This window comes from Sulfurimonas sp. HSL-1656, from assembly GCF_039645585.1.
In the GTDB taxonomy this organism is placed as follows: domain Bacteria; phylum Campylobacterota; class Campylobacteria; order Campylobacterales; family Sulfurimonadaceae; genus Thiomicrolovo; species Thiomicrolovo subterrani.
This window is the reverse complement of the sequence record NZ_CP147915.1, coordinates 113029-167711: the sequence shown is the minus strand read 5'-3', so window position 1 is coordinate 167711 and position 54683 is coordinate 113029. Positions and strand designations below refer to the sequence as shown.

Here is a 54683-nt window from a genome sequence, read left to right as displayed (position 1 = left end):
TCGTTTTCCCCGAGCTCTCCGGTCCGTAGATCTCGACGACCCGCCCCTCCGGCACCCCGTTGATGCCCAGGGCCAGGTCGAGGCCGATGGAGCCGGTACTGATCGCATTGATCGGCTCGATCTCCTTGTCCCCCAGACGCATCAGCGTCCCCTTCCCGAATGCCTTGTCAATCTGTTTCAGCGCCAGTTCGAGTGATTTTTGCTTGTTTGCGTCCATGTGCGTACAACCCTTTAGTCGTTTTGGATCATTTTATGACAATATGAAATTTGTTAGAAATATTATTTCAAACTGTCATATTTTCAGGTCTGATTCGTTCCGGCATTTTAGCGCGCATTGGCTAAAATGGGCGTAATAATATGCGAGGTTCTTTTATGAAAAAAATGCTGATTGCCCATTCCCCGGATGCCGACGACATCTTCATGTACTATGCCGTCAAATTCGGATGGGTAACGCAGCCCGACGTTGCCTTCGACAACATCCCCCTCGATATCGAAACCCTCAACGTCGAGGCCCTGGCGGGCACCTACGACATCACCGCCATCAGCTTCGCCCTTTACCCGCATATCCGAGACGAATATGCCCTGCTGCGGACCGCCGTCAGCTTCGGCGAGGGGTACGGCCCCAAACTGATCAAGCGCAAGGGCGAAAAACTGAAGCGCCGCTTCAAAGTTGCCCTCAGCGGCCGCTATACGACCAATGCGATGCTCTTCCGCATCGCCTACCCCGACGCGCGCATTGTCTACATGAATTTCCTCGAAATCGAGGATGCCGTCAAGAACGGCACCGTCGACGCCGGCGTGCTCATCCATGAAAGCATCCTCACCTTCGACGACACCCTCGAGGTCGAACGCGAACTGTGGGACGTCTGGCAGGCACTGGCCGGACCCGACCTGCCGCTGCCGCTGGGAGGCATGGCGATCAGGCGCTCCCTGCCGCTGACGTCGGCCATCGCATATGAACAGACGCTCACCGACGCCGTCCGCGTCGCCCGCGAACGCAAATCGGAGCTCTGCGAACTGCTGCTGGAGAACAACCTCGTGCGCATCGACGCCCCGACGCTGGACCGCTACCTGGAGCTCTATGCCAACGACGACTCCGTCGAGCTGAGCCCCCTGCAGTACCAGGCGATCGACAAACTTTACGAACTCGGTTTCAAACACGGCTTTTACGACGCGCCCATCCGGGCCGAAGAGTATACGATCCCCCGCGAGTACCTGGACTTCCGCCACAGCTGATATGCCCTACAAATCGATTGATCTCTCAAAACTGAGTTCCATCCGTATCGGGCCCGTCGCCGACGTCTACATGATCGAGGGCGACGACTACCCCGACGGTGCCTACCTGATCGGGGGCGCCAACAACGTGCTCTTCGGCACCGACCTCCCCCCGCTGATGAAGCTCTCCAAGACCTACGACTTCATCCGCATCGTAGACGGTGTTCTGCATATCGGGGCCGCAACCCCCGGCGGCAAGATCGTCTCTTTTTGCAAGAAACATGACATCGCCCATTTTGAATTCCTCTCCCACCTTCCGGGCACCCTCGGCGGCATGCTGAAGATGAACGCCGGGCTGAAGGAGTATGAGATCTTCAACCGCCTCATCGCCCTGCGTACAAAGAGCGGCTGGCACGCCAAGGCGAAAGTTCCCCACGGCTACCGCACCACGGGGATCGACGAGGTCGTTTTCGAAGCGACTTTCGAGATCGAACCGGGGTTCGACCCCTCAAAGATCGAACTGTTCAAACAGATGCGGGCCAATCAGCCCACCGACCCCAGCGCCGGCAGCGCTTTCAAAAACCCGCCGGGGGATTATGCCGGGAGGCTGATCGAATCCGTCGGTCTCAAGGGGTACCGCATCGGCGATATGGCCTTCAGCACCATGCATGCTAATTTTCTGGTCAATCTGGGGAGGGGGACGTTTGAGGAAGCCGTGGCGCTGCTGGAACTGGCGCAGCAGCGCGTGCAGGAGGCCACCGGCATCCTGCTGGAGCGGGAAGTGATTGTTATCGACCGGCGCTGGCTTTAGAAGCGCAGCATCAGGCCGCCGTAGACGCCGGTATATTCACCCTTGTTGATGAAATCACCGATCGCGTACTGCACCTTGTGGATGCGGTAACCGATCTCCAGACCCGGCTGGATAACGGGGAGGGACGTCATCGTATAGTCCGCCTTGATACGGAAATCGTACCCTTTGTTGTCCTGGTAGTTCGTCACCTTGACCAGGGTCTCCAGGCCAAGTGAATCGAGCGGCTCCACCCGTGCGCGGGCATAGGCAAGCGCCAGGGTCTCGGAATCATCGAAGCCTTTGCTGTCTGAAGTCACGTATTTGATGTCGAGCCCGATGTCGACGGTGACGAAGAAGGTATCGTCCAGAATGTTGTAGTAGAGGATCCCGTCAAGTTCACTGACGTTGAACGCGCTGCTCCCGTCCGGGTTGTGGGTCAGGTTCAGGTACTCCAGGCGGACATTCGGGATGACCGGTACCGGGTGCTTGACGTAGGCCCAGACGTAGAGGTCGTTCTCCGTATCGATACCAAGGTCATCTTTCAGATCAAAGCTGGGAGAACCGCTTTTGTCTTCAAAGGACCCGCCCGGGGCAGCATTGAAAGCACCGATACCGGCTTCGGCACGCACAAAATCCGCCGACGCGTTCAGAGAGAAAAGTGCCGCGACCAGTGCCGCCGCCGTTTTCAGTTTCATAGACATCATTGACTCCATTATTACAAAGTTATCAAAAACAGAGTATATCAGAAACGCAGGAATGCGCCAACGTAGAGGCCGCTGAAGTCGATATCGCCGTCGATCGCTTTGTCGTCAACGTTGATCGTGATCTTCTGGATCCGGTAACCCGCCTCGACACCCGGCTGGATGCCCGGCACGAACGTCATCGTCCAGTCGGCCTTGACGCGGGCGTCATACACGTGCGACTTCTGATAGGAGACGTAGCTGCCGAGCCCTTCGATGCCAAGCCCCGTCCCGGGGATTTCAAACCGAGCCCTCGCATAGAGAAGCGGCAGGACCAGGGTACCGCTTTTGCTGTAACCGCCGTACGCGATCAGGTCGTTCGTCGGGGCGACGTCAAACCGGTAATCGAGCGCTTTGATGTCCACGCCGAGATCCAGGGTCGTCCAGAACGTGTTGTCCAGAAGATTATAGTAGAGGACGGCGTCGTATTCGTTTGTATCGAAGCTGCTGGTGCTTGATGTCGTCACAGGGATCAGCGAGCCCAGTGTAACCGTTACATCACCGTCCGTACTGATGTTACAGTACTCCAGCCGCAGGTTCGGCAGTACCGGTACGGGGTGTTTGACATAGAGCCAGGCATACCCGCGCTGGGTCTGATCCTCGCGGTTCGTACTGCTGCCCGAATCCGTCGATGTCTCATAGGCGATGGTACCCTTCGGCGTCTGCATCCACGCGCCGCCGCCCGCTTCCACTCTTAAAATATCGGACAGGACCGGCACGGCGGAGAGTGCCGTCAAGGCAACGATTTTAAACCATAATTTCATATTTTTTAACCTCCAGTATTATGAAGGCGGACTATATCACAGATTGGGGTAACAAGAAAAAAGATTGGAGAAAAAAAGGGGAAGGGTTGCCCCCGAGGGGGCGGGGAGAGCGATTATTTAACGGCTGCGAGTGCAGAGTCGTAGTTCGGCTCTTCAGTGATTTCCGGTACGATCTCTTTGTAAGTAACGATACCGTCAGCGTCAACTGCAAAGATAGCACGGCAAGTAACGCCTGCCAGCGGGCCGTCAGCGATCAGAACACCGTAAGCGTTCGCGAAATCTTTGTTACGGAAGTCGGAAGCGACTGTCAGGTTTTCGATACCTTCTGTAGAACAGAAGCGTCCGCCTGCGAACGGAAGGTCCATGGAAACGATAGTCAGATCGATATCGCCGAGCTCAGCAGCCTGCTTGTTGAAGTTACGAGTTTCTGTAGCACAAACCGGTGTGTCGAGGGACGGGACAACAACGATCAGCTGTTTTTTGCCAGACGCGCCGCCGACAACTTTGTCTGCCAGACCGTTAGAGTTTACGACTGTAACTTCCGGTGCTTTATCACCAACGTTTACTTCGTTACCTGCGAGGTTAACTGTGTTACCTTTGAGCATTGTAGTTGCCATAATTAGGGCTCCTGTTTTTTTTGAGATGCAGGAGTTTTACATAATTCGGATAACTTTTGTCTTAATAGACCCCAACCTGGGAACTCTTAAGTTGAGTTTAAAAATCAGATTTGGGTGCGCTATGGAGCTCGGCGATAGAGGTGAATGCCCCTGCTTCGTAAAGGTCGACGGCGATCCGCCCGATCATCGCCGCATTATCCGAGCAGTACTGCAGTTCCGCCAACAGCAGTTCGGCGCCGTAAGGTGACAACAGCTCCTCGATGCGCCCGCGCAGGTAGCGGTTGGCGCTGGCGCCCCCGACGATCGCAAAGCGTTTGGGCGGCCGGGTTTTGAAATATTTTCGTAACTTTCGAAAGAGGTGCTCGGTCGCGATGTGCTCGAACGAGGCCGCGATGTCGGGGTAATCCGCTTCGCTGCCCTCCTCGACGGCCAGACGGACGGCGTTTTTGAGCCCCGAGTAGCTGAACGCCATCTCCCCCCGCTTCTGCAGCGGGATGGGGAAGGGGTAGCGCTCCCGGTCACCCCCCAGGGCCAGCTTCTCGATGACCGGCCCGCCGGGGTAGCCCAGCCCCATCATCTTCGCGACCTTGTCGAAGCTCTCCCCGAAGCTGTCGTCCATGGTCCGCATCACCGTTTCCATCCGCTCCAGGCTCCCCACCTCGATCACCTGGGTATGCCCACCGGAGACGAGCAGCACCGTCAGCGGGAACCGTGTCTCTTTCCCGATAAAGAGCGAATAGATATGCCCCTTGAGGTGGTTGACGCCGATAAGCGGAATGTCCAGCGTCAGGCTGAGTGCCTTGGCCATCGTGACCCCCTCGACCAGGGTGACGGAGAGCCCCGGTGCGTTCGTGACGGCAACGGCCTTGAGCTGCCCGAACCACCCCTTGCACTCCTCCAGGATCTTCGGCAGCGCCTCGGCGTGCAGCCTTGACGCCAGCTCCGGCACGACCCCGCCGTAGACGGCATGCTCCAGCTCCTGGGAGATCTTCTTATGGTAGACGAGTTTCTTTGTCGCTATCTCGGTGATCGCGATAGAACTGTCGTCGCAGCTGCTTTCTATTGATAAAATCAAAAAGAGGCCTTTTCCATTTTATTTTTGATACGCCACCGGAGCAAAGCCCCGGCGGCTGCGTTAACACTGGGTTTGCTTCAGCAGCAAGCTCACAGCGCCTTGCGCTTCTTACAAATCGACACTATATACACTCCCTGACTCGTTCCAGGATCCATGGCCATTCGCCGTAAGCGCTGTCGGCGTTGATATGGCCGGCGTCTTGCAGTACCGTCATGGGGACATTCAGTGCGCGCTGCAGGGCCTGCGCCTCCTCCGGCGTCATATAGGGGTCCGTCGTCGACGTCACCAGCTGCACGTTTTCGGCAAAGAGGTTTGCAGGCGGCGTGACCGGGAAGAAGCTCTTGATCGTCTCGATCTCGCAGTCAAGCCGCGGCGGGGCGATGAGAAAGAGGTTTTCTACCGGTGCGATCTCCCCCTCATGGCAGAGATGAAACCAGAGGGTGTTCGCCAGGGAGTGACAGATGACGACGTCGGGTTTGAACGCCTCCAGCAACGCTTTCACCTGACGCATCCAGCGGTTCTTGGAGGGGAAGTGGGGATGGTCGAGCAGCGGGAAGCTCACGGTGCCGTAATTTTTGGCCAGCTCTCCCGCCAGCCAGCTCTGCCAGTGCGGGTAGTCGCTGCCGCCCCAGCCGTGCAGCAGAAGGACCTTTTTGCTCATGACATTGCCCCCACGTAGGCGCGTACCTCTTCGTCGATGGCAAAGACCTCCTCGACGCTCCCCGGAACCCGGTCAAAATGCTCAAAGGCATCGACGACCCGGCGGGAGATGTCAAGAAAACCGATCTTCCCGGCAATGAACTGCGCGATGGCCGCCTCGTTGGCGGCATTGACGACAGCCCCGCGCTGCGGTTCGCGCAGCAGCGCCTCCTTGATCTGCCAGACCGGGTAGCGCTCCTGCGTGATCTCGCGGAACTCCAGGCCGCCGACTTTCAGCAGGTCCACGGGCTCAAGGATCTGCTCCTCGACCTTGCCCATCAGGGCGTAGGCGATCGGCAGCTGCATGTTCGCCCCGGCAATGTGCGCCGTCGTCGAACCGTCGGCGAAGTCGACAAAGGCGTGGATGAGCGAACGGGTCTCTATGATGGCGTCGTAATCGAGCTCCCCGAAGAGCCAGCGCGCTTCGAGCAGTTCGAAGAGCTTGTTCATCATTGAGGCGCTGTCGATGGTGATCTTCTGCCCCATGGACCAGTTGGGGTGCTTGAGGGCGTCTTCCAGCGTCGCCGTTGAGAGCTTCTCAAGCGGCCAGTCCCGGAACGCCCCGCCGCTGGCGGTAATGGTCATCTTTTTCACCGGGCGGCTGTCATTGAGAAGGTACCAGAGCCCGAAATGCTCGCTGTCGATGGGATGGATGCGGGAGGTATCAATAAAGGCCCCCGCCGCTACCAGGGACTCTTTGTTCGCCAGGGCGACCTTTTTGCCGCGCTCGAGCGCCTTGAGGGTCGGGCGAAGCCCCAGGAAGCCCACCAGGGCATTGACGACGAACTCGGAATCCGCCTCCTCGATCACCCGCAGGATCGCCTCCTCGCCGCTCAGGACGTTGGGGTGGTTGACCCTGGGGATATCCGCTTCGTTCGCGATGACGACCCAATTGGGGCGGTGCTTCTCGATCTGCCGGTTGAGCCGGTCGATACTGTTGCCGGCAACGAGGGCCTCGACGTTGAGCGAAAAGCGCTCGGCAATCGCCAGGGCGTTGACACCGATGGAGCCGGTCGAACCGAGAATAATCACGCTAGACGAGGCCCCGCAGCAAAATCACCATCACGACGGCCCCGAAGAGGTAGCCGTCGATACGGTCGAGTACCCCGCCGTGGCCCGGCAGGACGTTGCCGCTGTCTTTGACGCCGGCCTTGCGCTTGAGGTAGCTCTCGTAGAGGTCGCCGAACACGGCACTGACCGCCGTCGCCAGCGACACGGCAATAGCGACCTCAAGATTCACGACGCGCAGCCCCACGAAAACCCCGGCAACGGTAGCGATGACGACCCCGCCGATGACGCCTTCGAGCGTCTTGTTCGGACTCGTTTCGGAGAACTTCGTCTTGCCGATGCTTTTGCCGACCACGTAGGCCCCGATGTCGGCCGCGGCGACGACGACGATCAGCCATGCCATTGCCACCAGGCCGTAGTCTTTATAGAGGGTCAGGAAGAAGAGCATCCCCGCCGTCGGGTACGCAAAGGGGAGGAAGAGACGCCAGTCGGTACGGGGTTTGTAGGCGGCATAGGCGGCGAAGGCAACGCCCATCAACACGAAGAGGTCGTCCGCGTAAGGGTAGACGGCGGCCAGGAGCCAGAGCATCGCCGCAAAGGCGAAAGAGGCGTTATGGTGCAGGCCGTAGAGGTTGGCCGCCTCGTAGAAGGCGAGCAGGTAGACGCCGCCGAGGACCGCCCACATCAGGATGAAGTTGTCAATCCAGCCCAGCAGGACAACCGCCCCGATCAGTGCGGCTCCCGTTACTACCCTTTTTGTCGTCTCCGTTGCTGCCATTTTCATCCCGTTTTTAAAGGGATTATACAACAAGTAGGCTGTACCCCCTATGGCCCGGGGACAGCGGCCTGTTTGGAGACAGCGATCGTTTCGTACTTGTTGTAAAGCACATTCGCCCCCTCCTGGATCTTCACCTCGCGCCGCGGGGTGTAGTCGACCTCGAAGACCCCGGGGCTCATCACCGAGAAGTCGACGCAGAGCTTTGCCGCCGCCTCGAGGACGCTGCCCGGCACCTTCTGCTTGTCGGTTGTGATAATGACGTGGGTCGAGGGCCGGCCCTTCAGGTGCAGCCAGATGTCCCGGGCACGGGCGCGCTGCAGCAGCAAAATGTTGCCCCGTTCGTTCTTGCCCAGCTGCACCTTGTACCCCTCGATCCAGAAGGTCTCGACGGCATCGTCACTCTTCTCCTTGGTGCGCCCCGTCTGTTTGGGCGGGAAGAGGCGGGCAATCTCTTCGACCGTCGCCGCCCCTTCGACCGTCGCGATAAAGTGCTCGAAATGGCTTGCTTTCCCCTCCAGCCCCTCGCGCTCGATATGCATATGCGCCGCCCTCTGCTTCGTCTTCTTCGCCAGCTTGAAGAAGTGGTCGCTCACCTGGTGGGCCGAGGCGAAGGCCTTGGGCAGCTCCACTTCGACACTGCTGCCGTCGTAATCGTCCAGCATCAGTTTCGTCTGGTAGGGCTTGATCTTGTAGAGGTTGGCCAGGGTGAGGTTGCCCAGGTGCTGCAACCGCGCCGCCTCCGCCTCGAGTGCCGCTTCATCTTCCAGGGCGTCCAGGTGTTTTTCGAGCCGCCGGAGCTTTTTGTGCAGCAGGCCGACCTTCTGTTTCTTCAGCGCCGCCAGCCGCTCTGCCTGCTCCCGGTCGCACACCTCGTAGAGATAGGCTTCCACGTTATCGAGCGGGTACTCTTTCGGCGTAAATGCCGGAGGCGGCGGCGGCAGCAGGGGCTGGCCGACGCGCACGACCCGGTAGGAGGTGGAGGCATCGATATGGCGCAGCGCCTCGAGGACGACCTCATCCTCGTCGAGGATGATCGCGTTGGTCGTTTTGCCGGTAAATTCAAGCTGCAGAATCGTTTTGGAGTGCTTGTATGCCCCACTGACCGCCGCTTCGATACGGAGGATCTTGTCGTCGTTATAAAGCGAAATGTCCGTAATAACGGCGCGGTTGAACCGCTTGGCCAGCATGACGTCAAAGGGGGCCTGGTAGACCTTGCTGCGCCGGATGTCGTGGCGGCACATCGCCAGGTAGCTATGCCCCTTCTGCATGTTCGCATAGAGGCTCGTCTCCCCCAGGACGAGCTTGATCGTCGTGTCATTCACGCGGTGGATGGCATTGATATGTTTGAAGTCCCGAAGGTACTCGGCGATCTGGCGCAGGTGGGAGAGTTTCATAGGGCGCATTATAGCGCAGGGGGCGTTAGAAGAAGAGGCGGCGCCACCACGGCTTTTTCCGCGTCGGCGTGAGGATTTTGCGTGCGCGTTCGCGGCGTTCGGCCTGCAACGTCAGCTCTTTGCGCAGGGCCTCGAGCTTTTCGGGCCGGACCAGAAGCTCCTCGTTACGCACCGCCGTCCCCCTGTGCGTTGAGGTAGTTCATCAGCTCCCGCACCGCCTCCTCGTTCTTGATCCGGAAATTGATCTCGATACGGCGCGACGCCTGCTTGTCCTCTTTGCCGTCCGCGCCCAGCACCGGCTCGGTGAAGCTGCGGCCGCTGGCACTGAGGTACTGCCTGAAGAGCTGCCGGTTCTTCGGGTACTGAGTGTAAAGGAAGGTCATCACCGCCAAGGCCCGCTGCTGGGAGAGCTCCAGGTTGAAAAGGTAGCTGCCGTCGGAGTTCGTATGCCCCTCGATAATGATCCGGTCGATATAGCGGCGCATCTGCTTGTCGCTGAGCAGGGCATCGATGTAGTGCCCCAGCACCCGGCTCAACTCCTGCTTCGCTTCGGGTTTGAGCGTCGCCTCCCCCTGGTTGAAAAGCACGTTCGACGCAAAACGCAGCGAACCGCTCTTGGGATCGATGCTGATGGAGTCGCCCAGCTCCTCTTTGAGATGCTGTACAACCTTGACCTTGATCCCCGTAAGGTTCTTGATCTTGATGCGGGTGAGGTTCAGATCCTCCACCACCTTCTGGTAGGCACGGCTTTTGAGCAGCAGCGCCTTCTCCAGCTGCGCCATCTCGTCATCGCGCAGCTTGATCAGGTTCGTATCTTCGGTGTGCTGTTTCTCGGCCGTCTCCAGCTCCGACGTGAGCCGCTCCGCCTCGCTTTGCAGGGTAGCGCGCTGCGTCTCCGTCTCCAGCAGCAGGGCTTTGAGCTGCTCCATCTCCTCCCGGGTCAGCGCCAGGGCGGTTGTCCGCTCATGCAGGGTCGCGTTCATATCGTCCACGGAGATGCGCAGCCCCTCCGCTTCGCTCTGCAGCAAAGCCAGCTCCATGCTCAGGTGGGCGTTCGCCTCCCGGGAGGCTGCCAGCAGCGCCTGGATCTCCCGCAGCCGTTTCTTCTTCTCGGAAAGCGCCTTCTCGCTCAGCCCGAGCGCCGTTTTCTGCGCCTGCAGGTCCGCGCGGATCGCAAAAAGATCCGAGCGCATCAATACCGTCTTGACGACAATCGCCCCCACCAGCAGGATAAAGACGAAGAGCAGCCCCGCCATCAGGTCGGCATAGGAGATCCAGAAATTCTGCTCCTGTCCCCCGTTGTCCCGCCGCCGCATATTTAACGCGTCTCCCCGTCGCTTTTGTTCAGCCGGGCGATCTGCTCGACGATCTGGGCCGTCTCCGAATCGATCAGCTTCAGGGTGCGCTGCAGTTTTTCGAGAAACTGCGCGTCAAAGCCCCGGATATGCTCGTCGAACTGCACGCCGACCCGGTCGATCTCCTGTTTCATCGATTCGATGTTGGCAAGCACCCCGCTGTAAAGCTCTTTGACATTGCCGGCGTTGAGGTTGGCCAGCGCCTCGCTGAGCCGCGCGATCTCCCCACCCAGGGTCTCCGCGACGGTGACGCCGTGCTGGTACTCCCTTGAGAGGCTCTGCCGGCGCTGCTCCATCCGTTCATCTTCTTCGCGCATCTGCGCCGCGAAACGCTCCACGCCCAGGCCGACGCGCTGCAGCGCCTCCGCCGAGGCGGTCTGCTCCTGCATCGTGCGTTCGAACAGCGAACCGCTCTGCGCCATCAGCTTCCCGAGCGCTTCCGCCGCCTGCTGCTCCCGCTCGATGATCTGGCCGAAAATATGCAGGCGCTGCTCCAGGGTACGGTTCACCTCCGCCACAAAATCGCGCGAAGCCATCGTGTCATAGAGGGTATCAAGCTTCTCGAAATGGGCCAGGCTCTTGCGGTAATAGGTCTGCTCGATCTCCTTTTTCTCCCAGAAGAAGGGGCGTGTTACTTCGCGGAGTTCCGCCACGTCCCGTTCGAAACGGCTGATGCCGCTCTTTTCGAAAAAGATCCACCAGATGGAGAGGAAGATACCGTAGATGGAGACGTAGAAGGCCGTCCCCACCCCGCCGAGCAGCCGCGAGATCTCCTGCTCGAGCACTTCGGAGGTCTGGGCCGAGAAGTCCGGCATGGAAATAGCGATACTGATAAAGGTCCCCAGGATCCCCAGCGTCGGGAAGATCCCGGCGGCCACGGAGGAGAAGTTCTCGTTGCGCATCGTCCCCGCCGACTCGGCCAGGAAGTCGTCCAGGGTCGCGTCCGCCTTCTCAACCCCGGCGACGGCGAGGAGGTTCTTGTTGATGAAGGCGGCCAATGCCCGCTGGATGCTGCCGAAACCGCGGCGGAGTTTGCACGCGGCGTAGTAGGCGTTGTGCGGGGCGAAAAAGAGCCAGATCAGGAAAATGGCGCCCATCATAATGACGCTGTGCAATTCAACCTTGAAGTTGACAAGCCCCGTAAACCCCGCCATGGCGAAGAGCCAGAGCAGCAGCGGCAGCGACATCAGCCAAAGCAGCCGCATGCCGCAGAGCGTGTGACGATGAAAGCGCTGGGACAGCGCCGCGAGATCCTCTTCGATGACCATTTCCTACTCCCGATGCTTTTCGGTCATACTATCCTAAATCATCTAAGAAACCTGTACACCGGGCCCTTCCGGGCGCCCTCTGTGCTATACTTCCGCTATTCATTCAAGGAGGCCGGATGCGCGCACCAAGAGGGTTCGGAAAACGCTACTTTACGCTCAGCGCCATCCAGGCCTACAGTGCCGTCACCACCCTGGAGCACCGTGAGAACCGCACCCTTGCGCACCACGGCATGGTCAGTGACGAAAGCGACGACGAGGCGTGTCTCGAAGAGGACGAGGCGGCACTGGAACCCGCCACGACGGAGCTTCCCGGCGGCCGGCACCGCCCCTGCCATTGCAACCTCCATTTTCACCGCCTTGCCTGCAGACACCTGCGCAGCCATAACCGCCCACGTCGTGCCCGAAACCCCTTCCGCTATACCCGTTCGACCCTGTCGCCGCCCGCAGTGCCCTACCCCCTGACCCCCTTATCCATTTCCAAAGGAACCCTATGAAAAAAATTGCACTCTCCCTCGCCGCGGCAGCCCTCGCAGGCTCTGCCCTCAACGCCCAAGGCATCACCCTCGAAGCGCTGACCGTCACTTCCAGCCCCCTGCACAGCACCGAGCTCAACGCCGCCGACAGTGTCGAGGTCTATACGGCCGAGGAGATCGAAAAGAGCCATGCCCGGTCACTCTACGAGTTCATCACCCTGCAGACCTCCCTCTTTGCACTGCCCTCCTACGGCAACCCGATGGCCCAGCGCCTCGACCTGCACGGCTACGGCATCGAGAACGGCTACCAGAACATCGTCGTCACCCTTAACGGCCGCCGGCTCAACAACGTCGACATGGTCCCGCAGCTGCTCAGCTCCATCGCCCCCGCCGACATCGAACGCCTCGAGATCGTCAAGGGCGGAGGGATCGTCCTCGGCGGCGACGGTGCCAGTGCCGGGGCGATCCATATCGTCACCAGAAACGACAATACGAAGGAAGTCAGTTTCTACGGCGGTCTCTACGGCACCTACGACGCAGCATTCCGGGTCGGCCACAGCGACGACCTTCTGACGGTTTCCGCCTCCGGTGAAGCCTACCACACCGCCGGCACACGCCACATCGATACGGCGCAGAACCGTGACGAGCAGCAGCTGGCCAACGGCACCTTCGATCTGGCCTTGACGCCGGGTGACCTTTTCGAGTTCCGCCTCGGCGCGCAGGCAAGCCGTATCGACGCCGCCTACGGCAGCACCCTGACGCAAAGCGAGTTCAACGACGATCCCGCCCAGCCGGGCGCCTTTCCCAACCCGGCCTACCAGCAGTACGACACCGACGCTTTCAGCACCGGGCTGACCCTCTTCCCGACAGCAGACCTCTCCGTCTCGTTCGACACCTCCGTGGAGAAGAAGAAGTCCGTGTACGACCTTCCCGCCTGGTTCTACCGAAGCGTCGCCAACTACGACTACCGGACTGCGACGTTAGCCCTCGATTATACATATGGCGGGCTGCAGCTCTCCCTCGGCGGCACACTCTTCGACGGCAACCGCAACAGCGGTGCGACGGCCTATGCGATCGCCAGCGAAACGACCAAAAAGAATGCGGCGGCCTACGCGCTGGCACAGTACCGCACAGGGGCCCATACCCTCAAAGCGGGCTACCGCTATGAAACCGTCCACTACGACTACAGCGACGCGAACAACTCCCTGTCGCGCTCCGAAACCCTTCACGGTATCGAAGCGGGCTACAACTTCCGCCTCAGCCCGGAGCGCTCCCTCTTTGTCAGCTACGCCCACGCCTACCAGGCGCCCGACGTCGACCGTTTCTTCAACCGCGACTACAGCGGGATCGTCACCTTCAACGGCTTTATCGACCCGATGACCTCCGACACCGTTACGGTAGGCTATACGGCGGTGACGGCGGCGAACAAGTTCAAGCTCTCCGCCTATTACGCCGCGCTTGAAAACGAGATCTACTACTACAGCGACCCCGCTTACATCGCCTCGGTCAACACGAATATCGACCGTTCCCACAAGGTCGGCATTGACCTCTTCGAACAGTGGAAGGTGACCGAACGCTTCGCCCTCTCCCTCAACTACAACTACGTGCAGGCGGTCATCGACAAAGAGGTCCAGAACGGCGAGGATTTCGGCGGCAACGACCTCCCGGGCGTCAGCCCCCACACCCTCAAAGCGGCCCTCACGATCCTGCCGACGGACGCGCTCAGCTTTACCCTCTCGCACACCTACCGTTCGCAGGCCTACGCGATGAACGACTTCGGCAACAGCTTCGCGCAGAAGCAGCGCGCCTTCAACAGCACGGACGTCGTCCTCAACTTTGAGACGGCCTCTTATGCGCTTTTTGCTAAAATCAACAACATGTTCAACAATCCCAACGGCCTCTGGGTCGCAGACGACGCCATCTACCCCGTCAATTTCACCACCACCGCCCTCGTCGGCGCCACCTTGAAGTTCTAGGCATGATCCGTACCCTGCAGGACCGCGAAAAGAGTGCGCTGCCTGCGGGGCGTGCCGACCTCCTGCTGGCCGCGGCGGGCCCGGACACCCCAACGCCCGGTCCGCTAACCCTGTCAGTCGAGGCCCTCACCCCCTTTGCCGCCCTCAAGATCCTCGACCTGGGCCTTGTGTCCGCACCGGAAAGGTACGAAACCGTAACCTTCGGCATCGACCCGGAGAACGCCTTCGATGCGAAGGCGGTTTTTGAAAAGGGGCGCGCGTTCGGGCGCTACTACAAACCGGCGGGCGACTACGTCATCCTCGGCGAAAACGTCTCCCCGGATGCGGCGGACGCCGCGGCCCTTCTCAAACCGCTTCCCGGGGTGGGGCTCTTCGAACAGCTCGGCCGCACGGCGGACGGTTTCCTGATGTTCGCCGCGGGCTTCATGCTCGAGGCGTGCCGCCGCTTCCCCGTCGTCCTCGGCGGCGGAAGCAGGATGGCGGCGGCGCTGCTGATCGCCAACCGGGTCGTGCGCCGCGACGGCCTGCCGATGGACCCGCGCAAGCTCACCCTCTGCACAACAGGCGGGATCGCGGAAACGGAGCGGGCGGAAACGCTGTCGCTGCTGGGTCAGCTCGACTTCCGCCCGCGGGCCCTCTACGCAGACCTCCCTTCTCACGAAGGAGAACCCTATGCCGGGGCGACCGTCGCCTACGGCACCATGCAGGGGCTGGGCGTGGCGCAGATTACGTCACGGGCCGGGAGCGGAGCGTAACCGATGCAGGCCAGAAATCTCGCCCTGAGGCCCTTCATCTGGTACAAGTTTTATAACGCCCTCTTCACCGGCATCTCGGTGGGAAGCATCTTTATCATCTATGCACCCCTGCAGCCCTACGTCTACTCCCTGGGCGGTATCCTGCTCGCCCTGGCCATGCTCATCATCGCCCGCTTCTACACCCGCATTCTCAACCGGACCTGGTTCTGGCGCATCTCCCTCGCCGTCGAAATCGTCATGCTTCTTCTCGTGATTTACTTCCTGCTCTTTTCGTACAGCTATGCGAGCGCACTCTTCGTCTATGCCGGCTACCAGCTTACCTTCGCCTTCGGTTCCTACCTGGTGCGTGCGGAGACGATCCTGATCGAAAAAGCCAAAGCCCTGACCTATCTCGATGTCTACAAGCAGGCAGGCTATCTCGCCGGGATGCTTGTTTCGTTTCTCTTTTACAAGACGGTGGAGTACGCCGCAGGCATCGATGAAAGCCAGGCACAGGTCTACCTCGTACACTACGTGCTGCTGGTCGCGGAAATCATGGTCATCTACTATCTCTACCGGGCCTTCCATCCCGCGAAAAGGAGAGGGGCATGACCTATATGGAGTGGTTCGATGCCCATGCCGAGAAACACAGGGCGATCATGGAGAAACTGCTGGCCCGCGGCTTCGGCAAAGCGGAGATCATCGACTATTTCGATTTTGAGAATATGGTGGCGGCCGAGCCGGACTTCTGCCCGCTCTACGCGGAAAAGAAAAAGTGTCACGATATGGAGGGGCTCAACTGCTATCTCTGCGCCTGCCCCAATTTCCGTTTCAGCGATGCGGGGATGGAATGGCGTGAAGGCAAAACGGTCTACAGCAGCTGCGCGATCGCCTCAAAGGATGGGAAGGAAGGTGTCTACGGCGACGCCGTCCACCAGGACTGCTCCGGCTGTACGGTGCCCCACCACCGCGCCTATATCGACAAGATGTTCGATACGGAGTGGGAGCGGATCATGGCGGCGTGCCGCCGCGATCAGTAGGGGTAGTTGGGCAGGCGGTCGACCCGTTCGACCATGTTGCCCTGCTTGATGATCTTGACGCGGTCGCCGGGGAGGAAGCGGAGCTCGCCCTTGGCGACGATGACGATATGTTCCCCGCTGTCGAGCCGCACGGTCAGCTCCTGGGCATTGGACTGCCCCGCCGCGCCGCCGACGTAGGCACCGGCCAGTCCGCCGCCCAGCGTCGCAATCCCGCGACCGTGCCCGCGGCCGATCGCCGAGCCGAAAATGGCCCCGATCAGTGCGCCGACAAAGGCCCCCGAACCGTCATCGGAGATCCGAACCGGCCGCTCCTCTACCACCACGCCCACAAGGTAATGCTTCACCTGCCGGTAGGTCCGGCCGTCGTAATCGGCCCCCTGGCGTCCGGCACAACCGCCGAGCACGAGCATCAGTGCCGTCGCTACGATGAGAAAACTTCGCATGGGATCTCCTTTCTCTGTAGAAGATAGTATAGTGTAAAAACGTGAGCATAACGTGAACGGCAGCGACCCTTTACGAAACGCCCTTCGGTTAAAAACAATTGTAGTCTTTTCGTTTTTGGCGAATCTAAGCCTCCGCCTTTTAAAATAATAATTATGAGCAAGGAAAATAAAACACCCCAAAACGATCCCTACAAAGATTACGAGCCCGAAGTGATGGAGTATGACCCGGAAGTGGACGGCGGTGAGGAGCACCTGGTCCGCGACGAACTGCTCGCGGAAAAAGAGCGTCTCAAGGATGTTATTACCCGACTCAAGGAGAAAAACCGCGGTAACCGTAAAGTCCGGCGTTAACGCCCCGGACTAACCCCTCCTTAAACCGCCTTAATCTACAATCGCGGAAAAATTCCCGGGATTTGTTCATGATTCAAGAAGCCCACAACGCCTACAACGAGCAGGATTTTGCCACCGCCTTCACACTCTACAGCGACCTCGCCGAGGCCGGGAACGCGGATGCGCAGGCCTCTTTAGGCTACATGTACCAGCAGGGACAGGGCACGGCGGTCGATGATGCCGCGGCGCTGAAATGGTACGGAAAAGCCGCCGAACAGAAACAGCCCTACGCGCTCTTCAACCTCGCCATCCTCTATGCAAACGGCCTCGGCGGCGTTGCCCACGACCAGTTCAAAGCCCACGAATACTACCTTGAAGCCGCCATTCACGAAGTCCCGCAGGCGATGTACGAAACGGCAATGATGCTCGAACGGGGACTGGGCTGCATCCAGAACTACTCGGAAGCCGCCTTCTGGTACGAAGAAGCCGCCAAGCGCGGCCACCGCGAAGCCTTCAACAACCTCGGCGTCTTCTACAAGGAGGGCCACGGCGTCCGCCAGGACTTCGGGCGTGCCTACGTCTGCTTCTCCCGCGCCGCAGAGGCGGGACTCGCGCAGGCGCAGTTCAACCTCGGCCTCCTCTACGACCAGGGGCTCGGCGTCGAAGAGGACCACGACAAGGCGCTCGAGTGGTGCCGCAAAGCCGCCTATAACGGGCACGAGAAAGCCAAAGAGATCATCAAGGGGCTTCAGGACGAAGGGAAAATCGTTTTTTAACGATTCTTTTCTTCAGCTCTCAATTCACTTCCCGCCTCTTACACACCTAGTATAGCCGTAGTGACTCAAAACATCCCCACTAACCTTATCAACACTCCACATGGCGCCATCATCAAAATAAATGCTCAAAGCACTACTAGGGAGAACAGCGCTGGACGTGGAAGACCAGTAATATCCCCCCGTTAACATTTCAAAAACAGGGTCCATGGCTGGATTGTGGTGTGTATTTTCAACAATTGAAAACAGTTCATTAATATTTGGCAGCCTCCAATCGCTGAAACTGCCGAGGACAAGTGACTCACAGTAATCGATGGCACCACGCCAATTTCGCGTACCGCCACTGCCGTTATCCTGCCATTGCAAACCTGTAATATTGTCGGTGACTATACCGTCTGCATCGCGGCTGAAATCAGCTTGCGACACTGTTATGAAAACACTCAAAATCAAAAGAATTCGTTTCATTTTTCCTACCTTATTGATCGGGATTTATAACTTCGCATAAACCCATAACACTATTCAACAAATGTAATTGCCGGGATATGGAGAGAAAATTACTGCTTGACTCTTACACACCGGATGAATCCGTCGGCATCTTTGTAATTATTTGTCGAACCCCCATGATAGAAATTTATCCCCAATGCAAAATTTGGAAAATACACATACGATGTAGAAGACCAATAAATGGAAAAACTTTCTGTGCTCACAACATGTTGAAACACCGGGCCCAAAGCTGGATTATAAATGCCAAAATCACTCAAGCCTTCCAATTCCTTGAGTGTCGGCAGCCGCCAATCAGTAAACCCACCTAGGGTAAGATTTTCGCAATAAGTTGCAGCCGTATCCCCGGAGGTATCAAGACAAGATGACGATGTTGCGTCACCGGAATCCGAGCATAAAAGAGCATTTGAACTGGTCAACCAGGGTTTCGAAACACTGGTAACATTGGCGTCATCCTGCCACATCAGCCCGCTGCTATGGTCAGTGACGATCTCGTTGGCGTTGTCTCGGGAATAATTATGATCATCTCCTTTTTGGTAGTAACCATCATCTTTGAGAGAGCTATCAATCACTTCGATACCGTTTTCATCATAGCTTTTCGTCTGACCTGTTTTGAAAAGAACCGGTGCAATTATCGTTGTGAAACTCCACCTGAATGTGTGTGCAAGCGGATTGCCCTGTACATCGGTAACTTGTGTTGTAAGTATCCCCGTATATTTTGTTCCAAATGACAAGTCCCCGACCGGATCAAATATCGCTTTAGCTCCATTAACGACAATGTTCCCCACAACACTGCTATTACTCTCGTCTTGAATTTCAAAGCTTGTTGCATTGATGGTTGCTGCACTGATTAGAGCACTGAAGGTTACAGAAATATTCGTATCAGGCACGATACCCGTTGCATTGCCGTCAGGCGACATTGACAATACATTCAATGGAGCACCGTCTGGACTTGTCGATTCAGTAGAATCCCCACTACCACAACCTGCAAACCATATTGTCATAGTAGCGGCCAACAATGGCAATATCAATAAACGCATGACAGTCCTTTTGAACATATATTAACTTTAATGCTATTCCCCAAACATTAAAAAGGCACTTAGGCTGGCCTGAAATTAAAATCAATCATGGACTAGGTACAATATGGAATTATAAATTTGGAGGCAACGCATAATGTTCACAGGGTTGATCCGGGAGATGGCGACGGTAAAGAGGTATGGCGGAGAGCGCCTGAGCCTCAAGGCCGCCTACCGTCCGAAACTCGGCGACTCCGTTGCCATCAACGGCGCCTGCCTCAGCGTCGTCTCCCTGGAAAGCGACGGTTTCACCGTCGAGCTCTCCCCCGAAACGCAGGGGATCATCGCCACCGAAAACCTCAAAGGGCGCGTGCATATCGAACCGGCCATGCAGTTCGGCGACCGGCTGGAGGGGCATATCGTCCAGGGGCACGTGGACACCGTCGGCACCGTCAAAAGCATCACCGATAACGGCAACAGCTACGACGTCGTCATCGATGTCGACAAGAAGTTCATCCCCTACATCGTCCCCAAGGGCTCCATTGCCATTGACGGCGTCAGCCTCACCGTCAATGACGTTTACGAAAGCAGTTTCCGCCTCACGATCATTCCCATTACAATGCGCGAGACCCTCTTCGGCAGTTACATCGGCGGTACGAAAGTGAATATCGAAACGGATATGTTCGCCCGCTACATCGCCCACTTTCTTGCGCACAAGGATGCGAAACTCGACTGGGAAACCGCCGAACGCTTCACGGCGCTTTACTAAGCCCCTTCTATAACTTCAAAATACCCATCATGTTCAGCATGACGACGACAAGCGCCACCGGGGCGATGTAGCGCAGGCTGAAATGCCAGATGCCGTAGGCAAAGCCCATCTGCCGCTTCACCGCCGCTTCGACGCGGCCGGGTTCGATGACGTAGCCGATAAAAATCGCCATGATCAGTCCGCCGGTCGGAAGCAGGATCGAGGCGGTGATATAGTCGACCCAGTCGAAGAGATTCTTGCCGCCCCAGGTAAGCATCGCACCGTAGTCGCTGCTGTTCGAGTAGATGACGACGATGCCGACAAGGTAGAAGAACAGCCCCATTGTCGCCGAGGCCTTGAAACGGCTCCAGCCGAAACGGTCTATGGCCAGCTGCACCATCGGTTCGACGAGGGAGACGGCGGAGGTGAGCCCGGCGAAGGCAAGGGAGATAAAAAAGAGCACCGCGAAGACGTTGCCCAGCGTCCCCATCTCGTAAAAGACCGCCGGCAGCGAAATAAAGACGAGGCCCGGACCGGCGGAAGGTTCCGCACCGTACTGGTAGAGGAAGGTGAAGAGCATCAGCCCTGCCAGCAGAGCGATGCCCGTATCGAGGGCCACGACGACAAGGGCACTTTTGACAAGGCTGCTCTCCTTGGGGAGGGAGGCGGAGTAGGTCAGCAGCGCGCCCATTCCGAGCGAGAGGGTGAAGAAGGCGTGTCCGACGGCAGTCACAAAGGCTTCGGAATTAAGTTTGCTCCAGTCGACACTGAACATAAAGTCCCACGCCTGCGAAAAACCCGCCTGGGTCGTCGCGTAGAGGAACATCCCGCCGACAATGAGAAAGAGCATCGGCATCAGGACCAGATTCAGCCGCTCGATACCCCCCTTGATCCCGCGGATGATAATGGCAGTGATGATGGCGAAGGCAAGCGTATGGTAGAAGATCTGGGTTTTGATGTCCGAGCCCACCATCGTCTTAAAAAGCCCCGCCGCTTCCTCCGGCGAAGAGGGCAGATTGCCGAGCGAGACGAAGATGTAGTTGAAGATCCAGCCGATTACCACGGAGTAGAAGGTCATGATGAGCAGCCCGGAAAAGGCCATCAACCCGCCCCATTTCCACGCCTCCTTATGGCGCGGTGCCAGCTCTTCAAACGCCGTCAAAGCATCCCGGCGGCTGAGAAACCCTATGAGCAGCTCGGCAATCATGATGGAGAAGCCGATGAGCATGACCGTAAAAAGGTAAACCATGACGAAGGCGCCGCCGCCGTATTCCCCCGTAATGTAGGGAAATTTCCAGATATTCCCAAGCCCGACCGCACTTCCGGCGGCGGCGAGAATGAATCCTATACGGCTAAAGCGTGCTATCTTCATCAGGGTGTCCTGTCTTCTTTGTTTACCGATCTATTTAAGCAAAAAAGTATTGACAACAGGCTTAACATCGGTTATAATTTCGCCTCACTTATCCGGATTATCCGTGTGAGGTGACAAGGTCGGGGTGTAGCTCAGTATGGTTAGAGTACTTGGTTTGGGACCAAGGGGCCGAAGGTTCGAGTCCTTTCACCCCGACCACCTCTACAACATTCTTCATGGTGGGTATAGCTCAGTCGGTTAGAGCACCAGTTTGTGGCACTGGGGGTCGTGGGTTCGAACCCCATTACCCACCCCATGTTTTGACAACATTCCCGATAGATTTTTTTTGATACACCATACGTTTTTTCACTATGGAAGCGCCCGTGGCTCAACTGGATAGAGTATCGGACTTCGGATCCGACGGTTAAAGGTTCGAATCCTTTCGGGCGCACCACCGGGGTTTCCCATCATAGATGCGCTCTTAGCTCAGCTGGATAGAGCAATGCCCTTCTAAGGCATCGGTCGCAGGTTCGAATCCTGCAGGGCGTACCACTTATTGAAAACGAAAACCGTGCAAAGCCCGATTTTCTACGCTTGCCGCTATGGCATTAAAGCTTTTGTTTTCTTCCGAAAACAAGAGATACATTTAACATTCCCACGCGGACGTGGTGGAATTGGTAGACACGCCAGACTTAGGATCTGGTGCCCAAAAGGTGTGGAGGTTCAAGTCCTCTCGTCCGCACCACTCCCCCAACATCTATACAGCTTTACTCTTTATCTTCTTTATATAAAAAATAAAACTACATTCTGTCTGCACTCATCCTCCAAATTCCCATTTCACCGAACATCTGCCATACGATCCCAATCCAAATAAAAACTTTAAGATAGTTAATAATATGATAATGTGTTATACAAAATGTATTTTGCCGACAAAAAGAGGCATATACTGTTAATACCACATAGACTGAAAGGTGAAACGATGCCCAACAAAAACTTATTCATAAGGCTCTTTAGATGAAATACACTCATTTATTTTTTTCATTGTCCGTCCTATTGTTTTTCAGTGGCTGTGCGCACAAAATCACCGTTACCCCTGAACTTGAAAAAATCAGGAGTGCCGAAGTCAGCAAACAGTTTGACATCAACGTGGGCTATTACATCTCTCCTGCAGATCGCGCATTCGAGATCACTACCCCCGGGGGCGGGGGAGATGACGTCAAGTACACGCCATACAAAGATACGGAAGGTGCATTCAATACCGTCTTGTCAAAAGTCTTTACCAGAGTCTACTCGCTTCCGGCACTGGATGATCAAGAGTTCATCGCAGCCAAGAACATCAAATATGTTTTTACACAAAGCATAAAGACGACATCCTCTTCGGACAGTCTGTTGACCTGGCCGCCGACACAATTCACCATGGCCATCACCTGTCAAGCCATAGATACCAACGGGAAAAAAATTTGGGAAGAAACCGTATCTTCGGAGGGGAATGCAGAATTTGAAGAGTTCAGAGATGACTTTTCACTCGCCGGAAAAAGGGCTTCCGAAGATGCATACCTGAAGTTGATGTACAAATTAATGCGATCCGACAAATTTCAATAAGGTAATCCGATGTTTTTTTTCAAAAGTATAGCCGCTGTTCTATTCTCGGTCCTTCTGTTTTCCGGCTGTTCAATCAAGGGGCACCCGTACCAGCCTGACTTCAACTCTATCAACTATTTGAAAGATCAAAATCTGCAGAAAATGTCTGTCAACGGCAGTGAAAGCAGTGACGAATCTGACGAAGAGGTGTCATTACGAGCCGCTAATATGGTTTCCCCGTACGGGGGTTCTTTCACAACATACCTGCAAAAATCACTGCAAGAACATTTGCAGCAGGCTGCACTGTATGACAAACACTCCAAGATCAAGATCACCGCTACATTGATTCGTAACGATGTTGACATCTCCGGTTTCAGTATCGGTACGGCTGATTTGAGTGCAAAGTTCCAGGTTGAGAATGATGGGACAAACGTTTACAACAAAGAACTCTCCATCCACCATGAATGGGACTCCTCGTTTATTGGTCAGATCGCCATCGAAAATGCCTTGGACAACTACCCTGTCGCCATGCAAAAGCTGATTGACGCCTTTTTATCTGACAAAACATTTTTGGAGAGCGTCAAATAATGCCGCACTCCCGGCACGCACAGCCGGACACTTGCATCAAACGTCCATAGTGCGTCAGTCGCGATGCGCGACTATGCAGAATCATTACACCCATATGAACCCGTACCGAAGTGGTACATCATCTAAACATCAGGAGTATTCGTGTTAAAAATGTTATTAGGGTTGTTGGCAGTATTGCTGCTGACAACAGGATGTTCGCACAAATTGGAAGTAATCAATATAGGTGACTACAAGCATACGGATCATGATATGCTGCATGCAAAGTCGAAGGTTGGAATCGTTACGTCCTCAAACGATAAGGAAGGGGAACAGATTATCCGCGGCATCGTATCCTCTCTCTCCAATTACTCTGCCGAAGTGTTTTACCCTTATAATTTTAACGGCACTGTGACGGCAGATGTCATCGCCAAAATCGAGGTAACACACCAATACGATGGTTCCGGATGGAACTTTCTGATTAACTGGCCCGGTTTCTTGATCTGGACCCCTGCATGGAACGGTTACATCTACAAAGCAAAATTCGATATCGACATTCTCTTAACCGACGCAAACAATACAAAAATCGACGCCTATCAAACACCGATCGATCTTGATATCAGACATGCGGAGATGGACAGAACATGGACCGAGATAGGATGGTTGGAAGTGGGGATCATCCCATTCATCGGCGGGATCGTCTTTATTAATTACGACGACGATGTCACGCCGATATTGCTTGATGCCATTGAAGCACCGATCGGCGACTATATTGCACAGGATATCGTCCATCATATCAATAGATACTACCTGCAACAAGAAGCCCCTTCCGAGTAAGGGCTTCTTTCGGGCACACAGCCAACTTGTGAGCCTCCATACGAAACTATTGCATCTACACCGCTGACCGAAAAAGGCAGTGGCTGCGCCCATCTTTGATCTTCGCTGTTTTCTGCACCGCCCGATCCTTAATCAATCCAAACCCGTACCCAAACCACAAACAGGAAAAGTAGCCTGCAATACTGCATCAAAATGCCCCGAAGAGCGCGACCTCCCTTATATGCCCCGATCGAACCGGTCGATATAGAGCAGCATCACCGGCAACACGAACAGGTCCGTCAGCAGCGAGATAAAAACGAGCACGGCACTGTAGAGGCCGATGAGCTGCAGCGACTCCACGGTTGAGAGATAGAGTGCCGCAAAAACGGCAATCAGCACCACAGAGCCGATAATCACCGGGATGCCCGAATAGAAATACATCTTCTCCAGCGCATGCTTCTGGCTCCGGCCGAAATAGCGTGCCCGGAAATACTTGTACGCGAAGTGGATCGTCGCGTCCGACGCAAGCCCGACGGCAATCGTCATGGCAATCAGCATCTCCAGGCTCAGTGGCACGTCGAGCAGCCGCACCAGCAGCCCGAACCAGGCAATGGGCACCGCGTTGACGACGAATCCGACAAAAACCATCGGCACGGAGCGGAAAATCCACCCTGTGATGAACCCGATAACGAGCAGGGCCGAAAACAGCGATGTTGACAGCAGCAGCGTCTTGTTGAATTTCGCGCTGTCGAGCAGCGTCTCCTTGTCCACGAAGAAGATCTCCAGGGCGCTGTAATGCGACAGCCAGTCGATGAGTTCCAGTTTGTCGACATCAAAGAGGTTGATGCGGATGTTAACCGCGTCCTCATCGTAGTAACGCTCCCGCATCCCGTAAAGATCGAGGTAGAAAAGCGCCTGCATCAGTGCCTCGTCATCGAGCGTGTCCGTCTGGGAGTTGGCGTCATTGAGGTTCTCGACGATCGACGCGAGGGAGACGACCTCGCCCAGGCTGTCTTCGAATTTCTCTTCCAACGCCTCCGTAAAACGGTCGATGGAGCCGATAAGTTCGAGATCGATCCGCGCATAGGGGATCTTGAGCTGGATCTGGTCATTGACGACGTTGAGGTTGAAAAAGCGGCTGCTTTCGCCGTAGATCATCGAACCGCCCAGCACCATGAGCCCGAAGGTCGCCCCCAAAAAAAGGTGGAGAAACTTCCGGTTGTAGTGCAGCTCGCTCGACGCGAAAAAATAGCCCATCTTCGCGTAGGGGATATGGGCGTGTTCCAGCTCGAAATAGCTCAGCAGCGCCGGCAGGAAGGTCAGGTTGATGACGTAGCCGACGATGGAGGAGAAAATCACCCCCAGACAGAGCAGCCGGATAATATCCGAATCGATAAAGAGCAGGCTCCCCAGCCCGAGGGTCGTAATGACGGAAGTCCAGAGCGCCGGCGCGGAGCTGCGGTTGAGCATCTTGATCAGCGCGTTGCGTTTGTCGATCTTGTACTGGGAAACATGCCAGCGGTAATAGAAAAAGAGAAAGTCCACGAGCACGATACTGATCGTGATGAAAGGCATCGTCATATGAACGGCGTCTATTCCCGTCAGCACATAGATCAGCGCGAAGGTAAAAAGGGTACTGAGGGTGATCACGACCGTTGCGCTGGCCGCGGCGATATAGTTCTTGAAGAGTCCTCTGAAGACGAGGAAGATGGTCAGCAGCAGTATCCCGCCGTAGCGCAGCAGTTCCGCCCAGTCGACACGCTCGGGCGTCGCCGAATAACTGTAGGTCCCCGGGATCGCCAGGCCGTCGATCGCAACGGGGGCCTGCGCGCTGATAAAGAAACGGAACGTCCTGAAATCGGGATCGACGACGTTCCCGTAGGCGTTGAACGCCTCCTTGACCAGCCGCGTCAGACGGTAGGTATCCAGCTCTCCGGTACTGACGACGCCCACCATCTCGGATGCACCGCCGATCGCACTCTGCTCCTTGCTGAAGAGCGAGTAGACCTCATCCACCCCCTTCAGCCCTTCCAGGCTTTCATTGAGCCTGTGGAGCGCCTCCCGGGTCTTTTCATCGAAGGCATCGACATGGACCGTCAGCTTGGAGAGGAGATGGGGGGTATAACGGTTCGCTTCGCTCCGGTGCAGTTCGGCCGAATCCTTCAGCCAGAACATCGCGTCCGAGGAGAGGACTTTGGGGTGATAGAGCGACAGCACCGCGAAAAAAAGCAGGAGGTAGGCGGCAATAATGTAGCCCCTGTAGCGGGTTACTACATCGACATACCTGGTAACATCCGGGGTTTGATAATACATATTGCCTCGCTAGGGGCGCAGTGCCACTATAAGATACGGACGCTTGTAGACATCCATTTCACGGGCGACGGCCGCGATCTCGTCGACCCGTTTCTGCGTCGGACCGGTCACATCCGCCTCGTGCGGTTCCTGCCCGACCATGACTTTCAAGAGGGTTTCCGCCGGCCGTTCAGAGCTAAAAATGGCCGAGACCGTCCGCTCGGAGTTCAGGCGCGGGATGCTGTAGAGGTAGATGTAATACCTGTATTTCGAAAGCATCTGCGCATTTTGCGAGACCATCCTGATAAATTTGCGCGAATGGGGGCAAAGCGGATCGACGAAGACATACACATCCGTACTCCCCTCTCCCAGTACGATGGCATCCTGCCGGATCCCCTCAAGCAGGGCCATCGCTTTCGTGTAAGGGAGCTGCAGATGCGTCTTCTTCTGCTCGGCGTGCACAATAGAGACGATCAGCAATAACGCAAAAACTAAAATTTTCATAGTCAGATTGTAAACCATATGCCCTATATAACCAAAACGGTTCTGAATATTTTTTACGCAGATGATTTATGTATACGGGTCCAAAGAGAAAACTGCCGCAAAAAGGGTGTTTTGATTTTTGTTTATTTTAAGGAATATAGCGTATAATTACGCTCTCTTTTAAATACCAATGTGCGTTCGTGGTGGAATTGGTAGACACGCTAGATTCAGGTTCTAGTGGCTTAACGGCCGTGGAGGTTCAAGTCCTCTCGAGCGCACCATCATCAAACTTTTCCCAAACAAAAAATCTTTCTAAACACAAACCATTCAAACCAGATCGGCATCCCGCAGGCTTTTGACATCCGGATTGCAGGCGATCTTATGCGCCATATCGACCTTCTCGAAACGCGGCTGTCCACTTTTACATGCCACCGTTGCGTCGCGGAACCCCTCACCCTTGTTCAGGTAGACGTTGAAACCGTTCTCATAGAGGGCCAGTCGGGTCCGAAGGGCCGTCGAATAGGTCGTAATGACGCTTGTATCATGGGTCAGGCGCGCCAGCTCGGCAAAATATTCGGAAGTCCAGAGGATCGGGTTGTGCTCCGGGCTGAACGCATCCTGGTAGACGATGTCGAAGGGCTCCGTCAGGGTCGGCAGCGTTTCGCGCGCGTCGCCGAAAAGCACCGTGATCTTTACCCGTTCATCTTCATAGCTTCCCGTCTGGCTGATGGATGCGATGATCGGCAGAAAGGGACGGAAGATCTCCGGGTATTCAAAGGTGTCCAGTGAACGCACGAGTGTCTCGTCCAGCTCGGGGGAGACGATCTCGATCTTTTTGCCGATCCCCTGCTCCCGCATATAGTAAAGCGTTGCGAGCGTATTGAACCCCAGCCCGAAACAGATGTCGAGGATGCGCAGCGACGGTGCCGTCTCAAAACAGGAAAAGGCGGGGATGACATGCTTTTGCAGCGACTCTGTCAGCGCGCCGTCCTTCGTGGAGTGGTAGTGCTCGCCGTACTCGACCGAATAGGCGGTATTCGAACCGTCTTCGCTGCGCACGCTTTGGTGCAGCGCATCGTCAAAACGCGGCATCAGAGCCCGTTCCCCCACATGTGCATCTTTTTCCCCATGACGACCGTCACCCCTTCGGCGACATCATCGATGACGTTGCCGGCACGGAAATCGGCCTTTTCCAGGAGTGCAAGCTGTGCCTCGGTATCGGCTGCTCCGGCCTCCGTGACGATAATCACCTCCGCGGCGTTGGCCAGGGTCGTGTAGATGGCGCGCAGGATGCGTTCGGGCTGGCTGTGGCGGTGCAGGACGTCGCGGATAAAGACGATGTCGTTATCCCGCGGCAGGGCGCGGAAGGGTTTGGCAAAATCGGGGACGCTTTGGCGCTGAAGCGTCGCCCCCGTCCCCTCCGGCAGCGGCAGATGCTCCCCCGGGTACTCGGCCAGCGCCAGACGCCCGTGCACCGGGCCCAGCCGCTGCAGCAGTGCCTCCGTGAGGGCATCCGTATGGGCGGTGATGTCGAGGATTTTGTAGCCGGGCTGCGGCGTAAAAAGTGCTAGGAACTGTTCCAAGCCTACTCCGGTTCCACGAGCGGCGGCGGCTGCTTCAGACCCACTTCATCCTTGATGTTCTCGAGCGTATTCCCGATCTTTTTCTGGTACTCGCTGCTCTGGGCGAACATCAGCTGCAGGTCGGTCGGGCTGCCGCTCTGGCTGTAAGCCACCTCCTCGGAGATGACGTCGTTCAGACAGAGTTCGAAAAGGGCCTGGTTGAACGTCGTCGAACCAAAGTGCGAATGCTCGTTTTCCATCACATCGTTGAGTTCGAAATCCCGCTTGGTACGGATCAGATGCGATGCCATCGGCGATCGGAACAGCATCTCGCAGGCCGGGACGAGCCCGCCGTTCTTGTCGTGGATCAGGCGCTGGGAGACCACCGCTTCGAGGTTGCTCGCAAGGTTCAGGCGGACCCGTTCCTGTTCAAACGGCGGGAAGATCGCGATGAGGCGGTCGATCGTCTCCTTGGCATCGAGGGTATGCAGGGTCGAAAAGACGAGGTGGCCGGTATTGACCGCCTGCAGGACGTTTTCCGCCGTTTCGATGTCACGCATCTCCCCGACCATAATGATATCGGGGTTCTCCCGCATCGCCGCCCGCAGCGCCTGGTTGAAGCCCTTGGTATGCAGCCCGACGTTGCGCTGCTCGATCACGCTTCTCTTGTCGATATGGACGAATTCGACCGGGTCCTCGATCGTGATGATGTGCTTGCGTCGCTCCCGGTTGATCTCTTCGATGAGCGACGCCAGCGTCGTCGATTTGCCGCTGCCGGTCGTTCCGGTGACAAGCACCAGGCCCCGCTCCAGTTTTGTCAGCCGGTGAAGCTGCTCGGGGAGGTTGAGCGCCTCGAGCGTCTTGATCTCCAGCGGCACAAGGCGGAACACCATCGCGATCCCGTCCAGGTGCCAGAAGAGGTTCACCCGGAAGCGGCTTTCGGCGTTGAGCACGTACATCGTGTCGTACTCGAACTGCTGTTCGAAGGTCTCGTACTGCGCCCCGAGGATGTGGCGGGCGATCGCCTCGACTTTCGAGTCGCTGAGCGTCTCGGCCGTCAGCGGGGTGAGGTCCCCCTCGATCCGTGCCGTCACGACGGCGCCGCTTTTGACAAAGAGGTCACTTCCCTCTTTCTCGACGAGTTTGTCCAAAAAATGTTCCAGGATCAGAACCGGGTCACTGCTTCCGTTTATCATGTTTCGACTCTACCATAATCTATTTTGCCGCGTCAAGGCCGATGTGCGACGGCACCTCGCCCTTCTCGCCGCTGAGGCTTTCCGGATCACGCTCCGTGATCCGGCCCGTTTCCATGCCGTGTGTGGTGATCATATAGCTGCGTATCGCTTCCGCACGGGCACGTGCTAATGCCTCCAGTGCCCCGTCGGGCAGCGGCTGGCTCTCGATCAGCGCAGCGATCATCCGCTGACGGTAGAGGCGTTTTCGCGTCGCACGATCGAGGTCCATCTCATCAATCGTCTCTTCAAGGGCTTCGAGTGCCTCTTTGCCAAACCGCGCCTCATAGATTGGCTCAAGCAGGCCGGGCACGAGGGCATCCTCCGTCGACGCGGCATCCTCGCCGCTGTGCACCAGCACCTCGCGGGTCAGCGCCTGTTTCTTCAGTTCATAGTCATCCGTTTTCGGGTCGTACGTCCCCTGTACCGTCATGGCGAGTTTCGGACGTTTGATCAACACCTTGGCCAGCATATCGAGCCGTTCCCGTGCCACGGCGTCGACCGCCGGCGATCCTGCTGCGAAAACGATCTCTTTAAGGTCGTCGCCTTTGATACCCAGCATGGAACCGATCAGGTCAAAAGGTGCCGTGACCGCCTTGGTCAGCAGGTTGACAAAGGCCTTCCAGACCACCTTGCCCCATTTGAATTCCGGGTTGTTCACATCCCCCTCGACCGGCATGTCGATATCGATGACGCCGTCGCGGTCCTCGAGCAGGGCGATGGCAAAATCAAGCGGCAGGCTCACCGAATCGTTGCTTTCGATGGTATCGCCAAGCATGATCTTGTTGATGACCATCCCGTTGTCCCCCTGCATCGCACCCCTGACGATCCGGTAGCGCAGCGTCACCGAAAGCTTTCCGCTGTCGATCGCCCGGCCGACGAACTTGCCCGAATAGGGGGTGTAGGATTTCAGCTCGATGTTGCGGAAGTTGACCCCGATGTCCGTGAAAGCCTTCGGATCGCCCGTATTGAGGCTCCCTTCGGCCTTGGCGGCACCGTACTCGTCGATCTCCCCCGCCAGCTGCAGGTAGGTCGTGTCTTCGGGCAGCGTCGAGATCCCCAGCACCTCGCCGTTAACATCATGGATCTGCGTGTCGAACGGGAGTGGAAGCGACTCATCGGCAAAGTGCACGGCCCCGTTATAGAGCGTAAACTTCATGATACGGACGGGGAAAGGCTGCTTGGCCGCTTCGGCCGGTTTGCCGGCCTGTTTCGGCGTCGCAGCTTTTTCCGAAGGGCGAACGAGCGTCGCAAGATTCAGTGTTTTGTTCGCATCGATCAGGATCGAGCTGAAGAAGCCGCCCATCGTCACGTTATCGACATAGAACTGGTCGGGAGAGAGTTCAAAAAGCAGCTTCTTCGCCTCCAGCGTCTTCATCGAAACGAGCGGCGTCCCGTCGCGGGTATCGTTGACCAGAAGGTCGTTCAGGGTAAAGTCGCCGCGCAGCCGCAGGTCCGCCGCCCGCTTCGACGGGCGGTAGCGGGTCTGCCCCTTCAGGCCGACACGCCCGTCGGCGAGCCGGATGAACATCCCCTCTTCCACGTAGGGGCTGAAGGGTTTCAGGCGCAGCCCCGACACGCTGAAATCGGTCGTCGCCTTCAGCGGTTCCGGCACAAGCGACCCTTTCGCACGTACCCGCCCGTCACCGTTGATGCGGAAGCTGCCCTGCAGGCCGATGGCGCGGGAGGGGTCCGTGGTCACGCCGTTCACGTCCAGGTCAAAACGCTGTAAGCGCGTCGTGGTCGTGCGAGCGATGGCGGCATCGCGGAAGGAAGCGCCACCGCTGCGGACCTGGATCTTATCGATGGCGGCACTCCAGGGCGTCTCCGCCTGCTGCGCCTTTTGGGCGGTACCGCGTTTGGCCGGTGCAGCCGGTTTCGCTTTGACCAGCCGCGCCACGTCGATACTGCCGTCGCGCTCCCGCCGCAGATTCACCTGCGGCTTCTCAAGTACGATCCGCCCGACCCCGGCCTGCTTCGCCGCCGTCGACGCGGTCACCCCCGTGACGGCAAGTGCATCGAAGGCGACAAGCTGCCGTTTCGAACCTTTGGGCGTCAGCAGCAGCGACTGCAGCGTTGCATTGGCGTCGTTGACGGTGACGGCGACCGACGCGTTCGTTTCCCGGGCAGCGACATCCGCGGCCACGCCCAGTACGGCGCTGCGCAGCACCACGTCATGCCGTGCCAGCGCGGCATCGGCGGCGGCATCGATGTAAGGGTTGAACCAGGTCACATCCAGTCCGCCGCACGATGCCAGGGCGGTTGCGTCCAGCGGCGTATGCGAAAGCCTCCCCTCCGCCCGGCAGCGCATCGTTTTGTTGAGCTGCAGTGCCGCGTCGTAGGCAAGCGGCGTGGCCGGGAGCGCGCTGACGCGGCGCGCCGTCAGGTTGAAATCGTCCAGCGCAAGGTGCACGGCCGGGCGGACGCTGCTGTCGTCGAAACGTCCCCTGATCTGCCGCAGCGTCACGCGGTTGATGAGCAGATCCCACGGGGTGGAAGCTGTCGCCGTTGTGTCCGCGGCCGGTGCGGCGGAAACGTTTGATTCATCCGACTTGGGGAAATAGTGCGCCCAGTTGAGGCTGCCGTCTTTGTGGCGCTTCAGATCGACATAAAGGCCGTCGATCTCCGCCGTGTCGATGCGGCCGAACTGCGCGAACGGCCGGATCGGTCCCCCTTCGACCGTCAGCGATGCCACCCGCAGCACATCCGCGTTTTCCGCCTTGGGTTTGACGCGAAGGCGGTTGAGGGCAAAGCGCAGGTCGTCGACGGTAGTCGCATTCAGCTCCGCCAGGTTGACGTCATAGGTAAAGTGCAGCTCCATCCGGCCGTCCGCCACCTCCAGGGCGCTGATCTCGCGCAGGAAGTGCCAGGCGTCATAGAGCCGTCCGGCATCGTAATCGACCGTTCCCGAGATGGCAAAGGGTTCAAAGGTGTGCACGCGGCTCTTGACGTCGAGCAGACCGCCTCCCTCCGTATGGGCGAAGAGGTGCAGCTCGTTATCGCCGCCGCCCCCCGTATCGATATCGTGCAGATCAAGGCCGATGGGTGAGAAATCCAGCTGCAGCGGCACGGGGCGGGAGAGGTCGGTAAAAGTGATCCCGCCGTCTTCCAGCTCGAACGTCTCCAGGCGCAAGGAGGGCATAGCCGTGCCGTTCGCCTCCGCCGGGGGCGTCTGTGCCGTGTCGGCGCTGCCCAGGTGCGTCAGCCAGTCGAAATTGAACCCGCCGCCCTGCTCCTGCACAATGGAGAGCCGCAATCCCCGCAGCCCGAAATATTCGACGGAGATCTCTCCCCACAACAGGTGAAGTACATCGACATTGACGTCCAGGCGCCGCAGGCTCGCCAGCGGTGCCCCCTCGGGGTCGGCAAAACGAATGCCCTCCACCGTCAGGTCGAGGATGAAAGGGTTGAACTGGGCCCCGTCGATCTCCAGCGTCCCCCCGGTCATTTCCCCTACCAGTTCCGGCACTTTCGTGCGTATCACGTAAGGGACGGCGAAAAGCGCCGCCAGCAGATAAACCGAGACTACGCCGACCAGAATGCGCCGGATCCACCGTTTCATAACTGTCTCCTTGTCGTTTCTGCTCACATTATACCCCAGCTGGTAATGAAGGACTAACAGTTTTATGGTAAATTACCGCTATGAATGCCGAAACCGCACGCTCGCTCTACATTGTCTCCAAAACCCGAAATGCCGGCAGCATCCTAGTGGCGCTCGGCATGACGGAACTGCTGTTGCGCCTGCACGGCCGGGTCGCCTTTTTCCGCCCGCTGATTCCCGATGCCGCCGGCGAAGACCCCGATACCCGGACCATCCTCAGCCATTTTGCCCTGGAACAGCCCTACGAGAGTGCCGTCGGCCTGACCGTCTCCGAGGCGGAGACCCTGCTCTCCGAAGGGAAGACCGACCGGTTGATGGAGACAATCATCGAACGGCATGACGCCCTCCTGGAAGCGTACGACTTCGTCCTCTGCCAGGGCGTGGTGAACGAATCGCTCGCTCAGCTGATCGACTTCGACCTCAACGTCGAGATCGCCAAAAACCTTTCGGCGCCCGTCGTGGGCGTCGTCCCGGCCCGCGGGATGGACGAAACGGGGCTGAAAGAAGCACTGCGGCTCTGGAGCTACGCCATCAAAAAACAGGGCATCTCGCTCATGATGCTCTTTGCAAACCGCTGCGACGCCGCGCTCTACGAAAACCACCGCCGGGACCAGAACATCTGCCCGGAGATCCCCGAACCGGTTGTACTGCTGCCTGAAGTGACGACCCTTGACCGTCCCAATGTCCTCCAGCTCGCCGAAGGTATCGGCGCGGAGGTGCTGATCGGTACCGACGAACAGCTGCACCGCCTTATCGACCAGCCGCGCGTCGCCGCCATGCATCTGGAGCACTTCCTGACACATATCCGCCCCAATGACCTCATCATCACCCCTTCGGACCGTGCCGACATCATCCTCGGGGCCACGGCGGCCAACTACGCCGGAAACTACCCTGCCGTCAGTGCCGTCCTCCTGACGGGTGAAACGCCTCCCGCGGAAAGCATCATTGAACTGCTCAGAGGGCTTGACGCCATGCAGATCCCGCTGCTGTATCTCCCCAAGGAGACGATCGAAGCCGTCCAGATGGTCCGCGCCTTCCCCGCCCGCATCGATGCCGCAGCCCCCAAGAAGATCGCCACTGCATTGGGGGTCTTCAACCAGAATGTCGACGCGGGCCTGATCGAAGCCAAGCTGGCCGCGGCCTCAGCCGGGATCGTCACCCCGGCCATGTTCGAGCACCGTCTCTTTGCCCGGGCCGCGGCCGACCGCAAGACGATCATCCTGCCCGAAACCTCCGACGACCGTATCCTCCGGGCCGCCGACATCCTGCTGCGGCGGCGGGCCGTCGGCATCGTACTGCTGGGGAAAGCCGAGACGATCGCGGCCCGCGCGGCTGCCCTGGGGCTCGACCTGCGCGGAGCCACCATTGTCGACCCGGACGATGAACAGCAGAAGCGGCACCTCGCCAAAGCCTACGCCAGACTCCGCGCGCACAAAGGGGTCAGCCTCGAAGCGGCCTATGACGCCCTGGGCAACGCCACCCTCTTTGCCACGATGATGGTGGCGGAGGGAGCCTGCGACGGGATGGTCAGCGGGGCGACGCATACGACCCGTGAGACCATCCTTCCGGCCCTGCAGACGATCAAAACGGCCCCGGGGCAGAGCCTGGTGTCGAGCTGCTTTTTCATGTGCTTCGACACCCGGGTCCTCGTCTATGCCGACTGCGCCGTCAACCCGGACCCCGATGCGGCGCAGCTGGCCGAGATCGCGATCGCGTCGGCGGAAACGGCCCTGCGTTTCGGCATCGAAGCGCGCGTGGCGATGCTCTCCTACTCCACCGGGAACTCCGGGGTGGGCAGCGACGTCGAGAAAGTGCGCGAAGCGACAAAACTCGTCCGTGAAAAACGTCCCGACCTCGCGGTGGACGGGCCCATCCAGTACGACGCGGCCATCGACCCGGAGGTCGGGGCGCAGAAGATGCCCGGCAGTGCGGTGGCGGGGCAGGCGACCGTCTTCATCTTCCCCGACCTGAACACCGGCAACAACACCTACAAGGCGGTCCAGCGCTCCGCGGGCGCCGTCGCCGTCGGCCCCGTGCTGCAGGGGCTGAACCGTCCCGTCAACGATCTCAGCCGCGGCTGCAGCGTCGCCGACATCGTCAACACCGTCGCCATTACCGCCATCCAGGCGCAGGAGAGCCTCTCGTGAAGATCCTCGTCATCAACGCCGGCAGTTCGTCGGTGAAGTTCAAACTGTTTGAGATGCGCTCGGAACAGGTGATCGTCTCGGGCCTCGTGGAAAATATCGGCCGGGAGGATGCCCATGCCATCCTGCACGGATGCCAGGAGCACGTCCGCCTCGACCTCCCCGTCGCGGACCACGACGCCGCACTTGCCGCGGTCCGCGACCTGCTGATCGATAACGGGTTCATCGACAGTTTCGACGCCCTTGAGGGTATAGGCCACCGGGTCGTGCACGGCGGCGAACGGTTCAGCGGTCCCGTGCGCATCGACGACAAGGTCCTGGAAGCCATCGAAGCCCTCAGCCCGCTGGCCCCCCTGCACAACCCGGCCAACGCGAAGGGGATAAGGGCCATGCGCGCCCTTGCCCCCCATGTCCCGCAGATCGCGGTCTTCGACACGGCATTTCACCATACCATGCCCCCCGCCGCCTTCCGCTACGCCCTGCCGGCGCGTTTCTACAGGGAGCTCTCCGTCCGGCGCTACGGCTTTCACGGTACCTCCCACGCTTACGTCGCCGCCGAATGCGCGGCGCGGATGGGCAAATCCCTCGACGCCGTCAACCTTATCACCCTGCACCTGGGCAACGGGGCCAGCGCCTGCGCCATCCGCAACGGCCGCAGCATCGATACCTCGATGGGATTCACCCCGCTTGAAGGGCTCGTCATGGGAACGCGCAGCGGCGATATCGACCCCGGCCTGCTCGCCTACCTGTCGCGCGAAACGGGGATGGGTGCGGAAGCGCTCGACACCCTCCTCAACCGTGAATGCGGGCTCAAAGGCATTGCCGGCACCAACGACATGCGCGATATCGAAAACCGGATGCGCGAGGAAGATCCCGAGGCCCTGCTTGCCTTCGAACTCTTCGTCCGCCGCATCCGTAAATATATCGGATCCTACGCCGTACTGCTCGACCGCGTGGACGCCGTCGTCTTTACCGGCGGCATCGGCGAACACAGTGCCGCCGTGCGCCATGCCGTCTGCAAAGGGCTGCATATCCTGGGCATCGAGACCGATAAGATGAAAAATGAGAATCTGACGGAGGAGGGAGGCGCATTCCACGCCGAAGGCAGCCAAAGCCAACTGCACGTTATCCCCACGGACGAGGAGCACTCCATCGCACGGCAGTGCCTGCCCTACCTCACACAGGGAAGATAGTGACAGACAGAATGCATTACGGCTGACTGGCCCCCATGGAACACCCAACACAGCTGTGATATTTAAAAGGCATTTAGGAAGTTATACGGCGCGGCAGCCTCTTCATACTTTTTTCTTCCCGGTTCGGCTTCTTTTTTGTATGCGCAAAAAAGAAGGGGAACAGAGATGTAGAAAGATATACTGACGCGTGGAGGAGGACTGTAGTTCCCTTAGAACTGGATCATCCCGTCGATCGGGGATGACGCCGTCGCGTAAGGACGTTTCGGGATACGCCCGGCGAGGTAGCTCATGCGGCCCGCCATGACGGCATGCTTCATCGCCACCGCCATCGTCATCGGGTCATTCGCCTGGGCGATCGCCGTGTTGGTAAGGACCCCTTCCGCCCCCAGTTCCATCGCCGCCGCCGCATCGGACGCGCAGCCGATCCCGGCATCGACGATGACCGGAACGCTGACCGCTTCGCGGACGAATACGACGTTGTAGCGGTTCTGGATCCCCAGGCCTGAACCGATGGGCGCCGCCAGCGGCATGACGGCATGCGCACCCGCATCTTCGAGGCGCTTGGCCATGATCGGGTCATCGGAGGTGTAGGCCATGATCGTAAAGCCGTCCTTGGCCAGGACTTCGCACGCCTTGATCGTCTCGAGGACGTCGGGGTAGAGGGTCTTTTGCGTATCGCCGATGACCTCGAGCTTGATCAAGTCGATGCCCGTCGCTTCGCGGGTCAGGCGGAAGGTCGTGATCGCCTCCTCGGCCGTCGTACACCCCGCGGAGTTGGGCAGGAACTGTACGCCTGTCCCTTTGAAGGTATCGCGCAGGTTCTCCTTGTTCGGGTCTGTAATGTTCAGACGGCGCACGGCAACAGTGATCAGCTCCGACCCCGACGCCAGTGTCGCTTCCTTCGTCGTTTCGAAATCTTTGTACTTCCCGCTGCCCACGATCAGGCGGCTGTTGAACTCATATTTTCCGATTTTCAGTGTATCGCTCATATTCTCTCTCCATAATGATGCCGGGTTATAACACAGCTAATCTATGACGTATCTTACGCTAAAGCCCTAACAGAAGCCTCTAATCCATCCCCGCCGCCCAGCAGTTCCGCAATGGTCCGGGGAAGCAGTTCGTACTCAAGGGCGTGAATGGCTGCTTCGAAAGCATCTGCATCCATCTCTTCCGTCCGTTCAAACGAGGCCTGCGCAATGACGGTACCCCCGTCGAGCTCCCCCGTCACCCAGTGCACACTGACGCCGCAGACGGTGTCACCGCTCTCGTAAGCCTGTTCGATCGCCCGTGCCCCCTTGTATTTCGGCAGCAGCGAGGGGTGGATGTTGACGGCATGGACGCGGTCGGTGAATACGGGGGTCAGAATGCGCATAAAGCCCGCCGTCACCGTCAGGTGGGGAGTGTATTGTTCTATCCGCTCGACCAGCACGGCATCGAACGCTTCGCGGCTCTCATAAAGCGTATGGTCGATCACCTCCACCGGAACCCCGAACGCTTCCGCCCGCTTTATGCCGGGGGCCTGCGGCCGGTTCGTAATCGCAGCAGCGATCTCAATGCCGTGAGAGGGGAGAGTTTCCAGCAGTTTCTGGAGGTTAGTCCCCTCCCCGCTGAACAAAATAACAACGCGCGGCTTCATAGGCGGCAGACCCCTTCGATGAGATCGTCCGGCGTCAGCGCGTAGGGCTGTTTTTCAAAACGCGCGGCGGCTTCGGTATGCGCCAGAGAGGCATGGACGGCAGCGTCCAGCGGTGTATACCCCTGTGCCAGCAGGGCCCCGACAAGGCCCGAGAGGACGTCACCGCTTCCCCCTTTGGCCAGAGCGTTTGTACCGTGCGGGTTGACATAGAACCGATCCCCCTGCCCGATAATGACGTTGGCACCTTTGAGCAGCAGCACCGCGTCGGGGTAGGCGCGGCAGAAGGCCTCGACAAAGCCGAAGCGGTCCAGCTGCAGACCGCGCACATCGGTAGTGGCGATCCCCGTGCGGCTCAGCAGGGTGGTGAACTCTTTGGGATGCGGGGTGAGGACGATGCGTTTGCGTTTCAGGAGTTCCCCCAGCATCGGGTGTGCGAAGATATCCGCATCGCAGACCAGAGGGATGTCATCGTCGATCCGTTCTCTGAGCTCCTGTTCGGCGAACTCCTGCCCCAGCCCCATCCCGATGGCGACGGCGTTGACCGTTGCGGGGCGGAGGTGCGACTGCATCAGCTCATAGGGGATGGCGACCTCTTCGTTGGAGAGCAGGGTCACCAGTCCGGCACCGAAACGCAGCGCCGCTTTACCGGCGATGACGGCCGCCCCGCTCTTTTCGCCGCAGACGATGCCGAGATGCCCGAAACTCCCCTTGTGCACGTCCGGTTCGTCGCGCAGCGGCAGCCGCAGGTCACTGCGCTCCAGCAGTTTCCAGTTGCTCTCCCGCTCGTACAGCGCACGTGAAACGCCCAGCTCGGCCACGGTGATCTCGCCCACCGCATTTTTGGCCCCGTCGCTGAACATGCCGCGCTTGAGCGCCCCCATCGTCACCGTCAGATCGGCACGGAAAACCGCCGTATCGCAACCGCCTCCCGTGCGCAGGCCCGTCGGCATGTCGCAGGCGAGTTTGAACGCACTCATGGCGTTCATCAGCTTGATCATACCGATGATCCCGCTCCCAAGCGGCCGTCCCAGACCGCTGCCGAAGAGCGCGTCGACCAGGACGTCGCAGGGGGTGATCGCATTGACCACGGGTACGCCCAGCTTCTCCAGCCGTTCGAACTGCACCCTGGCCATCGGCGACTTCACCTCCAGCGGCAGCACGACCTCCACCCCGTAGGTGCCGTGCAGCAATCGGGCAAGGGCGAGGCCGTCGGCGCCGTTGTTGCCGGGGCCGCAGACGATGACGACGCGGCTGCCGGCGGCAAAACGGCCCCTGACTGCAACTGCCATCGCTTCGGCGGCATGCTCCATCAGCAGCTCTTCGCTGAGTCCGTAGCTGTTATAACAGCGTCTGTCCAGGGAGTCTACTTCATCGAATAGGTTCTGCATGGGGATTCCGTTTTTGCCATATTATAGCCGATTCGGCTAAAAGCGGATCGGCAGGGTGCGTGGGGTCAGCGGCGTTCGACGATGGTGTCGAGGTCGAGCCGATAGTGCTCCGGCTGAGGATTCAGGCGGTAGCCCAAAGCGACGATGAGAGCGGCGGAGCGGGCCGGTTCCAGTGCCAGCAGCGCCTCAACCTTCGTCTTTTCAAACCCCTCGATGGGACAGCTATCGATGCCGAGCGACGCCGCGCCCGTCATCATGTTCGCCGCCGCCAGGTAGCACTGCTTGTGCGTCCAGGCCTCGATCGCTTCGCGGCTGTGAAACTGCGGACCCATGTGGTTTGCGTAGACGCCTAGGTAACGCTCGTAAGCCTCTTCAGGAAGCCCCCGGCGCGCGAACATCGCCCGTACGTACGCCGTGCCCGGTTTGACGCACTCGTTGTCGGCGGTGATAATGAGCAGGTGGCTGCTCTCGGTGATCTGCGGCTGGTTCCAGCAGAGCGGGCGCAGCGCCTCTCGCAGGGCCATGTCGGTGACGACGATAAAGCGCCACGGCTCCATGCCGAACGACGAGGGGGACATCCTGCCGAATTCGAGGATCTGTTCAAAGGTCCCTTCGGGGATCTTCTGCTCCGTAAAGCGCTTGCAGGCGTGGCGGAAGGCCATCGCATCGGCAAATTCAGGCACCAAGACTCCTTTGGACCGCATGGACGGCATCGTCAAGCTCGAAATAGAGCGGGTTCTGCCCGCCGATCTCCGGCAGATATTCGCGGTACTTCATGTAGACGCCCCACGGTCCGGGCGCTTTATGCGGCCGGCCGCGCTTGTGCAGTTCGAAACTGACACTGGCATTGATCAGCCCCTTGAGCAACAACACTTCCGGCGTCTTCTGCATGCGCAGCGGGAACCAGACATCTTCCAGGGCTTCGTGGGCGTCGTAGTAGCGCTCCTCGTCCAGACAGGCGAGAAACGCGTCGGCGTGTTCACGTGTCAGCATTGTCTTTGACCTGCAGGTATTTGCGCCAGTAGCCCCGTCCCCCGCGCAGGGAGATGCAGTGCTTGCCGGGGAAACGCTTGCGGAACTCCGGCAGACGCTCTTTGGAGGCCTTGCCCGTATCGCAGTAAAAGACGAAGACGGAACCTTCCGGCTCCTGCTCCAGCATCGGCGGATTATAGGTCACCGTTTCGGCATGGTCGATGGGGTTGAGGATCGTATCGATCAGCAGGACCTTGACGCCCTCTGCCTCCAGCCGTTTCTTTTCGCGCAGGTACTCTTCCTGCGTCCATTCCAGGGGAAATTCACTCATGGGCGTTACTCTAGCAGGGGCGGGTTGAAAGAAACGTTAGTGCCGTACGTTATTCTGACACCATCCGGTTCGTTTCATAATAGACGCTTCGCCTACAGATCGACCCCGTCCCAGAATTCGTCGTAATCAAGGTCCGTCATCGGGTCCGTCTGCTGCGCGGCGAGCTTCTGTTCAGCCGCTTCGAAGTAGCCCTTTAGGGCCTCTTTGATGATGACGGCGGGCGCTTTGTTCAGCAGGGCGCTGTAGGTCTGAAGCGCTTCGACCGTCTCGTTGTCGAGGACGAATTTGATCTCTTCGTTCATCCGGGTGCTCCTTGCAAATGGCATGCGAAACTATAACGCCTTTTTCTTTGCGGCAGCCATCCCGCAGACGGTGCGCGCTTTTGTATCAGCGCCGCACAGCAAGATTTACCCCGAAACCGCTAAAATGGCTTATGGCAAAAAAGAAAAAGAAGCTGACACGCCTTAACGCCTCCATCCGCCGCTATTTCGACGGCGACGGTTTTGACGAAGGGATCGAACGCGTCGAGACCGCGACCCTGGGCGAACTCGTCCAGACACTCGGGTTCGTGCCCGAAAGCTGGGAGCGCGAGGAGCTGGTCCGGACGCTGCGCCGCCTCTGGAGCGACGCCGACGTCGAAATGCGGCAGGCGATCACGGCGTTTTTTACCGCCGAGGGGCGGGTCTACCCTTCCCCCAATACCAAAGAGCCCTCCGTCGAGCGCAGCGAAAAGATCGACGCCATCCTGGAGACAATGGATGTCACCCCTTCCGAAGCCCGCGCCCTGCATAACAGCTTCATCGAAGTGCGCACGAAGAAGATCACGCCCGAAAAGATGGAAGCGAAGCTCGCGCACCTGCGCTTCGAGCAGAAACGCGCCCGCATCGAGAAGGCGTGCGAAGGGCGCTTTGACCTTGACGACCGTTTCGAATTCAACGCCCTGCTCGATTACGACCTTTTCGGGGAGCAGTTCCGCAAGATCCATCCCCTGAAAACCCCGGCCTTCTCCTTCACCTACCTGAACGACAGCGACGAAGCGGAACTGATCGCGGAGATCACAACGGCCAAGGCGGAGGTGACACAGCAGAAGCAGGCCGAACTGGGCGCCTTTCTCGCCACCCTCGGCACGGACCACCCCTACCTGGCGCCGGAGCAGATCGTCCAGACCCTCAAGAGCGCCCCGCCCGATTCGCGCCTTACCCATCCGCCGCTGCCCGACACCCTCCTGCGCGCCATCCTGGAGCGGCAGACCCCGCTCAGCACGATGCTGCAGACCGATGAGGAGATCGTTCTGGGCATACGGGACAGCTTTATCCCGCAGGGGTTCCTTCACCCGATCGAACATGAAGCCCATCTCTCCTTGCTGCGCGATCCCGTCCTTGCCGCCGTCTGGGCGGGCGGGCCGATCGACGTCACCGGCGAACTCGAAACGACGCTGAAAAACGAGCGCGAAGCCTTCGGCGCGCAGCTCGAGACCCTCGCCGGCGAATGCGCCGAACTCGCCAAACTGCTGAGCCCCTCCCGCGACGAGATCCTGCAGTGGCTGGAGGCGGAGCTCTCCGAACACCTCGGCGACCACCTCTCCATCAACTCCAAGCTCTGGCGCAAGACCCTCTTTCACTGGGAGCGCCACATCCACGACGCCCTTCTGCGCCGCCAGCGCCAGGAGCTGCTCGCCCGCACCATCCGCGATTTTAAAAACCTCTTCCCCCTCGCCCGCGAACTGCGCCGCAAGCTCATCTTTTACACCGGCCCGACCAACAGCGGGAAGACCTGGCGCGCGATGCAGGCGCTGGAAAAAGCCGACACCGGGTATTACCTCGCCCCCCTGCGGCTGCTTGCGCTTGAGGGGTACGAGTCCCTGCGCGAACACGGCATCGGCGCCTCGCTCATTACCGGCGAGGAGCAGCTGATCGACGAGGAGGCGACGCATATCAGCTCGACCATCGAGATGCTCGATTTCAACACGGATGTCGACGTCTGCGTCATCGACGAGGTCCAGATGCTCGGCGACCGGGACCGGGGATGGGCCTGGGCGAATGCCATTATCGGCGCCCCCGCCAAGACCGTCATTATGACCGGGTCTGAGAATGCCGTCGACGCGGTGCAGAAGCTGGCCGACTACCTCGGCGAACCGCTGGAAGTCGTGCACTGCGAACGCAAGAACCCGCTGGAGCTGATGACCCACGCCACCCCCGTCACCCATATCCAGCCTGCCACCGCCGTCATCGCTTTTTCCCGCAAAGAGGTGCTGCGGCTCAAGCAGCAGCTCGCCCAGCACTTCCGCGTCAGCGTCGTCTACGGCAACCTCTCCCCCGAAGTGCGGCGGGAGGAGGCGCGCCGGTTCCGCGAAGGGGAGACGGAGGTCCTCGTCGCCACCGACGCCATAGCCATGGGGCTCAACCTCCCCATCCAGACGATCCTCTTCTCACGGGGCGACAAGTTTGACGGCGAGAACCAGCGGCCGCTGACCGCCTCGGAGATCCACCAGATCAGCGGGCGGGCCGGCCGCTACGGCATCAAAGAGAAGGGGCATGTCGGTGCGATCCGCCCCGACGTCCTCTCCATGATCCACAAACAGTTCCACAAACCCGCGCGCCCCGTGACGGTCCCCTTCAACGTCATGGCAAACCTGGACCACATCAAGCTTGTCTCGGGGATTTTGGAGGAGGAGTCGCTCGCAGAAATTCTCACCTTCTTCGTCAAGAACATGCAGTTCACCGGCCCTTTCCGCGCCGCCAACCTCGAGTCCATGCTCGAAGCGGCCGCCATCGTCGACCGGTACGAGCTCGACCTGACGGCGAAGTTCCACCTCGCCGCCGCGCCGCTGACGCTCAAATCGCCCTATATCGTCGCGGCCTACGAGCGCTACGTGCGTTCACTGGCCCAGGCCAAGCCGATCGCCTATATTCCCCCGGCCAACCTCGGCGATTACGCCCTCACGACCGACGAGCTCCTCGAGGCCGAGGACCGGGTCAAGGAGATCTCGCTCTACCTCTGGCTCGCCTACCGCTTCACCGACGCCTTCGTCGATACGGAGAAGGCCCGCGAATGGCGCGGCACCCTCAACCGCTTCATCGAAACCTCATTGAAAAAGAGCGAGTTCGTCCCCCGATGCCGCCAGTGTACGAAACCGCTGCCGCTCAACTCCGAGTACGCCATCTGCCAGAGCTGCTTCCGACGCCTCAACCGCGAAAAACGCAGCGGGGAACGCACCAAACAGGGAAAATTCAGGGCATAACCGTTTCCCAAGGAGGAGATCATGCAAAAATCGACCGCCGCCATCCTCGGCCTCTTCATCTTTCTCGGGCTCGGGCTTTTCGGCTACCTGCTCTCCACCGCCGCACTGACCGTCAAGGGAATGGAGAGGGTCGTTACCGTCAAAGGGCTGGCCGAACGCGAGGTCACGGCGGACAAGGCGATCTGGCCCATCAAGTTCGACGAAGCCGGGAACGACCTGGGCTCCCTCTATGCGACCGTGGAACGCAAAAGCGCCGCCGTCACCGCCTTTTTGAAGGCACACGGTTTCAGCGGGGAGGAGATAACGGTCTCGCCGCCTTCCATCGTCGACCGTCAGGCTCAGAACTACGGCAATACGGCCAATATCGCATTCCGCTACACGGCTGCAACCGTCGTCACGGTCTATACGGAAAAGATCGATGCCGTCCGCCAAAGCATGAGGGAGATCGCCGATCTGGGCAAAGACGGCATCGCACTTTCGGGCCAGAACTATGAGTACCGCACCCAGTTCCTCTTTACCGGACTCAACGATCTCAAACCCTCCATGATCCAAGAGGCGACGAAAAATGCCCGCGTCGTCGCCGAGAAGTTCGCCACAGACTCCGCCAGCCGCCTGGGCAAGATCAAAACGGCCAGCCAGGGGCAGTTCTCCATCACGGACCGTGACAGCTCGACGCCTTATATCAAAAAGGTCCGGGTCGTCTCGACGGTGAGCTATTATCTTTCGGATTAAAGCAGGAAAACGCCGCCGCGTAGGGCGCGATTATTTCAGCAGGTCGCTGTAGTCGTAGTGGTAGGGGCGAAGGTGCAGCTTTCCGCCGCGTGTGAGGATACGGGTATCCTCATCGGCCCGGGATTCAAAACGCTCTTTGACCCGTTTGCGCTGCTTTTTGCCGTACCCCTTTAACTTCATGAAGTCTTTGAGGGAAACGAGATCGTCAAAGTCGTCGTCTGCGAAGGGGTCCGCGCTGTCCGTTGCCGCTTCCTCCACAGCACCCTCATCACTGCTCTCGTCGATGATGCCGTCCTCGAACTCCTCCTCGGACAGCGGTTCGGGGACCGATTCGACGATCTCCGCCGAGACCGCCTCTTCGACGACGGCCGCGGCCGCCTGTTCGGGCAGCAGTTTCGACGCGAACACCTGCAGCACGTTCTTGAGCTGTTCGTCGCGCTCTTTGTAGATCTCCTCGACCTTTTCACGTTCGGCGATCAGCATCGCCTCGCGCTGGTCGCGGAGGCGGTTCACCTCCGCTTCGAGCTGCTCGTTCTTCGCCTTGAGACGCTCGTTCTCTTTCTCGATGTAATCATGAAAGCGGCTGTCCGCCGCCGGCGCTGCCGGTGCGGCATCGGCGAGCACGACATATTTCACGCCGTTCTCGATGACGCTGTTAAGGGTTCCGCGGCGGATCCGGTTGTGAATCGCCTCTTTGGAGACATTGAAATGTTCTGCCGCCTCCGCGACCGTCATCTTGGACATCACTCTTCCTTTCAGCGCATATTTTCAAAGACGAGCGGGGCGTCCCACTCCATGCCTCGGATCTCACGGATCACCTTTTGGAGGTCGTCGAGCTGTTTGCCCTTGACCCTGATATGATCCCCTTCGATCTGCGCGGTCACTTTGAGCTTGAGGTTCTTGATCTCGGCGGCGATCTTCTTCGCCTCCTTGGCCTCGATGTAGTCGACCACTTTGAACAGCTGCTTGCGGTTGCCGCCGCTGCTGTCTTCGACTCCCTGCTTGTCCAGGACGTTCGACGTCAACCCACGCTTGAGCAGTTTGCCGATGACGATATCCTGCAGCGCATCGAGTTTGTTGTCGCTGGCGCTTACTAACGTCAATGTTTTGGCTTTTTCGTTGTAGTCGATATCGGCGGTGAGGCCCTTGAAGTCATAGCGGGTCGCCACCTCGCGCTCGGCCTGGATGATGGCATCTTTGAATGCCTGCATGTCGATCTTGGCCGAAATATCGAAACTGTGCTCTTTTGCTGCCATATAACACCTCTGTTTGTCATTCAAACCGATTATAACAAAATGAGCTTAAGGGGTTTGGCCGCAGGGGCTGCAGCCGGGGAAAAAGGTTAAAAACTCGGTGCCCCGAAGTCCAGGCCGCCGAAGCCGCCCATCATGTTCGGGTCCATGAACCCCTCCATGCCGCTCTTGGTGCGCAGCAGGTTGATGTCCTGCTTGGGCGCGATCCCCTGGGGGCAGACGGGGACACACTCGTTGCAGAGCGTACAGTCCCAGATACCGTTTTGCTGGACCGCTTCGAGTTTACCGCGCACATCCGCCGTCCGGGCGTCGCTGACATAACGCCAGCTGCGCGTCAGGGCAAACGGCCCTTCGAAATCCGGCTTGACGGCGTAGACGGGGCAGGCGCTGTAGCAGGAGCCGCAGAGGATGCAGTCGCTTTGCAGCTCGTTCGCCTTCTCCTCCGCGTGTCCCATGCGGATCACACCGCTGACCGGGTCGATCCACGCCTGCGCCCCGGCGTTGAAGGAGAGGGGACGGTCCATATTGACAACGAGGTCCCGGATCACCTCGGCGTTGCGCAGCGGCTCGACGAGATCGCCGTCGGCGGGTTTGTAGCTGCAGGCGAGAGCCTCGGTGCCGTTAACCCGCACGGCGCAGCTGCCGCAGACGCTGGAGCGGCAGCCCGAGGCAAAAGTCAGGGTCGGATCGACATACGTCTTGATGTGGATGAGAAGTTCCAGCAGCGTTCCCTCGAAATCGACAGCATAGGTGACGGTTTCATCTGCTCTTTTGACGGCAATTTTCATCAGTCGCACCACTCCACTTCGTTGTCATCCTCGTCTTCGTCCCAGTAGGGGTCCTCGCAGCAGGCATCTTCCCACTCCGTCTCCTCTTCGTCGAGGAAATCCTTATCGACATCATCCGAACAGATCATTGGAAATCGAAACACAGTCCCTCCTCTTTGATACAGCTGAGCGAATGCACGGCCAGGGCGGCGTCCGCTTCGGGGAAATCGCTGCGGTAGTGCGCCCCCCGGCTCTCTTCCCGGCGCAGCGCCCCCTCCGCCACCGCTTCAGCCACGGTGAGAAGGTTGACGAACTCCAGGAAATCCGTCCGGTTGGTGTTGTAGGCGCCGTTGCGGTCCACGACGCCCATCTTCGGCAGTTCCGTCTGCATCGCTTTGACCGCGTCAAGCGCCGAGCGCAGACGTTCGGCGTCACGCACCAGGCCGACCTGCTCGTAAAAGAGCGTCGCCAGGGTGTCGCGGCGGGCGTAGAAGTCGACCTCGGGGGCGTCGTTGAAACACGCCTCCAGCTCCGGAGCTTCTGCCGTTGCAGGCTGCGCCTCTGCGCTGCCGCTTTTTGCCACGGCAGCCGCATTCGCCCCCGCCTGGCGGCCGAAAACGATCAGCTCCAGCAGCGAGTTCCCGCCGAGACGGTTCGCACCGTGGACACGGTGATTGGCGCATTCGCCGGCGGCAAAGAGCCCCGTCACGGCCGTCTGCGAATCCGCACCGACCTCGATGCCCCCCATCGTGTAATGCGCCACCGGCTTGATCGGGATCGGCTCGTACACCGGGTCGACCCCTTCGTAGCGCTGCGCGAGCTTGCGTTCCTGGGGGAGTTCGCCGTCGATAAAGGCTTCACCGAGGTGGCGGATATCCAGGGTGACCCTCTCGCCGGCCATGATCTGATCGTGAATCGCACGCGCCACCCGGTCGCGGGGGAGGCACTCGTCGATAAAACGCTCGCCTTTGCCGTTAAGCAGGTAGCCGCCGGCCCCCCGGGCGCTCTCGGAGATGAGGATGGAGGAGCCCGCCAGGCCCGTCGGGTGGAACTGCACGAACTCCATGTCACTGAGCCGCGCACCGGCCCGTAGCGCCGCTGCGTGGCCGTCGCCGCTGCTGCCGGCGGCATTGGTCGAGTGGCGGCCGTAGAGCTTGCTGTAGCCGCCCGTCGCGAGGATCACCGCCCCGGCCATGTACACTTCGACGGCACCGCTGCGGATATCGAGGACCTTGACGCCGCAGGCCCGATCCCCTTCGACGATGATGTCGAGCAGGAAACGTTCGTTGTAAAAGGGGATGCCCGCGCGGTTGCACTGGTCGTAAAGGGTATGGAGGATCTTCAACCCGCTGTAGTCCTGGGCGTAACAGGCCCGCGGGGCGGAAGCGCCGCCCAGTCGCCGCTGGGCGATCTGCGCATCGTCATTGCGGCTGAACGGCACCCCGATCGCGTCAAGCCACTGCAGGGCATCGATCCCTTCGGAGCAGAGCGCCGCGACGGCCGCTTCGTCGGCCAGCCCCTGGGCGGACTTGAGGGTATCGGCGATATGCATTTCCACACTGTCGTCACCTGCGTGCCCCAGGGCTGCATTGATGCCGCCCTGCGCCATACAGGTCTGCGAACGGGTAGGGTAACTCTTGCCGAGCACCGCCACCGATGCCCCCGCCTCTTTGGCGGAGAGTGCCGCTGCCATACCTGCACCGCCGCCGCCGACTACTAATACATCAACCATTCCGCTCCTTTGAAGGCCGCAATTTAGGGCGCATCATAACCTAGGAAGCGTTGCGTCCGTTTTAAAAAAAACCGCTTTCCTATTCGTCAAAGATTTCTGTCACGCTGCGGGAGGACGCACCGATCTTCTCGATCCGGCCGAAGCCGATAAGGAAGTAGGTCTCCTTGGTGACGACCTCATCGATCCCGCCCTGGGCGTTGTAACCGATCAGTACCCCGTATTCGTCCTCGTCTTCCAGTTCATAGGAGTCCAGCTGGATGATACGGCGGATCGTCGGCGTATGGAACGTCTCCAGCAGTTCAGGCACCACAGACGCATCCGGCCGACCGATATACATTTTGCGTTCCTTCTTGGCCAGCCCGACGGGTTTGATCTCCACCCGGGACTCCGCTTTGAGCAGGGCGGGAATGTTAAGCACGACGGAGAGGGCATCGTAGGGGCTGTAAAAATCGAGCACCTCGGTTTTTTGCCTGATTTTCTGGGTCTGCTTCTCCACCAGACGCATGGTCATCGCGTCAAACGTCGTCTCCGTCACCGTCTCGTTCTTGTCCTGGAAACGGGTCACGGTTTCGGCCTCGTGATCGAAAACGTAGACGTTGGATTCGGTCGTTCTGTCATTGGTCTGGTAGAGCTCGAAGGTATCGGTGATGTACATCCCGTCCTTGATATGCCCGCGGCTGACAAAACGGTCCCGTTCGTTGCCCGAAATATTCGCCGCCAGCCCCGTGGCGTAGTCCTCGACGATCATGCGGTATTCATCCCCGCGCTCTGCCATAGTGATCTTCGCCTCCCCGACCTTCCCGAAGAGCGAAAGCATCACCTTGTAGCGGGTCGTTACCGCCTCCGAACCCATCAACGCCGATAAAAAAACAAACAGCAACAGCAGACTTTTCATACGCACATTATAGTACAATCACGGCATGAATTCCGCCATCGTCTCGGTACTGGGCATCTATCTTTTCATCGGCGTGGGCTACCTGGCCAAACGCAGTTTCAAAGCGCAGATCGACGAACGCACCATCACTCTGCTCTCGGTCTACTTTCTGCAGATCTTCTTGACATTGTGGGGGCTGCTCAAACGTCCTATCGACACGACGCTGCTGCAGACGCCGCTGCTCTACATCGGCATCACCCTCTCCCTCGTCGCCGTGACGATGTTCGCTTCGCGCCTGCTCTTTACCGACGTGAAAGAGCGTTCCATCGCCACCGTCGCCGCACTGATCGGCAATACAGGCAACCTCGGCATCCCGCTGGGCATCGCGCTCTTCGGAGAGGAGAGCGTCCCCTACACGACCATCATCAACCTCGCCAACGTCTTTTTCGTCTACACCTTCGGCGTCTACTACTACTCGCGCGGCAACTTCAGCGTGCGCGATTCGCTGCTCAATATCGTCAAACTCCCCGTGCTCTGGGCCGCCTTCGTCGCCATCGCGCTGAACCTCGGCGGCTACCGCCCTTCGGGCACGATCGAAGAGACGCTGACAATGGGTGCCTACGCCTCGATGGTGATGCAGCTCGTGCTGTTCGGCATCTACCTCTATGACACGAAGCTCACCCAGCTCAACCGCGTGCTCATCGGCTGGGTCAACGGACTGAAATTCCTCGCTGTCCCCGCCGTCACCTACGCCATTTTGTCGCTGACGGACCTGCCGGAAATGGTCAAGGGGATCCTCTTCATGGAGATGCTGATGCCCCTCGCCGTCGCCAACGTCAACCTGGCGTCGCTGTACGACTGCCGCCCCAAGGCGTTGACGGCTCTCGTCTTCATCACCTCCGTCCTCTTCCTGGGGATCATCTTCGCCGCCATGCGCTACGTGCCGTGGTTGACAATCTAGTACTGTAAGGAGACCCTATGCTTGAATTGACCGATGCCACCTATTCGCAATTCGTCGCGGAGATGGAGCAGCCGCTTTTTATCGACTTCTACTCACCGACCTGCGGCCCCTGCCAGCAGGTACTGGCCCAGCTGCCCGCCCTGGAGAAGCACTTTGAAGGCAAAGCGGTCATCGCCAAGGTCGATGTGACCCGCAACCCGAAACTGGCCGCCAAATACGAGATCCGCAGCGTCCCGTTCTGCGTCAGCATCGGGGCAAAAGACAAGATGGTGAAGGATTATGAACTGGGGGCCGCCGCGCCGGCACGCTATATCCGTATGATCGAAAAGGCGCAGGGGAAAGGGCTGTTGGCGCGGCTGTTCGGGAAGTAGGCTTACTTCAGACGGTAGATATTCTCATCGGGCACGATGCAGAAGACCTCGTGAATGCGGGTATCGTAGCGCTCTTTGATCACCACTTCCATTCCAAGGGACTCCGCATGGGCCTTGAGTTTCGGGAGGATGTCATCGTTACCTGTCGTGATCTCGACCAACAGGTCTCCCTTGTAGCCGGAATAGGTACGGATGTCACGGATAGGAAAATCGAGGGCGAAGCGGATCATCTGCTTGCGTACATCGGAGAGTTCCTCGTGCGACGCCTCCAGCGTTGATGCCGATTTGCCGTACTGCCGCTGCATGAAATGCGGCATCTCCTCCGTGTTTTTGTTCTGATCGTCTGCCATCACTGCCTCCTTGCTTTTTCACATGGTATCATATTTTCCAGCCGCTTCACTATATAATGGTCCGTATGAACGCACCGTTATGGACCATCCCCAACCTCATCAGCCTTTTCCGCCTGGCCTGCGCCCCGTTTCTCGTGCTCTCCGGGCTCTCCGAGAGTGCGATCCCCTTCTTTACGATCCTCTCGCTGATGCTGGTATCCGACGCCCTCGACGGCTTCCTGGCCCGCCTGCTCCGCCAGACCAGCGTGCTCGGGGCAAAGCTCGACAGCTACGGCGATTACGCCACCTACATGGCCGTGGCGCTCGGCGCGTGGCTGCAGTGGCCCGAGCGTATCGAGCGCGAAGCCCCCTTCATCCTCCTGGCCATCGCCGTTTTTGTCCTGCCGGCCATCGCCAGCATCATGAAATTCAAGCGCTTTGCCAGCTACCACACGTGGATCACCAAGATTTCGGCGGTCCTGATGAGTCTCGGCATCTTCGCTCTGCTCGTTTTCGACCTCTCCTGGCCCTTCTATGTCGCCGTCGCAGTCCTTGTCGTCGAAGCGGCCGAGAATATTGCCATCACGCTGACCCTCGACGCCCCGGAGACGGACATCCGCTCCTGGTGGCACCTGCGCCGTCGCCGCTAGAACGCCTGCGCGATCAGCCAGTAGCGCACAATCCGCAGGCCCCCGGCAAGCAGTAAAAACCATACGAGATTGAGCCGAACCATGCCCGCCACCAGGGTCAGCGGGTCCCCGATGACCGGCAGCCAGCTCAGCAGCAGGGCCGCATAGCCGTAGCGGTGCCCCGCAGCGAGCGCTTTGCGCCCCGTTTTACTCGCTTCCAGTTTCGTATGGGTCTTTTCGTAGAGCCAGAATCCGAGAAGATAGTTGACGAGGATCGCGAGGATATTTCCGGCGGAAGCCGCCGTCAGTGCCACCCCGCTTTCCATTCCGGCCGAAAGGGCGGCTGCAAGGGCGGCTTCGGAACTGAACGGCAGCAGGGTCGCGGCAAGGAAAGCGGAAAGGAACAGCCCCAGAGGGCCGTAGGCATCAGGCATTGACGAAAGTACGGATGTTTTCGATCACTTTGGCAATGAGGGCATCGCGCGCCTCGACGGAGGTCCAGGCGATGTGCGGGGTGATGTAGAGGCGCTCTTTGTGCTCGATTTCCATCAGCGGGTGGCCCGCGCTCATCGGCTCTTTTTCAAGGACGTCGAGGCCGACATAAATCGGTTTAGCATCGATGATGGCCGCCAGGGCCCGCTCGTCGACGATCCCGCCGCGCCCGAGGTTGAGCAGGACGGCCCCGTCTTTCATAATGAGCAGCTCGGAGTGGCCGATGAGCCCCTTTGTCGAAGCGTTGAACGGGGCATGGATGGTGACGATGTCGCTCTCCTCGAGCAGGCGGCTCAGGGTCACCTTTTCATAGTCGGCGTTGTCGTTTTTCCCCGAGGTGGAGTAGTAGCGCACCTCCGCCCCGAAGGCCTTTGCGACGGCGGCGACGCCCCGGCCGATCTCGCCCAGGCCGATGATGCCCCAGGTCTTGCCCTTGATCTCATGAAAAGGACGTCCGACATGGGTGAAAACCTCGCTGCGTGCCCAGTCGCCGTTCTTGACGTAGCTGTCGTAATAGCGGCTGTGGCCCAGGAGGTAAAAGAGCATGGAGAAGGTGTGCTGGATGACGGAGTCGGTAGAGTAGCCCGCAACGTTCCTGACGGCGATACCGCGTGCTTCGGCGGCGGGGATATCGACGTTGTTCGTTCCCGTCGCGGCCACGCAGATCAGTTTCAACGTCGGGGTCGCTGCCATCATCTCATCGGTGATAACGACCTTGTTTGTGACGATAACGTCGGTGTTAGCGATGCGCTCCGCCGTCTCTTCCGGCGCCGTCGTCTCGTAAGCGTCCACCTCGCCGAAGGCGTTGAAACCACCGAGGTCCGTGTCGCCGTAGGTCAACGTGTCGAGCAAAACGATCTTCATCAGTGATCGCTTACTTTCTCGATGATCGTACGCGCTTTGGCCAGTGCCGCTTCGGGTTCGTCATAGACCAGTGCGACGGCGAGGCGGCGGCCCGGGTGGGACTCGGGCTTGCCGAAGACGCGTACGAAACTGTTGGCGTCAAAGAGCGCATCGTCGATATCGACGACCGGGGCGAAGGATTCCGCCGTCGCCTTGTACGCCGCCGACGCACCGCCGCCGTAGAAGGTGAAGCCCAGCGGCAGGCCGAGTACGGCGCGCAGGTGCAGGGCGAACTCGCTCTGGCTCTGGGTGATGAGGGTGACCATCCCCGTGTCGTGCGGGCGCGGGCTCACTTCGCTGAAGTAGACCTCGTCGCCCTGGATGAAAAGCTCGACGCCGAAGAGGCCGCGGCCGCCGAGACCGTCCGTAATCTCTTTCGCGATCAGTTCCGCCCGTGCCTTGGCGACGTTGCTCATCTGCATCGGTTGCCAGCTGAAGACGTAGTCCCCGTCGCGCTGGATATGACCGATGGGTTCGCAAAAGACCGTCTCATTGCCGTTGCGTGCCGTGAGCATCGTGATCTCGTAATCAAAGGCGATGAAGGCCTCGACGATCAGCTCGCTCGCATCGCCGCGCGCCTCTTTGGCCATCTCCCAGGAGCGGTCGAGGTCCGCCTCGCTCTTCATGACGCTCTGGCCGTGGCCCGAGGAGCTCATGACCGGCTTGACGACACAGGGGTAGCCGAGGCGGCCCGCCGCCGCTTCAAGCTCCTCGCGGGTTTTAACGAACTCGTACGGCCCCGTTTTGAGCCCCAGCTCCTCCGCGGCGAACTTGCGGATGTTTTTGCGGTTCATCGTTTTGTTGACCGCCTCGGCGTTCGGGATGACGTGGAAGCCTTCCGCTTCGGCCTTGAAGAGTGCATCGATGCTGATCGCCTCGATCTCCGGGAGGATAAAGTCGGGCATCTCGGAGCGGATCAGCTCCAGCACCGCGTCGGTGTCCTGCATATTGACGACATGGGAGCGGTGCGCGACGAGGTGGGCCGGGGCGCCCTCGTAACGGTCGACGGCGATGACCTCGATGCCCAGGCGCTGCGCCTCGATGGCGACCTCTTTGCCGAGTTCCCCCGAACCCAGCAGCATGATACGAATGGAATTGCTTTTTAACGGCGCGGTAAACAGCATCGGAAGATCCTTAAAATCAGATGCCTAATTGTAACGAAGGGAGCTAAAAAAGAGCGGTATCCTACTCGTGGTAATGGGCGCAGGCGGTGTAGTCGAAATTCTTGATGAGATTGGCGAGTTCCGCGATACTGACGGGCTCTTTGAGGCGGCGGCGGTTGTGGTGCTCCACGCAGTAGGCGCACCCTTTGTGTTCGCTATAGTCGTCGATGGCGCTGAGGATGATGACCCGCTGCTTCGGGTCGAGACTGTCAATCAGTTTCAGCGCTTCCGTACCGGCTTCGAGGGCGAAATCAACGATAACGATCTTGTATCGGCCGACGGCATACTTGGCTTGGAAATCCTCGAGCGTAAAAACATAATCGACATGATGGTGGAACTGGTCGCGCAGAATT

61 protein-coding genes and 6 tRNA genes (2 of these 67 only partly in view) are annotated in these 54683 nt (G+C 58.9%); 27 read left to right on the top strand and 40 right to left on the bottom strand.

Translation table 11 applies throughout. The features are described from left to right. A protein-coding gene (recA, locus tag WCX49_RS00895) for a recombinase RecA (protein ID WP_345985700.1) crosses the window boundary here: on the bottom strand, positions 1-217 show its 5' portion. It extends 821 nt beyond the left edge of the window; the window shows 217 of its 1038 coding nt (coding positions 1-217); the start codon lies at positions 215-217; the stop codon falls past the left edge of the window. Positions 218-372: 155 nt separating this feature from the next. On the opposite strand from recA, the gene WCX49_RS00890 reads away from it, so the two are divergent. Both WCX49_RS00890 and WCX49_RS00885 read left to right on the top strand, forming a co-directional pair. Further along, positions 373-1236 (top strand): MqnA/MqnD/SBP family protein, encoded by an 864-nt coding sequence (locus WCX49_RS00890; protein ID WP_345985699.1) that lies wholly within the window; start codon positions 373-375, stop codon positions 1234-1236. Between the two features lies 1 nt (position 1237). After that, on the top strand, positions 1238-2026 hold the full coding sequence (locus tag WCX49_RS00885; RefSeq protein ID WP_345985698.1) for a UDP-N-acetylmuramate dehydrogenase: 789 nt from the start codon (positions 1238-1240) through the stop codon (positions 2024-2026). On the opposite strand, the gene WCX49_RS00880 is transcribed toward WCX49_RS00885, so the two are convergent. From WCX49_RS00880 to WCX49_RS00830, 11 genes are all read right to left on the bottom strand, one after another. Continuing rightward, positions 2023-2709 (bottom strand): TIGR04219 family outer membrane beta-barrel protein, encoded by a 687-nt coding sequence (locus WCX49_RS00880; RefSeq protein ID WP_345985697.1) that lies wholly within the window; start codon positions 2707-2709, stop codon positions 2023-2025. The genes WCX49_RS00885 and WCX49_RS00880 overlap by 4 nt on opposite strands. A 38-nt stretch (positions 2710-2747) precedes the next feature. Next, the gene (locus tag WCX49_RS00875) at positions 2748-3509 is read right to left on the bottom strand and encodes a TIGR04219 family outer membrane beta-barrel protein (protein WP_345985696.1); all 762 of its coding nucleotides are present in this window, start codon (positions 3507-3509) and stop codon (positions 2748-2750) included. Between the two features lie 113 nt (positions 3510-3622). Then, positions 3623-4126, bottom strand: a complete 504-nt coding sequence (gene tpx / locus WCX49_RS00870; RefSeq protein ID WP_345985695.1) for a thiol peroxidase — start codon at positions 4124-4126, stop codon at positions 3623-3625. A gap of 97 nt (positions 4127-4223) precedes the next feature. Then, the gene (tsaD, locus tag WCX49_RS00865; RefSeq protein WP_345985694.1) at positions 4224-5201 is read right to left on the bottom strand and encodes a tRNA (adenosine(37)-N6)-threonylcarbamoyltransferase complex transferase subunit TsaD; all 978 of its coding nucleotides are present in this window, start codon (positions 5199-5201) and stop codon (positions 4224-4226) included. 121 nt (positions 5202-5322) lie between these two features. After that, complete coding sequence (locus WCX49_RS00860) at positions 5323-5862, bottom strand: alpha/beta hydrolase (RefSeq protein ID WP_345985693.1); 540 nt, start codon at positions 5860-5862, stop codon at positions 5323-5325. Next, on the bottom strand, positions 5859-6932 hold the full coding sequence (dxr, locus tag WCX49_RS00855) for a 1-deoxy-D-xylulose-5-phosphate reductoisomerase (RefSeq protein ID WP_345985692.1): 1074 nt from the start codon (positions 6930-6932) through the stop codon (positions 5859-5861). Before dxr ends, WCX49_RS00860 begins: the two co-directional genes overlap by 4 nt. A gap of 1 nt (position 6933) precedes the next feature. Beyond that, entirely contained in the window at positions 6934-7692 is a 759-nt protein-coding gene (locus WCX49_RS00850) for a phosphatidate cytidylyltransferase (RefSeq protein ID WP_345985691.1), read from the bottom strand. Between the two features lie 41 nt (positions 7693-7733). Next, a complete protein-coding gene (locus WCX49_RS00845; RefSeq protein ID WP_345985690.1) occupies positions 7734-9080 on the bottom strand; it encodes an NFACT family protein in 1347 nt (448 codons plus the stop codon). A gap of 25 nt (positions 9081-9105) precedes the next feature. After that, positions 9106-9252 (bottom strand): hypothetical protein, encoded by a 147-nt coding sequence (locus WCX49_RS00840; protein WP_345985689.1) that lies wholly within the window; start codon positions 9250-9252, stop codon positions 9106-9108. Then, positions 9245-10396 (bottom strand): OmpA family protein, encoded by a 1152-nt coding sequence (locus WCX49_RS00835; RefSeq protein ID WP_345985688.1) that lies wholly within the window; start codon positions 10394-10396, stop codon positions 9245-9247. The genes WCX49_RS00840 and WCX49_RS00835 overlap by 8 nt, the downstream gene beginning before the upstream one ends. 2 nt (positions 10397-10398) lie before the next feature. Then, positions 10399-11703 carry a MotA/TolQ/ExbB proton channel family protein gene (locus WCX49_RS00830; protein ID WP_345985687.1) on the bottom strand — a complete coding sequence of 435 codons (1305 nt, stop codon included), beginning with the start codon at positions 11701-11703 and terminating at the stop codon, positions 10399-10401. 116 nt (positions 11704-11819) lie between these two features. Here WCX49_RS00830 and WCX49_RS00825 point away from each other — a divergent pair, with 116 nt between their 5' ends. From WCX49_RS00825 to WCX49_RS00805, 5 genes are read left to right on the top strand one after another with little or no spacing between them, the layout of a single operon-like run. Continuing rightward, positions 11820-12197: a hypothetical protein gene (locus WCX49_RS00825; RefSeq protein WP_345985686.1), complete on the top strand. Its 378-nt coding sequence runs from the start codon at positions 11820-11822 to the stop codon at positions 12195-12197. Continuing rightward, the gene (locus tag WCX49_RS00820; RefSeq protein ID WP_345985685.1) at positions 12194-14152 is read left to right on the top strand and encodes a TonB-dependent receptor; all 1959 of its coding nucleotides are present in this window, start codon (positions 12194-12196) and stop codon (positions 14150-14152) included. The genes WCX49_RS00825 and WCX49_RS00820 overlap by 4 nt, the downstream gene beginning before the upstream one ends. A gap of 2 nt (positions 14153-14154) precedes the next feature. Next, on the top strand, positions 14155-14907 hold the full coding sequence (locus WCX49_RS00815) for a hypothetical protein (RefSeq protein WP_345985684.1): 753 nt from the start codon (positions 14155-14157) through the stop codon (positions 14905-14907). A gap of 3 nt (positions 14908-14910) precedes the next feature. Then, the gene (locus tag WCX49_RS00810) at positions 14911-15498 is read left to right on the top strand and encodes a hypothetical protein (protein WP_345985683.1); all 588 of its coding nucleotides are present in this window, start codon (positions 14911-14913) and stop codon (positions 15496-15498) included. Continuing rightward, positions 15495-15926 (top strand): hypothetical protein, encoded by a 432-nt coding sequence (locus WCX49_RS00805; protein ID WP_345985682.1) that lies wholly within the window; start codon positions 15495-15497, stop codon positions 15924-15926. The genes WCX49_RS00810 and WCX49_RS00805 overlap by 4 nt, the downstream gene beginning before the upstream one ends. Here the strand turns inward: WCX49_RS00805 and WCX49_RS00800 are convergent. Next, entirely contained in the window at positions 15920-16369 is a 450-nt protein-coding gene (locus WCX49_RS00800) for a glycine zipper 2TM domain-containing protein (RefSeq protein WP_345985681.1), read from the bottom strand. The genes WCX49_RS00805 and WCX49_RS00800 overlap by 7 nt on opposite strands. Before the next feature lie 153 nt (positions 16370-16522). On the opposite strand from WCX49_RS00800, the gene WCX49_RS00795 reads away from it, so the two are divergent. Then, the gene (locus tag WCX49_RS00795; protein WP_345985680.1) at positions 16523-16720 is read left to right on the top strand and encodes a hypothetical protein; all 198 of its coding nucleotides are present in this window, start codon (positions 16523-16525) and stop codon (positions 16718-16720) included. 68 nt (positions 16721-16788) lie between these two features. Next, a complete protein-coding gene (locus WCX49_RS00790; RefSeq protein WP_345985679.1) occupies positions 16789-17475 on the top strand; it encodes a tetratricopeptide repeat protein in 687 nt (228 codons plus the stop codon). Between the two features lie 24 nt (positions 17476-17499). On the opposite strand, the gene WCX49_RS00785 is transcribed toward WCX49_RS00790, so the two are convergent. Both WCX49_RS00785 and WCX49_RS00780 read right to left on the bottom strand, forming a co-directional pair. Further along, positions 17500-17937, bottom strand: a complete 438-nt coding sequence (locus WCX49_RS00785) for a DUF1566 domain-containing protein (protein ID WP_345985678.1) — start codon at positions 17935-17937, stop codon at positions 17500-17502. Positions 17938-18026: 89 nt separating this feature from the next. Further along, complete coding sequence (locus WCX49_RS00780) at positions 18027-19013, bottom strand: DUF1566 domain-containing protein (protein ID WP_345985677.1); 987 nt, start codon at positions 19011-19013, stop codon at positions 18027-18029. A gap of 133 nt (positions 19014-19146) precedes the next feature. On the opposite strand from WCX49_RS00780, the gene ribE reads away from it, so the two are divergent. After that, positions 19147-19758 carry a riboflavin synthase gene (ribE, locus tag WCX49_RS00775; RefSeq protein WP_345985676.1) on the top strand — a complete coding sequence of 204 codons (612 nt, stop codon included), beginning with the start codon at positions 19147-19149 and terminating at the stop codon, positions 19756-19758. 7 nt (positions 19759-19765) lie between these two features. Here ribE and WCX49_RS00770 read toward each other — a convergent pair whose 3' ends face one another. Then, positions 19766-21109, bottom strand: a complete 1344-nt coding sequence (locus WCX49_RS00770) for a sodium-dependent transporter (protein ID WP_345985675.1) — start codon at positions 21107-21109, stop codon at positions 19766-19768. A 120-nt stretch (positions 21110-21229) separates the two neighbouring features. On the opposite strand from WCX49_RS00770, the gene WCX49_RS00765 reads away from it, so the two are divergent. The 8 genes from WCX49_RS00765 to WCX49_RS00730 all read left to right on the top strand — a co-directional run bounded on the left by WCX49_RS00765 (position 21230) and on the right by WCX49_RS00730 (position 24070). Beyond that, positions 21230-21307 (top strand) — tRNA-Pro (locus WCX49_RS00765). A gap of 20 nt (positions 21308-21327) precedes the next feature. Then, positions 21328-21404: transfer RNA gene (locus WCX49_RS00760), tRNA-His, on the top strand. A gap of 61 nt (positions 21405-21465) precedes the next feature. After that, positions 21466-21542, top strand: a tRNA-Arg gene (locus WCX49_RS00755). 21 nt (positions 21543-21563) lie between these two features. Next, positions 21564-21640, top strand: a tRNA-Arg gene (locus tag WCX49_RS00750). Positions 21641-21747: 107 nt separating this feature from the next. Further along, positions 21748-21833 (top strand) — tRNA-Leu (locus WCX49_RS00745). 269 nt (positions 21834-22102) lie between these two features. After that, a complete protein-coding gene (locus WCX49_RS00740) occupies positions 22103-22690 on the top strand; it encodes a hypothetical protein (protein WP_345985674.1) in 588 nt (195 codons plus the stop codon). 9 nt (positions 22691-22699) lie between these two features. Continuing rightward, positions 22700-23257, top strand: a complete 558-nt coding sequence (locus WCX49_RS00735; RefSeq protein WP_345985673.1) for a hypothetical protein — start codon at positions 22700-22702, stop codon at positions 23255-23257. A gap of 141 nt (positions 23258-23398) precedes the next feature. Next, positions 23399-24070 carry a hypothetical protein gene (locus tag WCX49_RS00730; protein ID WP_345985672.1) on the top strand — a complete coding sequence of 224 codons (672 nt, stop codon included), beginning with the start codon at positions 23399-23401 and terminating at the stop codon, positions 24068-24070. A 216-nt stretch (positions 24071-24286) separates the two neighbouring features. Here the strand turns inward: WCX49_RS00730 and WCX49_RS00725 are convergent, their stop codons facing one another. Together WCX49_RS00725 and WCX49_RS00720 are read right to left on the bottom strand one after the other, a co-directional pair. Next, the gene (locus tag WCX49_RS00725) at positions 24287-26362 is read right to left on the bottom strand and encodes a hypothetical protein (RefSeq protein ID WP_345985671.1); all 2076 of its coding nucleotides are present in this window, start codon (positions 26360-26362) and stop codon (positions 24287-24289) included. 9 nt (positions 26363-26371) lie between these two features. Further along, positions 26372-26845: a hypothetical protein gene (locus WCX49_RS00720; RefSeq protein ID WP_345985670.1), complete on the bottom strand. Its 474-nt coding sequence runs from the start codon at positions 26843-26845 to the stop codon at positions 26372-26374. A gap of 173 nt (positions 26846-27018) precedes the next feature. Here WCX49_RS00720 and WCX49_RS00715 point away from each other — a divergent pair. Further along, positions 27019-27105 (top strand) — tRNA-Leu (locus WCX49_RS00715). A 46-nt stretch (positions 27106-27151) separates the two neighbouring features. On the opposite strand, the gene WCX49_RS00710 is transcribed toward WCX49_RS00715, so the two are convergent. From WCX49_RS00710 to WCX49_RS00695, 4 genes are read right to left on the bottom strand one after another with little or no spacing between them, the layout of a single operon-like run. After that, positions 27152-27916, bottom strand: coding sequence for an MnmC family methyltransferase (locus tag WCX49_RS00710; protein WP_345985669.1), 765 nt, complete (start codon positions 27914-27916; stop codon positions 27152-27154). After that, the gene (locus WCX49_RS00705) at positions 27916-28407 is read right to left on the bottom strand and encodes a hypothetical protein (protein ID WP_345985668.1); all 492 of its coding nucleotides are present in this window, start codon (positions 28405-28407) and stop codon (positions 27916-27918) included. Before WCX49_RS00705 ends, WCX49_RS00710 begins: the two co-directional genes overlap by 1 nt. 2 nt (positions 28408-28409) lie before the next feature. After that, on the bottom strand, positions 28410-29582 hold the full coding sequence (locus WCX49_RS00700; protein ID WP_345985667.1) for a PilT/PilU family type 4a pilus ATPase: 1173 nt from the start codon (positions 29580-29582) through the stop codon (positions 28410-28412). A gap of 19 nt (positions 29583-29601) precedes the next feature. Continuing rightward, the gene (locus WCX49_RS00695; RefSeq protein WP_345985666.1) at positions 29602-33180 is read right to left on the bottom strand and encodes a DUF748 domain-containing protein; all 3579 of its coding nucleotides are present in this window, start codon (positions 33178-33180) and stop codon (positions 29602-29604) included. Positions 33181-33260: 80 nt separating this feature from the next. Here WCX49_RS00695 and pta point away from each other — a divergent pair, with 80 nt between their 5' ends. Together pta and WCX49_RS00685 are read left to right on the top strand one after the other, a co-directional pair. Then, the gene (gene pta, locus WCX49_RS00690) at positions 33261-35366 is read left to right on the top strand and encodes a phosphate acetyltransferase (RefSeq protein WP_345985665.1); all 2106 of its coding nucleotides are present in this window, start codon (positions 33261-33263) and stop codon (positions 35364-35366) included. After that, entirely contained in the window at positions 35363-36556 is a 1194-nt protein-coding gene (locus tag WCX49_RS00685; protein ID WP_345985664.1) for an acetate kinase, read from the top strand. Before pta ends, WCX49_RS00685 begins: the two co-directional genes overlap by 4 nt. Positions 36557-36765: 209 nt before the next feature. On the opposite strand, the gene WCX49_RS00680 is transcribed toward WCX49_RS00685, so the two are convergent. The 7 genes from WCX49_RS00680 to WCX49_RS00650 all read right to left on the bottom strand — a co-directional run bounded on the left by WCX49_RS00680 (position 36766) and on the right by WCX49_RS00650 (position 41185). Then, positions 36766-37545 (bottom strand): thiazole synthase, encoded by a 780-nt coding sequence (locus tag WCX49_RS00680; RefSeq protein ID WP_345985663.1) that lies wholly within the window; start codon positions 37543-37545, stop codon positions 36766-36768. A 53-nt stretch (positions 37546-37598) separates the two neighbouring features. Next, positions 37599-38192, bottom strand: a complete 594-nt coding sequence (purN, locus tag WCX49_RS00675) for a phosphoribosylglycinamide formyltransferase (protein WP_345985662.1) — start codon at positions 38190-38192, stop codon at positions 37599-37601. Then, positions 38189-39580, bottom strand: a complete 1392-nt coding sequence (locus WCX49_RS00670) for an NAD(P)H-hydrate dehydratase (protein WP_345985661.1) — start codon at positions 39578-39580, stop codon at positions 38189-38191. The genes purN and WCX49_RS00670 overlap by 4 nt, the downstream gene beginning before the upstream one ends. Before the next feature lie 65 nt (positions 39581-39645). Further along, on the bottom strand, positions 39646-40263 hold the full coding sequence (locus WCX49_RS00665; protein ID WP_345985660.1) for an NAD(P)H-dependent oxidoreductase: 618 nt from the start codon (positions 40261-40263) through the stop codon (positions 39646-39648). Next, positions 40256-40573, bottom strand: a complete 318-nt coding sequence (locus tag WCX49_RS00660) for a DUF309 domain-containing protein (protein WP_345985659.1) — start codon at positions 40571-40573, stop codon at positions 40256-40258. Before WCX49_RS00660 ends, WCX49_RS00665 begins: the two co-directional genes overlap by 8 nt. After that, positions 40560-40883: a hypothetical protein gene (locus WCX49_RS00655; RefSeq protein ID WP_345985658.1), complete on the bottom strand. Its 324-nt coding sequence runs from the start codon at positions 40881-40883 to the stop codon at positions 40560-40562. The genes WCX49_RS00660 and WCX49_RS00655 overlap by 14 nt, the downstream gene beginning before the upstream one ends. 92 nt (positions 40884-40975) lie before the next feature. Next, positions 40976-41185 carry a hypothetical protein gene (locus WCX49_RS00650; RefSeq protein WP_345985657.1) on the bottom strand — a complete coding sequence of 70 codons (210 nt, stop codon included), beginning with the start codon at positions 41183-41185 and terminating at the stop codon, positions 40976-40978. Here WCX49_RS00650 and WCX49_RS00645 point away from each other — a divergent pair. The 3 genes from WCX49_RS00645 to WCX49_RS00635 are packed head-to-tail and all read left to right on the top strand — an operon-like array spanning position 41169 to position 44856. Further along, on the top strand, positions 41169-41351 hold the full coding sequence (locus WCX49_RS00645) for a hypothetical protein (RefSeq protein WP_345985656.1): 183 nt from the start codon (positions 41169-41171) through the stop codon (positions 41349-41351). The genes WCX49_RS00650 and WCX49_RS00645 overlap by 17 nt on opposite strands. Beyond that, positions 41317-44124 (top strand): helicase-related protein, encoded by a 2808-nt coding sequence (locus tag WCX49_RS00640; RefSeq protein ID WP_345985655.1) that lies wholly within the window; start codon positions 41317-41319, stop codon positions 44122-44124. The genes WCX49_RS00645 and WCX49_RS00640 overlap by 35 nt, the downstream gene beginning before the upstream one ends. A gap of 21 nt (positions 44125-44145) precedes the next feature. Beyond that, entirely contained in the window at positions 44146-44856 is a 711-nt protein-coding gene (locus WCX49_RS00635; protein ID WP_345985654.1) for an SIMPL domain-containing protein, read from the top strand. 30 nt (positions 44857-44886) lie between these two features. Here the strand turns inward: WCX49_RS00635 and WCX49_RS00630 are convergent, their stop codons facing one another. From WCX49_RS00630 to WCX49_RS00605, 6 genes are all read right to left on the bottom strand, one after another. Continuing rightward, on the bottom strand, positions 44887-45600 hold the full coding sequence (locus WCX49_RS00630; RefSeq protein WP_345985653.1) for a hypothetical protein: 714 nt from the start codon (positions 45598-45600) through the stop codon (positions 44887-44889). Positions 45601-45611: 11 nt separating this feature from the next. Beyond that, entirely contained in the window at positions 45612-46112 is a 501-nt protein-coding gene (locus WCX49_RS00625) for a YajQ family cyclic di-GMP-binding protein (protein WP_345985652.1), read from the bottom strand. Positions 46113-46198: 86 nt separating this feature from the next. After that, positions 46199-46897 (bottom strand): 2Fe-2S iron-sulfur cluster-binding protein, encoded by a 699-nt coding sequence (locus WCX49_RS00620; RefSeq protein ID WP_345985651.1) that lies wholly within the window; start codon positions 46895-46897, stop codon positions 46199-46201. Then, positions 46897-47040 carry a hypothetical protein gene (locus WCX49_RS00615; RefSeq protein WP_345985650.1) on the bottom strand — a complete coding sequence of 48 codons (144 nt, stop codon included), beginning with the start codon at positions 47038-47040 and terminating at the stop codon, positions 46897-46899. The genes WCX49_RS00620 and WCX49_RS00615 overlap by 1 nt, the downstream gene beginning before the upstream one ends. Beyond that, a complete protein-coding gene (locus tag WCX49_RS00610) occupies positions 47022-48608 on the bottom strand; it encodes an FAD-dependent oxidoreductase (RefSeq protein WP_345985649.1) in 1587 nt (528 codons plus the stop codon). Before WCX49_RS00610 ends, WCX49_RS00615 begins: the two co-directional genes overlap by 19 nt. 79 nt (positions 48609-48687) lie before the next feature. Next, positions 48688-49503 (bottom strand): hypothetical protein, encoded by an 816-nt coding sequence (locus WCX49_RS00605; protein ID WP_345985648.1) that lies wholly within the window; start codon positions 49501-49503, stop codon positions 48688-48690. Positions 49504-49528: 25 nt separating this feature from the next. Between WCX49_RS00605 and WCX49_RS00600 the strand changes: the two genes are divergently transcribed. Next, positions 49529-50443 carry an AEC family transporter gene (locus WCX49_RS00600; RefSeq protein ID WP_345985647.1) on the top strand — a complete coding sequence of 305 codons (915 nt, stop codon included), beginning with the start codon at positions 49529-49531 and terminating at the stop codon, positions 50441-50443. Positions 50444-50460: 17 nt separating this feature from the next. Beyond that, on the top strand, positions 50461-50814 hold the full coding sequence (locus WCX49_RS00595; RefSeq protein WP_345985646.1) for a thioredoxin domain-containing protein: 354 nt from the start codon (positions 50461-50463) through the stop codon (positions 50812-50814). Positions 50815-50816: 2 nt separating this feature from the next. Here the strand turns inward: WCX49_RS00595 and WCX49_RS00590 are convergent, their stop codons facing one another. After that, positions 50817-51164 (bottom strand): hypothetical protein, encoded by a 348-nt coding sequence (locus WCX49_RS00590; protein WP_345985645.1) that lies wholly within the window; start codon positions 51162-51164, stop codon positions 50817-50819. Positions 51165-51229: 65 nt separating this feature from the next. On the opposite strand from WCX49_RS00590, the gene WCX49_RS00585 reads away from it, so the two are divergent. Further along, complete coding sequence (locus tag WCX49_RS00585; protein ID WP_345985644.1) at positions 51230-51793, top strand: CDP-alcohol phosphatidyltransferase family protein; 564 nt, start codon at positions 51230-51232, stop codon at positions 51791-51793. Here WCX49_RS00585 and WCX49_RS00580 read toward each other — a convergent pair. The 4 genes from WCX49_RS00580 to WCX49_RS00565 form a co-directional block, all read right to left on the bottom strand. Next, entirely contained in the window at positions 51790-52206 is a 417-nt protein-coding gene (locus WCX49_RS00580) for a DedA family protein (RefSeq protein WP_345985643.1), read from the bottom strand. The genes WCX49_RS00585 and WCX49_RS00580 overlap by 4 nt on opposite strands. Next, positions 52199-53128 carry a D-2-hydroxyacid dehydrogenase gene (locus WCX49_RS00575; protein ID WP_345985642.1) on the bottom strand — a complete coding sequence of 310 codons (930 nt, stop codon included), beginning with the start codon at positions 53126-53128 and terminating at the stop codon, positions 52199-52201. The genes WCX49_RS00580 and WCX49_RS00575 overlap by 8 nt, the downstream gene beginning before the upstream one ends. Beyond that, complete coding sequence (purT, locus tag WCX49_RS00570; protein ID WP_345985641.1) at positions 53128-54291, bottom strand: formate-dependent phosphoribosylglycinamide formyltransferase; 1164 nt, start codon at positions 54289-54291, stop codon at positions 53128-53130. The genes WCX49_RS00575 and purT overlap by 1 nt, the downstream gene beginning before the upstream one ends. Before the next feature lie 61 nt (positions 54292-54352). Further along, positions 54353-54683 carry the 3' portion of a hypothetical protein gene (locus WCX49_RS00565; RefSeq protein ID WP_345985640.1) on the bottom strand. 53 nt of this gene lie beyond the right edge of the window, so only the last 331 of its 384 coding nucleotides appear in the window; its start codon lies beyond the right edge, outside the window; it ends in the stop codon at positions 54353-54355.

Coding starts and splice junctions, on each gene's coding strand:
- WCX49_RS00890 (WP_345985699.1), top strand. CDS start 373: ATGAAAAAAATGCTGATTGCCCATTCCCCGGATGCCGACGACATCTTC.
- WCX49_RS00885 (WP_345985698.1), top strand. CDS start 1,238: ATGCCCTACAAATCGATTGATCTCTCAAAACTGAGTTCCATCCGTATC.
- WCX49_RS00880 (WP_345985697.1), bottom strand. CDS start 2,709: ATGATGTCTATGAAACTGAAAACGGCGGCGGCACTGGTCGCGGCACTT.
- WCX49_RS00875 (WP_345985696.1), bottom strand. CDS start 3,509: ATGAAATTATGGTTTAAAATCGTTGCCTTGACGGCACTCTCCGCCGTG.
- tpx (WP_345985695.1), bottom strand. CDS start 4,126: ATGGCAACTACAATGCTCAAAGGTAACACAGTTAACCTCGCAGGTAAC.
- WCX49_RS00860 (WP_345985693.1), bottom strand. CDS start 5,862: ATGAGCAAAAAGGTCCTTCTGCTGCACGGCTGGGGCGGCAGCGACTAC.
- WCX49_RS00850 (WP_345985691.1), bottom strand. CDS start 7,692: ATGAAAATGGCAGCAACGGAGACGACAAAAAGGGTAGTAACGGGAGCC.
- WCX49_RS00845 (WP_345985690.1), bottom strand. CDS start 9,080: ATGAAACTCTCCCACCTGCGCCAGATCGCCGAGTACCTTCGGGACTTC.
- WCX49_RS00835 (WP_345985688.1), bottom strand. CDS start 10,396: ATGCGGCGGCGGGACAACGGGGGACAGGAGCAGAATTTCTGGATCTCC.
- WCX49_RS00830 (WP_345985687.1), bottom strand. CDS start 11,703: ATGGTCATCGAAGAGGATCTCGCGGCGCTGTCCCAGCGCTTTCATCGT.
- WCX49_RS00825 (WP_345985686.1), top strand. CDS start 11,820: ATGCGCGCACCAAGAGGGTTCGGAAAACGCTACTTTACGCTCAGCGCC.
- WCX49_RS00820 (WP_345985685.1), top strand. CDS start 12,194: ATGAAAAAAATTGCACTCTCCCTCGCCGCGGCAGCCCTCGCAGGCTCT.
- WCX49_RS00815 (WP_345985684.1), top strand. CDS start 14,155: ATGATCCGTACCCTGCAGGACCGCGAAAAGAGTGCGCTGCCTGCGGGG.
- WCX49_RS00810 (WP_345985683.1), top strand. CDS start 14,911: ATGCAGGCCAGAAATCTCGCCCTGAGGCCCTTCATCTGGTACAAGTTT.
- WCX49_RS00805 (WP_345985682.1), top strand. CDS start 15,495: ATGACCTATATGGAGTGGTTCGATGCCCATGCCGAGAAACACAGGGCG.
- WCX49_RS00800 (WP_345985681.1), bottom strand. CDS start 16,369: ATGCGAAGTTTTCTCATCGTAGCGACGGCACTGATGCTCGTGCTCGGC.
- WCX49_RS00795 (WP_345985680.1), top strand. CDS start 16,523: ATGAGCAAGGAAAATAAAACACCCCAAAACGATCCCTACAAAGATTAC.
- WCX49_RS00790 (WP_345985679.1), top strand. CDS start 16,789: ATGATTCAAGAAGCCCACAACGCCTACAACGAGCAGGATTTTGCCACC.
- WCX49_RS00785 (WP_345985678.1), bottom strand. CDS start 17,937: ATGAAACGAATTCTTTTGATTTTGAGTGTTTTCATAACAGTGTCGCAA.
- WCX49_RS00780 (WP_345985677.1), bottom strand. CDS start 19,013: ATGCGTTTATTGATATTGCCATTGTTGGCCGCTACTATGACAATATGG.
- ribE (WP_345985676.1), top strand. CDS start 19,147: ATGTTCACAGGGTTGATCCGGGAGATGGCGACGGTAAAGAGGTATGGC.
- WCX49_RS00770 (WP_345985675.1), bottom strand. CDS start 21,109: ATGAAGATAGCACGCTTTAGCCGTATAGGATTCATTCTCGCCGCCGCC.
- WCX49_RS00740 (WP_345985674.1), top strand. CDS start 22,103: ATGAAATACACTCATTTATTTTTTTCATTGTCCGTCCTATTGTTTTTC.
- WCX49_RS00735 (WP_345985673.1), top strand. CDS start 22,700: ATGTTTTTTTTCAAAAGTATAGCCGCTGTTCTATTCTCGGTCCTTCTG.
- WCX49_RS00725 (WP_345985671.1), bottom strand. CDS start 26,362: ATGTATTATCAAACCCCGGATGTTACCAGGTATGTCGATGTAGTAACC.
- WCX49_RS00720 (WP_345985670.1), bottom strand. CDS start 26,845: ATGAAAATTTTAGTTTTTGCGTTATTGCTGATCGTCTCTATTGTGCAC.
- WCX49_RS00710 (WP_345985669.1), bottom strand. CDS start 27,916: ATGCCGCGTTTTGACGATGCGCTGCACCAAAGCGTGCGCAGCGAAGAC.
- WCX49_RS00700 (WP_345985667.1), bottom strand. CDS start 29,582: ATGATAAACGGAAGCAGTGACCCGGTTCTGATCCTGGAACATTTTTTG.
- WCX49_RS00695 (WP_345985666.1), bottom strand. CDS start 33,180: ATGAAACGGTGGATCCGGCGCATTCTGGTCGGCGTAGTCTCGGTTTAT.
- pta (WP_345985665.1), top strand. CDS start 33,261: ATGAATGCCGAAACCGCACGCTCGCTCTACATTGTCTCCAAAACCCGA.
- WCX49_RS00680 (WP_345985663.1), bottom strand. CDS start 37,545: ATGAGCGATACACTGAAAATCGGAAAATATGAGTTCAACAGCCGCCTG.
- purN (WP_345985662.1), bottom strand. CDS start 38,192: ATGAAGCCGCGCGTTGTTATTTTGTTCAGCGGGGAGGGGACTAACCTC.
- WCX49_RS00670 (WP_345985661.1), bottom strand. CDS start 39,580: ATGCAGAACCTATTCGATGAAGTAGACTCCCTGGACAGACGCTGTTAT.
- WCX49_RS00660 (WP_345985659.1), bottom strand. CDS start 40,573: ATGCTGACACGTGAACACGCCGACGCGTTTCTCGCCTGTCTGGACGAG.
- WCX49_RS00655 (WP_345985658.1), bottom strand. CDS start 40,883: ATGAGTGAATTTCCCCTGGAATGGACGCAGGAAGAGTACCTGCGCGAA.
- WCX49_RS00650 (WP_345985657.1), bottom strand. CDS start 41,185: ATGAACGAAGAGATCAAATTCGTCCTCGACAACGAGACGGTCGAAGCG.
- WCX49_RS00640 (WP_345985655.1), top strand. CDS start 41,317: ATGGCAAAAAAGAAAAAGAAGCTGACACGCCTTAACGCCTCCATCCGC.
- WCX49_RS00635 (WP_345985654.1), top strand. CDS start 44,146: ATGCAAAAATCGACCGCCGCCATCCTCGGCCTCTTCATCTTTCTCGGG.
- WCX49_RS00630 (WP_345985653.1), bottom strand. CDS start 45,600: ATGTCCAAGATGACGGTCGCGGAGGCGGCAGAACATTTCAATGTCTCC.
- WCX49_RS00625 (WP_345985652.1), bottom strand. CDS start 46,112: ATGGCAGCAAAAGAGCACAGTTTCGATATTTCGGCCAAGATCGACATG.
- WCX49_RS00620 (WP_345985651.1), bottom strand. CDS start 46,897: ATGAAAATTGCCGTCAAAAGAGCAGATGAAACCGTCACCTATGCTGTC.
- WCX49_RS00610 (WP_345985649.1), bottom strand. CDS start 48,608: ATGGTTGATGTATTAGTAGTCGGCGGCGGCGGTGCAGGTATGGCAGCG.
- WCX49_RS00605 (WP_345985648.1), bottom strand. CDS start 49,503: ATGAAAAGTCTGCTGTTGCTGTTTGTTTTTTTATCGGCGTTGATGGGT.
- WCX49_RS00600 (WP_345985647.1), top strand. CDS start 49,529: ATGAATTCCGCCATCGTCTCGGTACTGGGCATCTATCTTTTCATCGGC.
- WCX49_RS00595 (WP_345985646.1), top strand. CDS start 50,461: ATGCTTGAATTGACCGATGCCACCTATTCGCAATTCGTCGCGGAGATG.
- WCX49_RS00590 (WP_345985645.1), bottom strand. CDS start 51,164: ATGGCAGACGATCAGAACAAAAACACGGAGGAGATGCCGCATTTCATG.
- WCX49_RS00585 (WP_345985644.1), top strand. CDS start 51,230: ATGAACGCACCGTTATGGACCATCCCCAACCTCATCAGCCTTTTCCGC.
- WCX49_RS00580 (WP_345985643.1), bottom strand. CDS start 52,206: ATGCCTGATGCCTACGGCCCTCTGGGGCTGTTCCTTTCCGCTTTCCTT.
- WCX49_RS00575 (WP_345985642.1), bottom strand. CDS start 53,128: ATGAAGATCGTTTTGCTCGACACGTTGACCTACGGCGACACGGACCTC.
- purT (WP_345985641.1), bottom strand. CDS start 54,291: ATGCTGTTTACCGCGCCGTTAAAAAGCAATTCCATTCGTATCATGCTG.